General features: G+C 55.3%; 56 protein-coding genes and 4 pseudogenes (1 of these 60 cut by a window edge). 27 read left to right on the top strand and 33 right to left on the bottom strand.

Annotated features, from left to right (window positions below; translation table 11 throughout):
- The 3 genes from repC to repA form a co-directional block, all read right to left on the bottom strand.
- On the bottom strand, positions 1-327 hold the start of the coding sequence (gene repC, locus GA0061103_RS32810) for a plasmid replication protein RepC (RefSeq protein WP_092719823.1). 888 nt of this gene lie to the left of the window's left edge; 327 of the gene's 1,215 nt are visible here — the first part of the coding sequence; its start codon is at positions 325-327; its stop codon lies off the left edge, out of view.
- 150 nt (positions 328-477) lie between these two features.
- Positions 478-1,452 carry a plasmid partitioning protein RepB gene (repB, locus tag GA0061103_RS32805; protein ID WP_092719820.1) on the bottom strand — a complete coding sequence of 325 codons (975 nt, stop codon included), beginning with the start codon at positions 1,450-1,452 and terminating at the stop codon, positions 478-480.
- A 57-nt stretch (positions 1,453-1,509) separates the two neighbouring features.
- Complete coding sequence (repA, locus tag GA0061103_RS32800) at positions 1,510-2,733, bottom strand: plasmid partitioning protein RepA (protein ID WP_092719818.1); 1,224 nt, start codon at positions 2,731-2,733, stop codon at positions 1,510-1,512.
- Between the two features lie 509 nt (positions 2,734-3,242).
- On the opposite strand from repA, the gene trbB reads away from it, so the two are divergent.
- The 12 genes from trbB to GA0061103_RS32740 all read left to right on the top strand — a co-directional run bounded on the left by trbB (position 3,243) and on the right by GA0061103_RS32740 (position 13,747).
- Positions 3,243-4,220 (top strand): P-type conjugative transfer ATPase TrbB, encoded by a 978-nt coding sequence (trbB, locus tag GA0061103_RS32795; RefSeq protein ID WP_092719815.1) that lies wholly within the window; start codon positions 3,243-3,245, stop codon positions 4,218-4,220.
- Complete coding sequence (locus GA0061103_RS32790; RefSeq protein ID WP_092719813.1) at positions 4,210-4,587, top strand: TrbC/VirB2 family protein; 378 nt, start codon at positions 4,210-4,212, stop codon at positions 4,585-4,587. The genes trbB and GA0061103_RS32790 overlap by 11 nt, the downstream gene beginning before the upstream one ends.
- Entirely contained in the window at positions 4,587-4,886 is a 300-nt protein-coding gene (locus GA0061103_RS32785; RefSeq protein ID WP_092719810.1) for a conjugal transfer protein TrbD, read from the top strand. The genes GA0061103_RS32790 and GA0061103_RS32785 overlap by 1 nt, the downstream gene beginning before the upstream one ends.
- A gap of 10 nt (positions 4,887-4,896) precedes the next feature.
- Positions 4,897-7,356 (top strand): conjugal transfer protein TrbE, encoded by a 2,460-nt coding sequence (locus tag GA0061103_RS32780; protein WP_092719808.1) that lies wholly within the window; start codon positions 4,897-4,899, stop codon positions 7,354-7,356.
- A complete protein-coding gene (gene trbJ, locus GA0061103_RS32775; RefSeq protein ID WP_092719806.1) occupies positions 7,325-8,131 on the top strand; it encodes a P-type conjugative transfer protein TrbJ in 807 nt (268 codons plus the stop codon). The genes GA0061103_RS32780 and trbJ overlap by 32 nt, the downstream gene beginning before the upstream one ends.
- Positions 8,125-8,301, top strand: coding sequence for an entry exclusion protein TrbK (gene trbK, locus GA0061103_RS32770; protein WP_092719803.1), 177 nt, complete (start codon positions 8,125-8,127; stop codon positions 8,299-8,301). The genes trbJ and trbK overlap by 7 nt, the downstream gene beginning before the upstream one ends.
- 38 nt (positions 8,302-8,339) lie before the next feature.
- Positions 8,340-9,494: a P-type conjugative transfer protein TrbL gene (trbL, locus tag GA0061103_RS32765; RefSeq protein WP_425349576.1), complete on the top strand. Its 1,155-nt coding sequence runs from the start codon at positions 8,340-8,342 to the stop codon at positions 9,492-9,494.
- 20 nt (positions 9,495-9,514) lie between these two features.
- Positions 9,515-10,177: a conjugal transfer protein TrbF gene (locus tag GA0061103_RS32760; RefSeq protein WP_092719983.1), complete on the top strand. Its 663-nt coding sequence runs from the start codon at positions 9,515-9,517 to the stop codon at positions 10,175-10,177.
- 17 nt (positions 10,178-10,194) lie between these two features.
- Complete coding sequence (gene trbG / locus GA0061103_RS32755) at positions 10,195-11,007, top strand: P-type conjugative transfer protein TrbG (RefSeq protein ID WP_092719798.1); 813 nt, start codon at positions 10,195-10,197, stop codon at positions 11,005-11,007.
- Between the two features lie 3 nt (positions 11,008-11,010).
- Entirely contained in the window at positions 11,011-11,448 is a 438-nt protein-coding gene (gene trbH / locus GA0061103_RS32750) for a conjugal transfer protein TrbH (protein WP_092719795.1), read from the top strand.
- A 10-nt stretch (positions 11,449-11,458) separates the two neighbouring features.
- Positions 11,459-12,754 (top strand): IncP-type conjugal transfer protein TrbI, encoded by a 1,296-nt coding sequence (gene trbI, locus GA0061103_RS32745; protein ID WP_092719792.1) that lies wholly within the window; start codon positions 11,459-11,461, stop codon positions 12,752-12,754.
- 288 nt (positions 12,755-13,042) lie between these two features.
- A complete protein-coding gene (locus GA0061103_RS32740; RefSeq protein ID WP_092719790.1) occupies positions 13,043-13,747 on the top strand; it encodes an autoinducer binding domain-containing protein in 705 nt (234 codons plus the stop codon).
- A gap of 3 nt (positions 13,748-13,750) precedes the next feature.
- On the opposite strand, the gene GA0061103_RS32735 is transcribed toward GA0061103_RS32740, so the two are convergent.
- The 5 genes from GA0061103_RS32735 to GA0061103_RS32710 form a co-directional block, all read right to left on the bottom strand.
- A complete protein-coding gene (locus GA0061103_RS32735) occupies positions 13,751-14,074 on the bottom strand; it encodes a transcriptional repressor TraM (protein ID WP_092719788.1) in 324 nt (107 codons plus the stop codon).
- Positions 14,075-14,583: 509 nt separating this feature from the next.
- Entirely contained in the window at positions 14,584-14,937 is a 354-nt protein-coding gene (locus GA0061103_RS32725; protein ID WP_092719786.1) for a hypothetical protein, read from the bottom strand.
- Positions 14,934-15,848, bottom strand: coding sequence for a GGDEF domain-containing protein (locus GA0061103_RS32720; RefSeq protein ID WP_167376686.1), 915 nt, complete (start codon positions 15,846-15,848; stop codon positions 14,934-14,936). The genes GA0061103_RS32725 and GA0061103_RS32720 overlap by 4 nt, the downstream gene beginning before the upstream one ends.
- 168 nt (positions 15,849-16,016) lie before the next feature.
- Complete coding sequence (locus tag GA0061103_RS32715) at positions 16,017-16,358, bottom strand: MarR family transcriptional regulator (protein WP_092719782.1); 342 nt, start codon at positions 16,356-16,358, stop codon at positions 16,017-16,019.
- Positions 16,359-16,561: 203 nt separating this feature from the next.
- A complete protein-coding gene (locus GA0061103_RS32710; RefSeq protein ID WP_092719981.1) occupies positions 16,562-17,038 on the bottom strand; it encodes a hypothetical protein in 477 nt (158 codons plus the stop codon).
- A 257-nt stretch (positions 17,039-17,295) separates the two neighbouring features.
- On the opposite strand from GA0061103_RS32710, the gene GA0061103_RS32705 reads away from it, so the two are divergent.
- Both GA0061103_RS32705 and GA0061103_RS32700 read left to right on the top strand, forming a co-directional pair.
- Complete coding sequence (locus tag GA0061103_RS32705; protein ID WP_092719780.1) at positions 17,296-17,514, top strand: hypothetical protein; 219 nt, start codon at positions 17,296-17,298, stop codon at positions 17,512-17,514.
- A gap of 194 nt (positions 17,515-17,708) precedes the next feature.
- Positions 17,709-17,911: pseudogene (locus GA0061103_RS32700) on the top strand (cold-shock protein).
- Between the two features lie 9 nt (positions 17,912-17,920).
- Here the strand turns inward: GA0061103_RS32700 and GA0061103_RS35195 are convergent.
- Together GA0061103_RS35195 and GA0061103_RS32690 are read right to left on the bottom strand one after the other, a co-directional pair.
- On the bottom strand, positions 17,921-18,223 hold the full coding sequence (locus tag GA0061103_RS35195; RefSeq protein WP_167376685.1) for a hypothetical protein: 303 nt from the start codon (positions 18,221-18,223) through the stop codon (positions 17,921-17,923).
- Between the two features lie 362 nt (positions 18,224-18,585).
- A complete protein-coding gene (locus GA0061103_RS32690; protein WP_092719774.1) occupies positions 18,586-18,864 on the bottom strand; it encodes a hypothetical protein in 279 nt (92 codons plus the stop codon).
- A gap of 76 nt (positions 18,865-18,940) precedes the next feature.
- On the opposite strand from GA0061103_RS32690, the gene GA0061103_RS32685 reads away from it, so the two are divergent.
- From GA0061103_RS32685 to GA0061103_RS32675, 3 genes are all read left to right on the top strand, one after another.
- Positions 18,941-19,393, top strand: coding sequence for a helix-turn-helix domain-containing protein (locus tag GA0061103_RS32685; RefSeq protein ID WP_092719978.1), 453 nt, complete (start codon positions 18,941-18,943; stop codon positions 19,391-19,393).
- 355 nt (positions 19,394-19,748) lie between these two features.
- On the top strand, positions 19,749-20,042 hold the full coding sequence (locus GA0061103_RS32680) for a type II toxin-antitoxin system ParD family antitoxin (protein ID WP_092719975.1): 294 nt from the start codon (positions 19,749-19,751) through the stop codon (positions 20,040-20,042).
- Positions 20,043-20,047: 5 nt separating this feature from the next.
- Positions 20,048-20,416 carry a type II toxin-antitoxin system RelE/ParE family toxin gene (locus tag GA0061103_RS32675; protein ID WP_092719772.1) on the top strand — a complete coding sequence of 123 codons (369 nt, stop codon included), beginning with the start codon at positions 20,048-20,050 and terminating at the stop codon, positions 20,414-20,416.
- A gap of 92 nt (positions 20,417-20,508) precedes the next feature.
- Here GA0061103_RS32675 and GA0061103_RS32670 read toward each other — a convergent pair whose 3' ends face one another.
- Genes GA0061103_RS32670 through traA form a run of 4 tightly spaced genes read right to left on the bottom strand, consistent with a single transcriptional unit; the run spans position 20,509 to position 26,175 of the window.
- Positions 20,509-21,129: a TraH family protein gene (locus tag GA0061103_RS32670; RefSeq protein ID WP_092719769.1), complete on the bottom strand. Its 621-nt coding sequence runs from the start codon at positions 21,127-21,129 to the stop codon at positions 20,509-20,511.
- Positions 21,130-21,147: 18 nt separating this feature from the next.
- Positions 21,148-22,311, bottom strand: coding sequence for a conjugal transfer protein TraB (locus tag GA0061103_RS32665; RefSeq protein ID WP_092719767.1), 1,164 nt, complete (start codon positions 22,309-22,311; stop codon positions 21,148-21,150).
- Positions 22,301-22,822: a conjugative transfer signal peptidase TraF gene (traF, locus tag GA0061103_RS32660; protein WP_245304945.1), complete on the bottom strand. Its 522-nt coding sequence runs from the start codon at positions 22,820-22,822 to the stop codon at positions 22,301-22,303. The genes GA0061103_RS32665 and traF overlap by 11 nt, the downstream gene beginning before the upstream one ends.
- Before the next feature lie 41 nt (positions 22,823-22,863).
- On the bottom strand, positions 22,864-26,175 hold the full coding sequence (traA, locus tag GA0061103_RS32655; protein ID WP_092719763.1) for a Ti-type conjugative transfer relaxase TraA: 3,312 nt from the start codon (positions 26,173-26,175) through the stop codon (positions 22,864-22,866).
- Positions 26,176-26,432: 257 nt separating this feature from the next.
- Between traA and traC the strand changes: the two genes are divergently transcribed.
- The 5 genes from traC (at position 26,433) to GA0061103_RS35630 (ending at position 29,837) form a co-directional block, all read left to right on the top strand.
- Positions 26,433-26,726: a conjugal transfer protein TraC gene (gene traC / locus GA0061103_RS32650; RefSeq protein WP_092719761.1), complete on the top strand. Its 294-nt coding sequence runs from the start codon at positions 26,433-26,435 to the stop codon at positions 26,724-26,726.
- A 4-nt stretch (positions 26,727-26,730) separates the two neighbouring features.
- Entirely contained in the window at positions 26,731-26,946 is a 216-nt protein-coding gene (traD, locus tag GA0061103_RS32645; RefSeq protein WP_092719759.1) for a type IV conjugative transfer system coupling protein TraD, read from the top strand.
- The gene (traG, locus tag GA0061103_RS32640) at positions 26,933-28,858 is read left to right on the top strand and encodes a Ti-type conjugative transfer system protein TraG (RefSeq protein ID WP_092719757.1); all 1,926 of its coding nucleotides are present in this window, start codon (positions 26,933-26,935) and stop codon (positions 28,856-28,858) included. Before traD ends, traG begins: the two co-directional genes overlap by 14 nt.
- Positions 28,851-29,384, top strand: a complete 534-nt coding sequence (locus GA0061103_RS32635; protein WP_092719755.1) for a hypothetical protein — start codon at positions 28,851-28,853, stop codon at positions 29,382-29,384. Before traG ends, GA0061103_RS32635 begins: the two co-directional genes overlap by 8 nt.
- 93 nt (positions 29,385-29,477) lie before the next feature.
- Complete coding sequence (locus tag GA0061103_RS35630; protein WP_342588021.1) at positions 29,478-29,837, top strand: WGR domain-containing protein; 360 nt, start codon at positions 29,478-29,480, stop codon at positions 29,835-29,837.
- Positions 29,838-30,153: 316 nt separating this feature from the next.
- On the opposite strand, the gene phnA is transcribed toward GA0061103_RS35630, so the two are convergent.
- The 13 genes from phnA to aepX all read right to left on the bottom strand — a co-directional run bounded on the left by phnA (position 30,154) and on the right by aepX (position 44,166).
- Positions 30,154-31,416: a phosphonoacetate hydrolase gene (gene phnA / locus GA0061103_RS32625; protein WP_092719752.1), complete on the bottom strand. Its 1,263-nt coding sequence runs from the start codon at positions 31,414-31,416 to the stop codon at positions 30,154-30,156.
- Between the two features lie 377 nt (positions 31,417-31,793).
- Positions 31,794-32,921 carry an iron-containing alcohol dehydrogenase gene (locus tag GA0061103_RS32620; protein ID WP_092719750.1) on the bottom strand — a complete coding sequence of 376 codons (1,128 nt, stop codon included), beginning with the start codon at positions 32,919-32,921 and terminating at the stop codon, positions 31,794-31,796.
- A 28-nt stretch (positions 32,922-32,949) separates the two neighbouring features.
- Entirely contained in the window at positions 32,950-34,284 is a 1,335-nt protein-coding gene (locus GA0061103_RS32615; RefSeq protein WP_141694500.1) for a hypothetical protein, read from the bottom strand.
- Between the two features lie 158 nt (positions 34,285-34,442).
- Positions 34,443-35,183, bottom strand: coding sequence for a metallophosphoesterase (locus GA0061103_RS32610; RefSeq protein WP_092719743.1), 741 nt, complete (start codon positions 35,181-35,183; stop codon positions 34,443-34,445).
- A 176-nt stretch (positions 35,184-35,359) separates the two neighbouring features.
- Positions 35,360-36,577 (bottom strand): ATP-grasp domain-containing protein, encoded by a 1,218-nt coding sequence (locus GA0061103_RS32605; protein ID WP_092719740.1) that lies wholly within the window; start codon positions 36,575-36,577, stop codon positions 35,360-35,362.
- Positions 36,574-37,482, bottom strand: a complete 909-nt coding sequence (locus tag GA0061103_RS32600; protein ID WP_092719737.1) for a nucleotidyltransferase domain-containing protein — start codon at positions 37,480-37,482, stop codon at positions 36,574-36,576. The genes GA0061103_RS32605 and GA0061103_RS32600 overlap by 4 nt, the downstream gene beginning before the upstream one ends.
- 28 nt (positions 37,483-37,510) lie before the next feature.
- Entirely contained in the window at positions 37,511-38,818 is a 1,308-nt protein-coding gene (locus GA0061103_RS32595; protein WP_092719734.1) for an MFS transporter, read from the bottom strand.
- A gap of 55 nt (positions 38,819-38,873) precedes the next feature.
- Positions 38,874-39,866, bottom strand: coding sequence for a peptidogalycan biosysnthesis protein (locus GA0061103_RS32590; RefSeq protein WP_092719731.1), 993 nt, complete (start codon positions 39,864-39,866; stop codon positions 38,874-38,876).
- 92 nt (positions 39,867-39,958) lie between these two features.
- The gene (locus GA0061103_RS32585) at positions 39,959-41,011 is read right to left on the bottom strand and encodes a GNAT family N-acetyltransferase (protein WP_092719728.1); all 1,053 of its coding nucleotides are present in this window, start codon (positions 41,009-41,011) and stop codon (positions 39,959-39,961) included.
- Positions 41,008-41,880: a nucleoside-diphosphate kinase gene (locus GA0061103_RS32580; RefSeq protein ID WP_092719725.1), complete on the bottom strand. Its 873-nt coding sequence runs from the start codon at positions 41,878-41,880 to the stop codon at positions 41,008-41,010. The genes GA0061103_RS32585 and GA0061103_RS32580 overlap by 4 nt, the downstream gene beginning before the upstream one ends.
- Positions 41,877-42,632, bottom strand: coding sequence for a YqcI/YcgG family protein (locus GA0061103_RS32575; RefSeq protein ID WP_092719723.1), 756 nt, complete (start codon positions 42,630-42,632; stop codon positions 41,877-41,879). The genes GA0061103_RS32580 and GA0061103_RS32575 overlap by 4 nt, the downstream gene beginning before the upstream one ends.
- Positions 42,633-42,640: 8 nt before the next feature.
- Positions 42,641-43,276 (bottom strand): HAD family hydrolase, encoded by a 636-nt coding sequence (locus tag GA0061103_RS32570; protein WP_092719720.1) that lies wholly within the window; start codon positions 43,274-43,276, stop codon positions 42,641-42,643.
- 8 nt (positions 43,277-43,284) lie between these two features.
- Entirely contained in the window at positions 43,285-44,166 is an 882-nt protein-coding gene (gene aepX / locus GA0061103_RS32565) for a phosphoenolpyruvate mutase (RefSeq protein WP_092719717.1), read from the bottom strand.
- A gap of 663 nt (positions 44,167-44,829) precedes the next feature.
- On the opposite strand from aepX, the gene GA0061103_RS32560 reads away from it, so the two are divergent.
- From GA0061103_RS32560 to GA0061103_RS35190, 4 genes and pseudogenes are all read left to right on the top strand, one after another.
- A complete protein-coding gene (locus GA0061103_RS32560) occupies positions 44,830-45,765 on the top strand; it encodes a hypothetical protein (protein WP_092719714.1) in 936 nt (311 codons plus the stop codon).
- Positions 45,766-45,812: 47 nt separating this feature from the next.
- Positions 45,813-46,973, top strand: coding sequence for a phosphonopyruvate decarboxylase (aepY, locus tag GA0061103_RS32555; protein ID WP_092719712.1), 1,161 nt, complete (start codon positions 45,813-45,815; stop codon positions 46,971-46,973).
- 117 nt (positions 46,974-47,090) lie between these two features.
- Positions 47,091-47,831: a metallophosphoesterase family protein gene (locus GA0061103_RS32550; RefSeq protein WP_092719709.1), complete on the top strand. Its 741-nt coding sequence runs from the start codon at positions 47,091-47,093 to the stop codon at positions 47,829-47,831.
- A 256-nt stretch (positions 47,832-48,087) separates the two neighbouring features.
- Positions 48,088-48,306, top strand: a pseudogene (locus GA0061103_RS35190) (ISL3 family transposase); the annotation flags it as partial.
- Between the two features lie 15 nt (positions 48,307-48,321).
- Here the strand turns inward: GA0061103_RS35190 and GA0061103_RS35700 are convergent.
- The 4 genes and pseudogenes from GA0061103_RS35700 to GA0061103_RS35690 all read right to left on the bottom strand — a co-directional run.
- Positions 48,322-48,429, bottom strand: a pseudogene (locus GA0061103_RS35700) (hypothetical protein); the annotation flags it as partial.
- An 840-nt stretch (positions 48,430-49,269) separates the two neighbouring features.
- Positions 49,270-49,662 carry a helix-turn-helix domain-containing protein gene (locus GA0061103_RS35695; protein WP_141694499.1) on the bottom strand — a complete coding sequence of 131 codons (393 nt, stop codon included), beginning with the start codon at positions 49,660-49,662 and terminating at the stop codon, positions 49,270-49,272.
- Between the two features lie 381 nt (positions 49,663-50,043).
- Positions 50,044-50,652, bottom strand: a complete 609-nt coding sequence (locus GA0061103_RS32530; protein ID WP_167376684.1) for a TetR family transcriptional regulator — start codon at positions 50,650-50,652, stop codon at positions 50,044-50,046.
- A gap of 198 nt (positions 50,653-50,850) precedes the next feature.
- On the bottom strand, positions 50,851-51,300 hold the full coding sequence (locus tag GA0061103_RS35690) for a GNAT family N-acetyltransferase (RefSeq protein WP_092719694.1): 450 nt from the start codon (positions 51,298-51,300) through the stop codon (positions 50,851-50,853).
- Positions 51,301-51,513: 213 nt separating this feature from the next.
- Between GA0061103_RS35690 and GA0061103_RS32520 the strand changes: the two are divergent.
- Positions 51,514-52,284: pseudogene (locus tag GA0061103_RS32520) on the top strand (IS6 family transposase).
- Positions 52,285-52,546: 262 nt separating this feature from the next.
- Here the strand turns inward: GA0061103_RS32520 and GA0061103_RS32515 are convergent.
- Both GA0061103_RS32515 and GA0061103_RS32510 read right to left on the bottom strand, forming a co-directional pair.
- A complete protein-coding gene (locus GA0061103_RS32515; RefSeq protein ID WP_092719691.1) occupies positions 52,547-54,463 on the bottom strand; it encodes a ParB/RepB/Spo0J family partition protein in 1,917 nt (638 codons plus the stop codon).
- Positions 54,464-55,349: 886 nt separating this feature from the next.
- Positions 55,350-56,204 (bottom strand): DUF932 domain-containing protein, encoded by an 855-nt coding sequence (locus tag GA0061103_RS32510; RefSeq protein WP_092719688.1) that lies wholly within the window; start codon positions 56,202-56,204, stop codon positions 55,350-55,352.
- Between the last annotated feature and the right edge of the window lie 245 nt (positions 56,205-56,449).

Below are 56,449 nucleotides of genomic sequence, written 5' to 3'. Positions count from 1 at the left end.
TTCGACAAGCGCTGCGAGGTGCCGGCGCAAAGTCGTCCCGGCGATCCCGTGCGCTCGCACGGAAAGCTGATCGTTTGACGGAAAGACCACGAGCCCACGATCTGCTGAAAGCTCGTTGTCTGGATAGAATGTCAGAAGCGCATCGAGAACCGCCAATGCGCGGTCCTGGATACCGAGAACTTCCCTCGCCTCGCAAGCATCGCGAAACACTTTCCATTTCTCGACCGTCTTGCCTGATTTGATTTCGGCCGTCTTCATTTGCCCTCTGATCTGGGCAAGTGAAATCGACCGCCGCCCAAAGGGCGTCGTCACACTTCCACTCTGCATTTTCTTCACCTTTCAAAAGGCAAAAGAAATCTGCTCACCAAAACGATGCCAAAGACTCTTGACTACGATTCGTGGAAATGCGATTCTCAGAGTGCTTAGTTCGGAGAGAGGCTTCCACGGGCGACCGTTTGGGGGCCTTTTTCTTTTACATCATTCTCCTTTGGTTAGCTCATCAAGGAATTGCGCATACAGCGCATCCAAATTGCGTGATAAAAAGTCGCCGAAGCGTGTAGCGTTTCTAGCTTTCATAGAAATAGCGAAACCCTTGCCGCTGGCCTTGATGTCGACAACGACACCCTTGTCTTCCGGCTCCCATCTCGCTTGCGATCGCGTCGGCGCTTCTTTTTTGACTACTCGAGCCGATTTATTCAGAGATCCATAGAGCGCAAGAAAGCGATCGTCCGAAACAAGGCGCCCGAAACTCTCCTCTTTAATTGCCTCATGTACTCGCTCGTTGTTGGAAGATTTTCCTACAAGCAACGAAAGCTCTACCCAACGTTCGCGGCCAATACCCGGCGCGTCGCCAATTGCGTGAACCACATTTAATGGAATACGTTCGGTAACAGAGAGCATTTTCGAGACAGCGGCAGCGTTTGCCGCCAGAGCCGATGAAATTACGTCTCTATCATACCCCAGCCCCTCAAGCCGACTTGCAAAAAGAGCACGTTCAATGAACGTCAGGTTTGCTCGTGCGGAGTTTTCCTGCCCTTGCGCGATAACATGAGTGCGATCATCAATTGACTTTACAACGGCCTTCACCGTCCGCCCGAGTTCACGCGCTGCTCTCAGTCGGCGATGGCCGAATACGACCTGATATCGGCCTTCCTCGGTCGAGTGTGGGCGCAGAAGTATAGGCGTGTCCTGACCGCGAGAACGAATTGCTTCTACAAGCTCGCGAAAGTCGTCATTATCCTGAGCTAGGCGATCCTGAACGAAAGAATCGTCTACAAGACTCGGGTCAATGTCGAGAACCACTTCACCCTCGAGATATTTGTCGGCTTGTTTAGCCAATTCATCGAGAGAGCGAACCAGTGACTTTCCCGCTCCTCGCATTGGATAGGCAGCTACATTAACGTGATCATCCTGAAGATCAGCTAGGCCCTCAAGGAGGTTCTTCCGCGCCATTCTTTCAACTCCACTAACCTTAGCCTATTGTAATTTCTCTAGAAAAGGCCGTTTTTGTCAGCTGACAAATCGACGTCCCCAGGATTGATGAATTAGATCCGCAATTTCGCTGTTCACAGCATCAAGCGACTCAAGCGCACGATCATAAGTACCTCTGTTCATGGACGAGCGCTCAACCTCATAGAGGGTTTGCTTCGTGATTCCCGCATCAGACACCGCAGTCGATTTCAGCATCTGATTTTTCATCATGAACTCATGAAACATGCTGGACATAAACCCGACCATTTGCGCCTGTGGCACGTCAGTAGGTTCGTAACGCGTTATAAGGTATCGGTACCATGAAAGATTGACTTCCGCGCCCGCCGCGCGAATGGGCTTGAGGATGCCGCCAAGCATCAGCAAAAACTGACCCATGGACATTACATCAAGCATCTGAGGGTGGATGGTGATCAACACACTTGTCGCACTCGTCAGTGCCGTCAACGTCAAATAACCAAGCTGAGGCGGACAATCGATCACAACGACATCGTATTTGTCTTCTACTTGCGCCAATGCACGTGAGATGCGTGTGAAGAAGGTCCTGCCGTCATTAGACGACTTGTCAGCCATCGCTAACGGAGTGTCGTATTCATATTCCTGCAGATCCAGATTCGCTGGTACGATATCTAGTCCGGGAAAATTGGTCGGCCGTATAATGTCGATAAGAGACTTCCTCTCACCGTCGTACCGGATAGCATCGTAAATCGACGCAACCTGATCAAGTTCTGGTTGGAAGCCGTGCAATGAAGACAGGGAAGCCTGCGGGTCGAGGTCGACTGCCAAAACGCGGTGCCCAGTCAAGGCGAGATATTGAGCAAGGTGAGCCGCAGTGGTGGTTTTTCCAGAACCACCTTTAAAGTTCACAACAGCGATAACTTGAAGCTTCTCGCCCGGACGGCGATGCGGTACATACATGCGGCTTTCCGAGCGCCCATGATGATCTAGGTACTCTCGCATTTCCAGCATCTGCTCCGCCGTATAGGATCGTCGGCCCGACGTTGAGGTTTGCGGAGAGGGGCCTTTACCTTCGAGGTGAAGCTTCTTGAGCGTACTTTGCGAAACCCCGAGATAATTTGCCACTTCGGCCAAGCTAAAAGACCTAAGCGTCTTCTTTGCGTTCGGAGGAAACCTCTGTACGCTGAGCAAATGCAGTTTCTTCGAAATCAGGTCACCCTGCTCAAGGATTTGATCCTCGAAATTTGCGGCGACCACTTGATGCGTCGAAGCCAGATTAGCGTTCATAGGCGACATGCTCTCAGATAACGATTTTTTGCCAGAAATGGCACTCTAACCGTTATTATCTGCGATTCGCAGTTATCAGCAAGGAGTTTAAAGTTAACAGATCCTTAGTGCGTGCTTTTCAAGATCCACAAAAGGACCCTATGTGTTTAGGCTTTTTGTAATTAAATCTGAAGCTTAAGGGTTCTTCGCGTGCGCGACTGTTCGTTTTCTGTTTACCTGTGAATCTGACAATGAATGCTACCCATCGCCCTGCCAACCAAACGGCAGCGTCCTAGGATATCACCCGACTCACTTACCAAAAACATTGTCGAATCTTACAACTGCCCGCCGCCTCCGATCCATGCTCAGCTGCCCACCGATTCTTAACGACGGAGAGCCGCATGCGTTTTGTCCCAAATTTCACGATCTCTAGCCTGCGAGAAACAACACTTCTCACGCAACAACACAGACAGCGATCAAAAGTCCTGCAGCGCTTGGTCATCCGTCGCGTATCGTAGCGGGGGAACCAAATGAGCCAGCTTCGCTCCCATCCGCGGCTTGTCCGCAAACTTCAGGAAGCCCTAGGCGATCAGCTTTGCGTGGCCCTGGACGATCCGACCGTCGTGGAGATCATGCTCAATCCGGACGGAAGGCTTTTCATCGAGCGCCTCGGCCATGGCATCGCTGCCGCCGGCGAGTTGTCTCTCACCTCGGCAGAGATGATCATTGGCACGGTCGCGCACGCCCTTCAGTCGGAAGTCGACACGGAGCAACCGATCATATCTGGCGAACTCCCGATCGGCGGCCATCGATTCGAAGGGCTGCTGCCTCCGGTGGTCGCGCGCCCGGCATTCACCATCCGTCGCCGTGCCTCCCGTCTCATTCCGCTCGAGGACTACGTCCGCTCCGGCATCATGACGGACTATCAGGCCTCGACGATCCGTAGTGCGATTTCCGCCAGGCTGAACATCATCATTTCCGGGGGAACGGGCTCCGGCAAGACGACGCTTGCAAACGCAGTGATCGACGAGATCGTCAAGTCTGCGCCGGAAGACCGCCTTGTCATTCTCGAGGACACTGCCGAAATCCAATGCGCGGCCGAAAACGCCGTCCTTCTGCACACCAGCGATACAATCGACATGGCGCGGCTGCTCAAAAGCACCATGCGCCTACGCCCCGACCGAATTGTCGTGGGCGAGGTCCGCGATGGCGCAGCGCTCACATTGCTGAAGGCCTGGAACACCGGTCATCCCGGCGGTGTCGCCACCATCCACTCCAACACGGCCATGTCGGCCCTGCGGCGCCTCGAGCAGTTGACCGCCGAAGCCAGCCAGCAGCCGATGCAAGACGTGATCGGCGAAGCCGTAGATTTGATCATTTCCATTGAGCGAACGCCTCGTGGTCGCCGCGTCCGGGAGATCATCGAGGTCGAGCGCTACGCCAACGGCCAGTATCAGATCGAATCCGGAGAGCTCACGGAAGAAGAGGAGGCGCGCCATGTCGCGTAGAACTGCAACCTTCATCATCGGGTTGCTCGCAGCGCCCGTCATTCTAGCGACGGTCACGCCGGCTCTTGCCAGCTCCGGCGGCAGCCTTCCATGGGAAGGCCCTCTCGAACAGATCCAGCAATCCATTACGGGTCCGGTCGCAGGCTATATCGCGCTTGCAGCCGTCGCAATCGCCGGCGGCATGCTGATCTTCGGCGGTGAGCTCAACGATTTCGCGCGGCGACTGATGTACGTGGTGCTTGTCGCCGGTATCCTGCTTGGCGCCACCACCATCGTCGGGCTGTTCGGTGCGACGGGTGCGTCGATCGGATTGCCAGATAACCAGGCGATCGCTCAAGGGCAGACTGTCCTCGGGGAGGGGAGCTGATGGCAGAATCTCTTTCCGGCCTTCGGCGCAATCGCATCCATCGTGCCCTGTCGCGTCCCAACCTGTTGATGGGCGCAGACCGCGAACTGGTGCTGATCACCGGGCTTGCGGCGGTCATCCTCATCTTCATCGTGCTCACCATCTACTCGGCAGTCTTCGGAATCGTCGTCTGGATCGTCTTCATTGGTGTGCTCAGGATGATGGCAAAGTCGGACCCGCTGATGCGGCAAGTCTATATCAGGCACATTTCCTACAAGTCTAATTACAAGGCGACCGCCTCGCCCTGGCGCCGATATTGAGGGGATTTGCATGGTTGCTCTCAAGCGTTTCCGGGCCACAGGCCCATCCTTTGCAGATCTCGTCCCCTATGCCGGCCTGATCGACAATGGCGTGCTGCTGCTGAAAGACGGAAGCCTGATGGCCGGCTGGTATTTTGCCGGTCCGGATTCCGAAAGCGCCACCGATCTCCAGCGCAACGACCTCTCGCGTCAGATTAATATTATTTTGTCGAGGCTCGGAAGCGGCTGGATGATCCAGGTGGAGGCCGTCCGCATTCCGACGGTCGATTATCCCTCGCGGGATCAATGCCATTTTCCCGATGCGGTAACTCGTGCGATCGATGTGGAGCGCCGAGCACATTTCGAGCGCGAGCGCGGGCATTTCGAGAGCAAGCATGCACTCATCCTGACCCATCGGCCGGCGGAGTCCAAAAAGACCGCTCTCAGCAAGTACATCTATTCGGACGAGGAGAGCCGCAAGAAGACCTATGCCGACACGGTGCTCTTCATCTTCAAGAACGCCATCCGCGAGATCGAACAATATCTTTCAAACACGCTTTCGATCCGGCGTATGGAAACGCGTGAGACGATGGAAAGGGGAGGGGAGCGTGTCGCGCGATACGATGAACTGCTGCAGTTCATCCGCTTCTGCATCACTGGCGACAACCATCCGATCCGATTACCTGATACCCCCATGTATCTCGACTGGATCGCGACGGCCGAGCTCGTACACGGCCTGACCCCACGGATCGAAAGTCGTTTCCTCGGCGTCGTGGCAATTGACGGCCTTCCGGCCGAGAGCTGGCCCGGTATCCTGGATAGCCTCGACCTGATGCCGCTCACCTACCGTTGGTCATCGCGCTTCATCTTCCTCCATGCCGAAGTGGCGCGTCAAAAGCTCGAGCGGACCCGCAAGAAGTGGCAGCAGAAGGTCCGGCCATTCTTCGACCAGCTGTTCCAGACGCAAAGCCGATCCGTCGATCAGGATGCGATGACGATGGTGGCGGAAACGGAAGATGCGATCGCGCAGGCGTCATCCCAGCTTGTCGCCTACGGTTACTATACTCCGGTCATCATCCTCTTCGACGAGGCCCAGGACGCCTTGCAGGAGAAGGCAGAGGCTATCCGGCGCTTGATACAGGCGGAAGGTTTTGGCGCCAGAATCGAAACGCTCAACGCGACCGACGCCTATCTCGGCAGCCTGCCGGGCAATTGGTATTGCAACGTGCGGGAGCCGTTGATCAATACCAGCAATCTCGCCGATCTCATTCCATTGAACTCGGTATGGTCGGGTAACCCGGCGGCGCCCTGCCCATTCTATCCTCCGAATTCACCACCGCTGATGCAGGTCGCGAGCGGCTCGACACCGTTCCGGCTGAACCTGCATGTCGACGACGTCGGCCATACCCTGGTCTTCGGACCGACCGGGTCGGGCAAGTCGACCTTGCTGGCGCTGATCGCGGCACAGTTTCGGCGATACGATCGCGCCCAGATCTTTGCCTTCGACAAGGGTAACTCGCTGCTACCCCTCACGCTTGCCGCGGGCGGCGATCACTATGAGATCGGCGGGGACAATGAATATCCTGGAAAAGGTCTGGCATTCTGCCCGCTTTCGGATCTCTCCACCGACGGCGATCGCGCCTGGGCAAGCGAATGGATCGAGATGCTCGTTGCCCTGCAGGGCATCACCGTCACTCCCGATCATCGCAACGCCATCTCTCGCCAGATCGCGCTGATGGCGGCAGCTCCTGGCCGATCCCTGTCGGATTTTGTGAGCGGCGTGCAAATGCGCGAGATCAAGGACGCCCTTCATCACTATACCGTCGATGGCCCCATGGGGCAGCTTCTCGATGCCGAGGAAGATGGCCTCCTGCTTGGTGCGTTCCAGACATTCGAGATCGAGCAGCTGATGAACATGGGCGAACGCAATCTGGTTCCCGTGCTCACCTATCTGTTCCGACGCATCGAGAAGCGCCTCGACGGGTCGCCAAGCATCATTCTGCTCGACGAAGCATGGTTGATGCTCGGTCATCCCGTGTTCCGTGCCAAGATCCGCGAGTGGCTGAAGGTGCTGCGCAAGGCCAATTGCGCCGTGGTGCTGGCGACGCAATCGATCTCCGATGCAGAACGCTCCGGTATCATCGACGTGCTGAAGGAATCCTGCCCGACCAAGATCTGCCTGCCCAATGGCGCTGCCCGCGAACCGGGAACACGAGACTTCTATGAGCGGATCGGTTTCAACGAGCGCCAGATCGAGATCGTCTCGAACGCCATTCCCAAGCGCGAATATTACGTCGTCAGCCCGGAGGGCCGACGGCTGTTCGATATGTCGCTCGGCCCCGTGGCGCTGGGCTTCGTCGGAGCGTCCGGCAAGGAGGATCTGAAGCAAATCCGTGCGCTCAGCTCCGAACATGGCCGCGACTGGCCTATCCAATGGCTTCAATCCAGAGGAGTTCACGATGCCGCATCGCTGCTCAATGACATCCACTAAGGTGCTGGCCGGCCTGACGGCGGCTGCCTTTGCAGTTGGTGCGACTTCCGCTGCCTATGCCGGCACCGCCACGGGTGCCGCGACCGAGTGGACGCAGGTGCTCAACAACGGCGAGCTGATCGCTCTGGTCGGCAAATCCGGCGAGCAAATTCAAAACCAGATCACACAGATCAGCCAGCTCGCCGAGCAGATCCAAAACCAGCTGAAGATCTACGAAAACATGCTGCAAAATACCGCGCGGCTGCCAGACCATATGTGGGGTCAGGTCGAGGGCGATCTCAACCGGCTTCGCAGTGTTGTCGACCAGGGCCAGAGCATTTCGTTTTCCATGGGCAATGCCGACGATGTGCTGAAGCAGCGCTTCAAGAGCTATGCCGACCTAAAAACCAATCTGCCTGATGCCAGGACCTTCTCGTCCAGCTATCAGACATGGTCCGACACCAACAGGGACACGATCGCCGGCACGCTGAAGGCCGCAAGCCTGACCGCCGACCAGTTCGACAGCGAGGAGGACACGATGGCCTCGCTGCGATCAATGTCCCAGTCGGCCGACGGCCAGATGAAGGCGCTGCAGGTCGGCCACGAGATCGCCGCGCAGCAGGTCGCGCAGATGCAGAAACTTCGTGGCCTCGTCTCCCAGCAGATGACCATGATGGGGACCTGGCTGCAAACCGAGCAAACCGACAAGGATCTGGCCCAGGCACGGCGCGAGCAGTTCTTCAGCGCCACGGCGCCCTCCACGTCAGGCGGTGAGAAGATGAAGGTGGAATGGTGAGAACGAAGCTGATCCTGGTCGCGATTGTGGCCCTTCTGACCATCGGCAGTACAGGGATCTGGCTCTTCCTGTCCGATAGCCGGGCCGCGCAGGGGCGTCGGGCGGATTTCTTTGGCGCGTCGAGAGACTATCCGACCTCAGGCGGCCAGAAGATGAAGGTCGAGTGGTGAAGAGGATGAACTCCCCGTACCTCCGTCCACTCCGCATCATGATGCTGCTTTCGGCAGTCGCCGTTGTTGCAATGTCACAGCCCGCATTCGCGCAGGAAGGCTCCGTGCTGACCTCGCTTCAGAACCAGATCACGACGGCTGCGAAAGGGTGGGAAACCACCGTGATGAATGCCGCAAAGTCGCTGTTCTGGATTCTTGCGACGATCGAGATCGGCATCGCGGCCGTCTGGCTTGCGCTTCAGGCCGCTTCGCTCGACAGCTGGTTTGCCGAACTGGTCCGGCGGATCATGTTTGTCGGCTTCTTCGCCTTCGTGCTGGCACAAGGCCCGACCTTTGCCAAAGCTGTCGTCGACAGCCTGTTTCAGATCGGCGCCGGCAGTGGAACCGCTTCGCCGGCTGATGTTTTCAATGCCGGGCTCACCGTTGCGACAAAAATGTCGGAGAAAGTGCAGTTCGGTCTGTTCCAGGACAATGCTCTGGCGATTTCGGCAGCCTTTGCGATGGTCGTCGTGGTCATCGCCTTCTCGCTTGTCGCAGCGATCTTCGTCGCCGTCATGGTGGAGATGTATCTCGGGCTGCTTGCCGGCATGATCATGCTCGGTCTTGGCGGATCGTCCTACACGAAGGATTTTGCCATCCGCTATCTGGTCTACGCCTTCTCCGTCGGCATGAAGCTGATGGCCCTGGTCATGATCTCCCGTATCGGATCGGAAGTGCTGATAGGTCTCGCAAACGAGCCTGACGTCGGCGACCAGTTCCAGACGGCACTGGCGATCGCCGGGATTGCGGTCGTGGTCTTCATCATCGCGATCTATGTTCCAAACATCATTCAGGGTGTTGTCCAGGGCGCATCGGTCTCTGGAGGGATGGAAGCAATCCGCCACGGAGGGCAAGCGGCATCCTTCGCCGCCGGCGCCGGGTTTCTGGCGGTGGGTGCTGCAGGCGCCGGCTTCATGGCGGGGCAGGCAGCGCGGGCCGCCGGATCGTCCATGGCGGGAGCCACATTGCGCGGCATGGGCGCAGGTATCGGGTCGGCAGGCAAAGCCGCAGGGTCGGCAGCAAAGGAAAAGGCGATCGGTTCTCCCGGCGCCTATGCCGGATCGATCCTCGGACTTGCCAATGCCAAGCTCGACGAGAACCGCGGTGGTCAGAGCGGACCCAAGCCGCCTCCGGAGCGAAACGACAAACCATGATCAAGACAAGGGAAGAACGAATGGCGGTTAACCGCTCCCCCGAAAACCCATATCTTGCCGCGCGCCAGGAATGGACAGAACGATACGGATCCTACGTTAGAGCCGCGGCGGCCTGGCGCATCGTCGGCATCCTCGGTCTGACCATGGCCGTCATCGGCTTTGGCTATGCGATGTATCTAAGCACTAAGGTCAAGCTCGTTCCCTATATCGTCGAAGTCGACAAGCTCGGGAACTCGGTCACCGCAGGCTTCCCGCAGCAGATCGAATATGCGGATGTGCGGGTGGTGCGGGCAACGCTTGGAAACTTCATCAGCAGTTTCCGGTCGATCACGCCCGACGCCGTCGTGCAGAAGCAATATATCGACCGGACCTACGCGCTCCTTCGCACCTCCGATCCATCGACGGAGAAGGTCAATGCCTGGTTTCGGGGCAATTCGCCCTTCGAGAAAGCCAAGGCCGCGACTGTTGCCATCGAGGTCAACAATATCGTGGCGCTCTCCAACCAGACCTACCAGATCGATTGGACCGAGTATGAGCGCGACCGCAAGGGCAAGGAGACGGGCACGCGGCGGTTCCGCGGCATTGCAACGGTCGCACTGACCGCACCGCAGGACGAGGCTACGATCCGTCTCAATCCAATCGGCCTTTACGTCCGGGATTTCGACTGGACGGCGCAGCTCTAGGGGCAGGGGATATTTTTATGCACAGAACAGGATTGATAGCGGCTCTCGGCTGCATGGTCGCATTATTGGCCGGCGGCAGTGCCTCGGCTCAAAGCATGACGACGAATGAGGTGAAAGGCACAAACATCTCTGGCAAGTGGCGGGGAGCGCCTGGCCTGGTCACAAGGGGTCCCGATGGCAAAGTGATCTTCCTTTTCGGGGAAACGCAGCCGTCGGTCGTCTGCTCGCCGTTGCAGGTTTGCGACGTCGAGCTCCAGGGTGGAGAAATCGTCCGCGATGTCCTCGTGGGCGATACCGTACGCTGGAAGGTCGAGCCCGCCACCTCAGGTGCGACCGGCGGCCAGGCGATCCATCTGATCGTCAAGCCGTCCGAACCTGGTCTCGTCACGTCGATGGTGGTCACGACCTCCAGGCGCACCTATCATATTCAGCTGAAGTCGCATCCGAGCCAGTATATGGCTCGTGTAGGCTTCGAATATCCGGAAGATGCCTCGACCAAGCTTGCCGACATCAACGCGCGCCTCGAGACCGGCGGCATTCCGGGAACCGCGCCCGACAAGCTGAACTTCGCCTATTCCGTAAGCGGCAACGCACCGTGGAAACCGAAGCGGGTCTATTCGGACGGCGTCAAAACCTACATCCAGTTTCCAAAATCGATCTCGGGGCAGGATGCGCCGGTGCTCTTCGTCATTTCCGGCGGCCAGAACCGTATCGTCAACTATCGCATGAAGAACGACATGATGGTCGTCGACTATGCCGTCGACAAGGCCATCCTCGTTTCCGGTGTTGGCTGGCGCCAGCAGAAGATCACCATCAGAAGGGGAGGGTGATCGATGCGAGGCTTTCTTTCCTTGATCCTGACAGCTGTTCTTTTGGCCGGCTGCCAGACGGCAGGCGATGGATTGACCGGCGGCGCGGCTCCCACTCCTGTCACCGGGCCGGCAGCAAGCACCATCGCTGGCGATATGGCAAGCCGGCTGGCCGAGCAGATCGGACCGGCCGGCAACACCACGATCAAAATGAACAAGGAATCGTCTGAGTTCGCAACAGCGCTTGAGGCGGCCCTCAAGGGTTGGGGGTATGCGGTCGTGACCGACCAGACGGTCGAAAAGGGCACCAAAGCGATCGAACTCGCCTATTCGATCGACAGCGTCGATGGGCGGGTGCTCGCACGGCTTTCGACACCACCCATTGCCCTTGGCCGAGCCTATACGACGACTGCGACGGGTGCCGTGCCGGCAAGCCCGCTATCCGTCATGCGTCGCGATTGAGGAGAAGACAATGGTCCAATCGCTTCAGCTTGGTGCTTCGAGCCAGACGAGCAGCCAAACAGGCATGCGCCGTCTCAACCGGCTGCCGATCGTCATTGCGATCGTCGTCATCGCATTGTTTCTGGGGGTCGTCGTCATCGGCCTGTCGTGGCGTGGCCTCTCCTTTAATGGCGGCAATGGTCTGGAATCCGCCTCCAATGCACCGGCGACAAGCTTTGGTGAACAACTCAAACGTGGTGTTACCGATGGTATTATCGGTGAGCCAGCCGAGCGAGAGACGTTCCAGCCAACGCCTGTTATTGAACCAAAGCCCGAAAAGTCGGAACCATCGGCCGAAAGGCGGCTGGCGGATCGGGATGAGCGTCGACCAAGCCTTGAATCCGAAGAGGAATGGAACGCGCGCCTGAGACGTGAACAGGACGAGCAATATATGCGCGAGCTCCAGCGCCAGCGGATGGCTCGTCTGCAAGCCCGGGCGACCGCCCTCGATTCACCGCTGAAGGTCGACATCTCCGAGGCTGAGAAGGGAGCCGCAAACTCGCCAACCAGGGGAAGTACACCTGCGACAAGCAATAGTGCTTCGGATCTCTATGCGGCTGCGATGCGGTCCGGGCTGATGGGCCAGAACGTCGATCCGAACGGCCAGGGGTCGAAGGAGGATTTCTTCAATCAGGATATCAAGGGGCTTGGCTATCTGCCGAACCCGGTCGTGCCGCAGTTATCTTCCTATGAGCTGAAGCGCGGCTCGGTCATTCCCGCGACCCTGATCACCGGCCTCAATTCCGATCTTCCCGGACGCATCACCGCCCAGGTTAGCCAGAACGTCTACGACAGCGCGACCGGCAACCACCTGCTCATTCCGCAGGGTGCAAAGCTGTTCGGCCGCTATGATTCCAAGGTGTCCTTTGGACAGGAACGTGTCCTGGTCGTCTGGACCGATCTCATTTTCCCGAATGGTTCGACACTGCAGATCGGCGGAATGGCAGGTACGGATGCCGAAGGCTATGCCGGCTTCAAGGACAAGGTCGATCGCCATCTTTGGCGGACGTTCGGATCGGCTGCCTTGATTGCCATCATCGGAACCGGGATCGATATGTCGTTGCCGGAAAGCTCGACGCGGGCAAACCAGGATACAGCGTCCGATGCGGCAAGGCGGAACTTTGCCGAAAGCTTTGGACGTGTGACGGAGCAGACGATTTCGAAGAACTTGAACGTTCAGCCGACAATCCAGATCCGGCCCGGCTACAAGTTCAATGTTCTGGTCGATCAGGATGTGATTTTTCCATCCACCTATAGCGGCCATTGATCGCTTGCCGGCGCTTCGCCACCCTTCGCTCCGCGCGTCATAGCCAGCTCTCAGAAAAATCTTTTACATGATTGTCATCTTTTAGAGCGAGGGTACTTGAATACCCGACGAAGGTGAGTAGATCTGTCATATACAACCACCCTGAAACCTCTTCGCGTACGGTGGCCCAGACTGACCTTGAATTGAACAGCCAGAACCTCCCCCGATCGCGGCGTTCACACAAGCTAGATGCGCATATAGAAGAGGTGGGGTAGGCCTGAGGCCTGTGCAAAGACCAGGAGGCATTTCGTGGAAGGAACCCTTCGTTCTCTCATCGACGTGATCGAGTCAGCTTACGACGAGCGCACAATCAAAAGCGCGCTTAAGGGCTTCGCCAGTTCTTGGGGTTTCGAGCGTTTCGCATACGCGCAGATGACGGGGGCTGATGTCCGCACAATCAACTCTTACCCCAGGGAATGGCAGAATCGGTATCTCGCCAACCGATATTCCCGCATCGATCCGGTCGTCACGGAAGCCAGGCGGCGAATGGATATGTTTTCCTGGACGGCGGACGACTGGGCAGTTCGCGGAAATTCCGAGCTCAAGCGCTTTCGAGATCAGGCCATCGAACATGGTATTCATAGCGGAATAACAATTCCCGTAGAGGGCAGCTTCGGTTCGACGATAGCGCTGACATTCGCGTCCTCCAAGGCCCAGGTCGAATGCTCCCACTCTCAGGACGCGCGAAAGGCCATGCAGGCGGTGTTGGCGATCCACTATCGTCTGCAAATCATAGGTGCAGCGGCAATCGTCAGTCCGAAGCGATTTCTGTCTGCAAGGGAAGCCACATGTGTTATGTGGGCGGCGAAGGGAAAGAAAGCTGCGGAAACCGCGACGCTAACGGGCATCGATGTGAGGACTGTGCAGCACTACCTCACCAAGGCGCGCGAAAAGCTTGGCGCCGCAACCATCCCGCAACTCGTGGCAATCGCCAAGGATCACGGTCTGGTTTAACCTCTATTCGTCGATATCCACGGGAACGATCGGCACATAACCCAGCGCATCGATGATGTCCGAAAGCTCATCCTGCTGTGCTTCGGAACGTTTTTGACGGGCGATATACTCGTCTTGCAGATTTTTAAGCACGGTTTCCGAGCTTAGCGGGTCGGCTGCAATACGAGTCCACTCATCATAGACAGCCTGATCGGCCTCGAGCAGGCGGCGATGCTCGCGGATCGCATAAACAGCTAGCACTTCCAACTCGGGTTTCGACAGCGCGTCATACCGCGGTTTTCCTTTGATGCTTTCGGTTCTCTTTTCGGATGAATTCTCAGCGGTCATCCGCGTTCCCTTTAACTTCATTGTTTCCGTCAAACCACGGAACCCCATTCCAGTTACATCAGTCCGGCCATAAGTCGAGCGATGAACCACTGAATTTTGATTAAATCATCTTCGTCATTCGCATGTGACCCGAGATGCGAACAACATGTGTATTTTACTTTTTATATTACAACTTTAAAGATAAATATGTAGCCTACCCACATGAACAGACCGCCAGCACAGTGGCCATCGGCGAGCTCGTCAACAGCATCCTGAACTAGGCCCTGCCAGCGAATTCAAGTCTGATAGCAGACCAGCCGAGCCGCTGGCCAGGGTTCGCATTGGCGATGAACGAATAGCCTTTGATCTGGATGCGTTAGCCATCAACGCGCCGGCGAATGGCGTCGTACCCCGCGATCCGCGGCCGCGCCAGTTCAAGGCCGAGCACTTCGGCGACTTCGCCGGTGACGCCAAGCGGCTCGCCGGTCAGCCGTTAGTATACAGCGGCTTCCTGTGCGCCGGATGACGGCTCAATGAAGCGATACCTTCTCAAATAAAAGTAGCTCATTAATAGCCGCATCTACGATGTCCTGCAGTTTTCGCCAGCCATAAAGGTTGTGTTCGCCGAGGCGCTCCTGGATCGCAGTCAGCATCCAGCCGGCCGCTGCCACGTCGTCGCCATCCTTATATGTGTTGAAACGCTCGAGGCAGGCCACAATGCGGGGGCGAGCTGAACCGCCATCAAGACCCAAACTTGCCGCAAGCGAACGTGCCTCTCTATAAGCGTCCGTTATGCGTTGCTTGTCCTGGGCGTCGCCGTCGACAATCATCCTGATAGTAAAGAGCAGGGTTTCCAAAAGATCGGCGGTCTCGTCGGGGATCATACTCGTGAACCTCGCGCGACGCGATGCGCGTCCCGTTTTGACCGGGGCCATTTCGGCGGCGTCTCTCCATCATCGACAGATAGAGGCAGTCTTATAGCGGACGACGATGTCCAAGTTTCATATCGCAAGCCATCCTTGCCACTCCGTTTTGCCGCATACATGAGATCGTCGACATTGCGCATTAAATCCTCCATCCGCGCTTCTCTCACACATGGCTCAATCGCAAGCGCACCCATACTGCATGTCACCCGATGACCAGTGTCCGCCAATACCGTGCTGAACCGCCTATGCAAATTCACCGCAACCTCCTGCCCTTCATCTATCGACGGCAGTTTCATCAGCAATGCGAATTCGTCACCACCCATGCGTCCAAAACAATCTTCGCGTCGTAGCGCAGCTCTCCCTTCGACCGCGAAACGTTTCAGCACCTCGTCCCCCGCCTCATGACCATATCGATCATTCACGCCTTTGAAACCGTCGAGGTCCAGATAGACCAGCAACATCGGCCAGCCCTGCGCCTGGGCCACCCTCAACATTTCTTCTGCTTTTTGCTCAAAGGCCTGGCGGGTCAAGACACCCGTGACATAGTCACGGCGGGCAACGAAGCGTTCGTGTTCATAACTTGCACGAAACCGCGAGACGATGGCGGCGATGATCGTGAACGATACAGTGTGGACCGCGAGATTAACTGTAATAGTGGCCCACGGCATGAAGAAGATGATTTCTCGATCAGTTCCAACAGACACCAGAGCCGAAACAAACGCAACGGCAAGCCCAATCCGCCAATTGGAATGCCAGGACGCAAGGCATATTGACAGTACGAACAGTGGGCTAAGGTTGAAACCGATCAATGAGGAAAGGTAATTCGCGACACCAAGGCTGGCGGTCCAGAGAGCCAGAAGCAGCGGCATCCAAGATTCGAACCACTTTGAGAGCAACGTAAGAGGATCGAAAATTCCATCCTCCATAGACCCGCATTGGTCCCTTCTCAAACTACTTGGTCCGCGACGTATCGCCCTTTCAGGAGCGAAAATTTTGGAGCTATCCTCGTTTTGCGATGCACTCAGTGGCTCCTCCCCTCATTCATTCGCAACGACTGCTTGTCGCAATTGTCGCAGCTCTTCGGTTTCCACGACACGCAACGCAAACGCATGGCCCCGTCCCTGCCGGTTGAGAACCTGTGTCCGCTCAATCAGTCCTCGTTCGACAAGTCGGGTCACGAGCTTGTGTGTCTGCGATACAGTCAGGCCGTAAACCTCCCCAAGTCTTTGCGTTGTCAGTGGTTCGGGTTCGTCCTGCAACGCGTTGATCGTGAGAAGGATCGCAACCTGCTGCAAGCGCGCAGCGGCTGTTTCCTCTGGAAAGGCTCTTTCGACGACCTGCTTCACGAGATGCCATATGAGTTTGTGTTGCGCTTGCATCTTATTAACTTTCGTATATAGAAAAGTCTACCGCTAATTGCGATGTCGAACCATTTCTTCCTTTAGTCGGAATCGGGCTGGGAGGCGATGGCTCACGTTCGAGGGATCTACATCGCAAACTGATGCGTGCGTCGAACGCATACCAAAAAGCCCGCGCAAGGCGGGCTAAGCAACTGCATTCGGTGATGTTTTAGGCCTTTGGCCTATTTGCCGGCTTCGGGTTTGCCGGTCTTCAAAGTCAACTTGGCACGCGACGCCTTGGTCGGAACTTTCGCTGATGCGGCCTTGGTTACACCGGACTTCGACTTTGACGCATTCAGCCGTGCAGCGCGCCGCGACCGGTTGTCGTCGAGCGCTTTCTGGAAACCAGGATCCTGCTCAGCATGCTTGGCGAGATCATCGAGAAACTCCGCAACTTCTGTGAGGGTCTCGACAACGACGTAGCTCAGGCCTTCTCCGGCACTGACCGCGTCGCGGCCGACGCTGACGCCAAAACCGCCGGGAACCCGCTGAAACCAGGTCGACCGCCATTTCTTGAAGCCTGCGACATCTCGCTCATACTCTTCGAGATAGGATTTCTGCTCGGCGACCCGCAGCTGAAAGGTTTCAACGGAATTCCGTGTACCAGCCTTTGGCTTTTCAGCCTTCTTGGCAGACCACTTCTCAATAAAACTTGTCATGAATATATGCTCCATAAGGTCGAGAGTTCAGTTGAACTAACCTGCGTCTCCCCAACACACAGAACGCAATCCATCGAACATTGCAATAACGGCTCTATATTTTACAACCAAACATAGAATTCATGGTCAGGCTGGTCGCGTCCGCGAGCGGAAAGGAAGCTACTTCTATAAAATGGCGTCACAGCAATTGTCAGCAACTACTTCTGCCATATGTTGACGACTAGTATAGGCGTTGCCGTCGTGGAGGAGGGCGTATCATGCCAGGCAAACAACGGTTGATCGATGTTGCAGATGCATCGAAACAACATTGCCGTCAGCAACTCCGTAAGACCATTGATGTAGCAGTGAACGAGCTTCTGGAGGCTGGATGGGAGCCTCAAACCATAGCAGAAGCTCTGCTGGAACTCGCCGACGACTACATGGACGATGTTATTGGTGATATTGCGAAGACGTCACCATCGACACGATTTCACTGATTTGGTGTAGACTGTTAGACTCAAGAACCGCTTCCAGGCAACGACAGCATAATTCGGACAGTTTGGTTCGATGACGCCGACGCTATTTAAGCGCTGGCTCAATTAAATATTTGCAAGTCTGCAATGCAGATAATAGGAATTCATCGCAGATTGCATCATCGCAGCCTGTCGAGGGAGCGAAGTGAGGAACATTCATGCCTGTCGGTACCATCAAATTCTTCAACAATGAGAAGGGCTTCGGCTTTATCGCCCCCGACAATGGTGAGACGGATGTCTTCGTTCACATTTCCGCACTGCAAAGCGGTGGCGCGCTCGAGAAAGGCACCAAGGTCGAATATGATCTCGGTGAAGATCGTCGGACCGGGAGGACGAGGCCGAGAACGTCCGCATTCTCTAGCTTTTTCACTTAGACGCTGAGTGCTTTCAAAGCGGCTGAGAGGTTTCTGGAATGGCTCCCCCAACTCTCTTTTACGCGGTGGAATACGTCGCCACCCTCATCGACGAGAGTATCATCGCCTTTACCGATCGCGGGATCGAATGCCTTCAGGACTTCCTTGCTGACATTCGCTCGCGAGCAGGCGGCATTCATCAATTCCTCGTCGACGCGCAATGCGACCCTGAGATCCTTGAGCGTATCAAGGCGGCTGGGACGCGCCTGTAAGCCCTGTGGCGACCATTCGATGAATGCGTCCCGCGGACCTGCGGTCATGGTAGCAACTGCGAGGTGCCTCAGGTTTCGACGAGCAGGGTGATGACAGCAACGCGGTTGCCCGACGAATCTTCGAGCTCCACCGACGTGGTCGGCGGCGCTTTCGCGTTGAAGGCAAACGTGGCAAGCGCCATGGCAACGGCTCTGCAGGCCGTTAGTTGATCGTCCTCATCAATGTGGCTTTTCGCCAAAACTCGTTTGAATTCATCTCGTACCTTAAAATTGTATCGCGCCATTGGCCACCAGTGCTGCGTCGTATCTCCGCAGATATATCGCAAACTCTAATGTATTCAATGGTTGTGGCCACTTCCTATCCCAGGCGGCACGATGCAGCGGCCAAATTAATCGGGTCGCTCGAAAAATCAGCGAATGATCGATAACTGGTTGAGCTTGGCAAGTGACACCTTGCCTATCCATTCGGGCAGCTTAACTAAACCGACGGTAGGTGTCAGAGTATTTACCATCGGTTTGGACGCCACCCCCAAATCCGACCATGCAGCGTCCGACGGCACAGCGCCCCCAAACAAAGTGTCGTCGGACACTTCCATGTCCAATCCACATTCAACGATCGAGCCGGGATCCGTTGCTGCTTCGGTGTGCGACGTTCGCGTGCAATTTAATATCACTTTCGTGAACGTCATATCAATTTCCTGAAAGCCGGAACGTCTCCCGAAGCCTATGCTTACGACCCTATTGGAAGCGATGGGGACAGCGAAAATGAGCGGAATCTCAGGCGGTCGACACAAATCCAGGAAGCGGACCGCTCCCCTATCAGATTCGCACATTCATCCTGTCGACCAATATGTCGGTCGGCAGATCCGAATCTTGAGAATTCAACTGAATTTGTCTCAGGGAGACCTGGGCAGGGGCATCGGCGTAAGTCTTCAACAAGTACAAAAATATGAAGCCGGCAAAAATCGCGTTAGCGCTTCGATGCTATACGAAATCGCAAGCTGCATGCAGGCGCCAGTAGCGCGGTTCTTCAAAGATTTGCCGCACCCTGGAACTGGCGAGCTTTTTCACCTTTCGTCAGAGGCCGATGAACGCATCGCCTATATCTCTACCGCCGAAGGTCGCCGGCTGATCGAGGATGTCCTACTGCTGCCGCCGCGGGTCAGAAGCCGCATCCTTTCGTTGGTCAGCATCCTCGCGGAAGAGCAACACCTTTGACGGTCGCCACCGCTTTTGAGGGCAAGTTTCTTGTTAGGCAATCCCATTTGCGATCAAGCGGACGTTCTTCTCGAGCTGATTGTCTGATATCCATCCTTTGTCTCGTTGCAGGCATCATTGCTTGAACCAGCGACGTGCGCCCTGTCGCTGCCTGCCACGCGGCGGTGACAGGGCAACTCAAATTGAACAGCCCTGTTGCGCAGACGCTGAGGACAGTGTCTGTCTCATGGTAATCAGCGGGCCTCAATTTCCCCGCCATTCGGCGGGGCAACAGGATAGGTCTGATCAGCCTATTGGCATATTATGCCATATCGGCTATTATCCGGTATGGAAGCAACCCCGGAGGATGTCCCTCATGCCGACGCGGAATGTCGTTCTCACCGAACACCACGAAGCGGTTATCGACCAGTTGGTGAAGTCTGGACGCTACCAAAACGCCAGCGAAGTCATGCGCGAAGGACTGCGTCTGGTCGAACGTCGCGAAGCGCACGAGGCGGCGAAGCTGGAAGCTTTGCGGGAGGCAGCCCATATCGGCTTTGTCGATTTGGATGAAGGCCGATTTACCGATGTACCAGCTGACCAGCTGGATCACTTCATTGCCGGCTTGGGGCGTGAAGCGTCGGCACGGATTCGTAAGTCTGACGCATAACGGAAATGGCCGATTTTCGTCTTTCTGCCGCGGCGCAAGCCGATATCGTGGAAATTCTGGCGCACACGCATGAGCACTTCGGCGAGCTCGCCCGGTTGCGATATGAGTATCTGCTTGTAACGGCGCTGCGCGACCTAGCGACAGATCCTGACAGGATCGGAAGCCTGAGCCGCCCCGAATTGGGTGACAATGTGCGAAGCTATCATCTTCGCCATAGCCGCGAGCGAGCGCGGCATGAAAGTGGAATTGTGCGCCACCCTCGGCATCTTTTGCTGTACCAGATCGTCCAAGCCGATCTGATCGGGATTGGACGTGTGCTCCATGATGCGATGGAGCTCGACCGCCATATTCCCGCCGGCTACGGAGACGAATAACATCAGGCCACCATCGCCGGCATGGTTTAGACGCCTGCCATGTCTGCGTCCAAGCTTCAGCCAAGACTGCCTCCGGACAAACCAGCCCGAGCCTATTCTCCACCAATCCTGGACAGATCGATGCGCATCTCCGCCGATCCAATGGGTTGGGGTTTGTTGTTTTCCGAACCTGCGGCGTTTCCCGTTTCAGGGTTACCGCTGACATCAGCTTCCGTCTGCGCTGCAGGCACTTGTTTTTCTATCGGCAGACTTCCACCTGGATCGGAGGCCAGAAACACATTCCTGCCTTCGAACTCTCCCGTCTTCCACGCGTAGACCGCATCCTCGAGCATCGGCGGGAACGCATCCGCGCTCGTGCGATTCCCATACCACTTGGCAACGATCCGCAAGATCTTGGCAAACATCGCCGTTCCCTTGCGCAGGTTCGCACAGGCATCGACGAGGTCCGGCTGCAGGTCGGACGGATCGGTCACGCCGATGCCAGCCGGCAACTGGGTCAGGCCAACGCGGACAATTGCGCTACCGGCATATTGTCGGATGATCGCCATCGCCTGGTCGACTGATGTTGCCTTGGGAATGAGGATCAGCCGGCCGCCTGACTTCACCGTGACGGCGAGAGGGTCTGCGGAACCGGCCACCGCGACGAACTGCTCGACGATCGCAGGCTTGAGTGTGGGATCGGCGCATTCTTTGATCAGGGCGGTGTCGAGCATGAAGTGTCCTCTCGGCACTCAGGTGTTGACGGAAAAAACAAGCGGCTTTGCGAAGAGCTTTGCCCACGCAACGGTGCTGGCATGCTGGATTTCGGCGATCGATGTCCCCTTGGTCCACCAGCCGTTTCCGACGGCGACGATCAGATCCGGATCGTAAAGCATGGATTGCAATATCGGCCAGACGAGCAGTTGCTCGTAGCAAATGAGGGGTGCGACCCGTTCAGCTCCGACGGACACAATTGGATTGGCAAAGAAATGCGCCCCCGCGCCCTCCGGCTCCCCTAGCCACCATCGCCATGGCTGCCACATCGAACCCGGAACTGGCACGCGCTCACGATAGATGACCTCGCCGCCATCGCCAGTCAGATGGATCAGGACGTTGTCATATCCGCCCGTATTGACGACCACCGCACCCGCGACAATGGATATGCGGGTATCCCGAAGGCCGGCCGTCCAAACTCGTGCAGTGGTGGATGTCCAGAAGCCCAAAGCACTTTCGGGTAGAGCAACCGAGGTCGTGCCGTCCGCCGCAGCTGTCTTCACCGTGGCAATCAGATCACGGTGGCGCTGCAGACTGAGATCACGTCCAAGTGAAGCGCCCAATTCCAGATCGACACCGCGCCACTTGTCGGGTACAGGCGCATCGGTCCACGAAGCGGCGGACCACGCCCAAAAGCCTCCCAAGGCGATTGCGACAGCTGGCCGGAAACGGGTGACGAGGCCCGCAAGGCCGGCTGTCATGGCGGCGAGGCCCCACCATCCCCATCCGGGAAAGAGAATGCCTGCAGCCGTTATCGGATGCGCCCAGCCGGTGATACCGAAGGGTGGAACAGCCATAAGAACGGCTGCGGCAAGGTAGCGAACCGGACGGGCGTTTGCTTGCCTTGTCCAGAGAACCACATGCACGATGACAAAGCTTGTGGAAGCACACAGCCAGAGCGCCAATCCGGGCCAAAAATCCGACGAATAGAAATTAGCCACACCCTGCGGCAAGCCTCGTGACGCAGCAAGGAAGTATCCACTGGAGACGATCGCCGCCACCAGTCGGCTTCGTGCGAGCGACCAAAGCATCGGAAACACCAATACTATTGGCAGTAGCAGGGCCTGGCCGCTCCATCCCATGGTCCCGGCGCCGATCGCAGCTGCGGTCAACAATGCCGGCTGGAGATAATCATGGCGCATGGGTCCACACCTCCTGTGCCAGACCAAGGATGCCGGATGAGGGCAGGGGGCCGAAGTAGCGGGAATCATAGGAGCCTTCGAACGGTGAGTGCACGAAAACGTTGTCCGGCGGAACGATGCCCCCGGGAAAGGGCGTGAGCGGCCGACCCTTCCCATCTCGCGGGGACAGACGGGACGAGGGGATCTCATGACCGTCGACCATGACCGAGGCGCCGATATCGACGCGTTGCCCGGCGACGGCGACCACCATCTTGATCAGCGGTGCTGTTCCGCCTGGGCAAAGACCGGCTCGGAAGTAGCCGCGCATCCTCGCGTCCTGGGTTTCCCATGTCCGCAGAGGACAAATGAACAGCAGATCGCCAACCACTGCTGCCCGATCAAGCGGAACGATGCGCCAAAGGCCAAGTGGTTCACTTGGCGTCAGGTTGATACGGTAGCCGCCGTAATAGGCAAGCGCGGCGAGAAGGCAGACGATTGCCACCGCCACCCACAATACCCATGGGAACGTCATACGGGCCGACGATCCAGATGCATGTCGCGAAGGATCTGGCATCATTTGAGCGATAGCCCCTGGCTTTTTGTCTGGCGCAGCGCATCCGTCTGCTTGAGCGCCTCTGTCGTTCGCTCATGGGTCCCCAGTTGCTGGATCGTCCGCATGGCGTTCCAGGCGGACTGCACTTCAGCTTTCTGTCCAGTTGTCATCCCGGTCGTGACGGTCTCGAAGACCTTGCCGCTGGGTTCCTTTGCTGCGAGAGACAAGAATGTCCTCTCGCCGAAGCGCGCGGAGACAACTCGGGCAAACCCCTCGAGCTCGGCCTTTACCATTTTGTCGGCAAGCGCGTATTCCAGGCTAGCCGGAAGATCGTTGCGGTCGATGGCGTCACGCACGCGTTCGAGGACGGATTTGGCATTGTGCGAGAGCGCGGGGATTTCAATGGCAGCTTGTCTGCGAGCTGCCTGTTCCTCGGCCTGGTATTTGCGTTCCGCCTCGAGCCTCGTCTGCAGATAGCGTTCGAGGTTGCGGGCAAGGGCCAGAGCGTTCACAAGCGCGATCTCTCGATCCCGATTGTCAGTTTTTGCGGCCAATATGCCAGTCTTGCCCTTGAGCTTCCCAAAGCTCTCTGGCTCATTGGCGATCTTGAAGATGGTCGTCGCGGCAACCGTCTGATCCGTCAGCATGGCATCGACATTGACTGCCTTGAAGGCCGCCTCCGGCTGAGCATAGACCAGACGGAAACGCGCCGACACATCCTCCCATTGCGTCTTCAGGCCGGAATCCGAGGCGAGCCTGTCCTCGATCACCTGTTCGATCGATTTCGAGAAGGTCATGATGCCTGACACCATAGGCTTTGCCTCCCGATTTGCGGTCCGGGCGGATTGAGTCGATGCGGTTTTCGCAAGACCAAGCCTGGACGCGACCGCTGTCAGACGGCTGGCGAGATCGGCAAGCTTTGTTTTCTGGCGCAATGTCCAGTCGAGCTGGTCACGCAGCAGCGTGCGCGCCACCTGGACGATGTGCAGGCCGCGTGTTTCGGCAAACCGCAGTGCGTCGCGATAGAGTTTCCCACGCTCGTAGTCGAGCGTCGTCTCCTTGGCGTTTCTCCGTGAGAGAACCTTGGCAAGTCCACCATTAAAGGCGAAGGACCGGCGTCCATAATAGAGCTGCAGATCCTCACGATGGCGGGTCATCGCCACATAGGTCAGGTGGCGGTCGAGCGAGAGTGAGGCAAGCACCCTGATACGATCGACAGTCGCTCCTTGGCTCTTGTGGATCGTCGTCGCATAGCCGTAGTCGACATTATTGTAGAAGTGCTGTTCGACCGTCACGTGCCGGTGATGCTCGCCTTCGCCGATCTCGGCGATGAGGCGGCCCGGCTGAGCCTCTATGATCTTGGCGAGCATGCCGTTCTTGACGCCGAGCGACCCCTCGTTCTTCAGGAAGACGATCTGGTCACCCGCATCGAAACGGCGTTCTCCATCACCGGTTTTGAACACATGTCCTTCACCGACGATGCCGCGCTCAACCAGCTTCTCGCGCGCAAGCACATTCAGCATGCGCACGTCGCGACGCAGATGGGCGAGGATCAGCGTAGACTTCGCCGGATCGTAGCTGTGGTCCCAGTCGGTGATCAGGCTCTGGACAGCTTCAGCCTTCAGGCGCCTGCCCGTGATCCTGGCATTTGCGTTGTAGTTGGCCAGCGCCTTCTCCACATCACCTCGCGCCAGATCGAGCGAGGCCTTGCGCATCCAGTCCTCACGCTGGCGGTAGATCGTCTCAAGTTCGGCGTAACCGATCCGGTCGACGATGGCGCGGAAGGCGGCACCCGCCTCGATCGGCTGCAGTTGTTCCGGATCGCCGACGAGCACGATCTTGGCGCCTGCCTTGACGACAGCATCGACGAAACCGGCCATCTGCCTGGATGCGACCATGCCCGCCTCGTCCATGACGAACACGCATCTGCTGTCCAGCACGTCACGGCCGCCATTCCAGCGCAGTTCCCAGGAAGCGAGCGTCCGGCTCTGGATGCCGGCTTCCTTCTCCAATCCCTCAGCCGCCTTGCCGGCAAGCGCGCCACCGAGGACACGATATCCGGCAAACTCCCAGGCCTCGCGGGCCGCCTTCATCATGGTGGTCTTGCCCGCGCCGGCGCGACCGACAACGGCCACGATGCGGGGAGATCCGGCGATCCGCTCGATCGCGGCTCTTTGCTCTTCTGAAAGGCGCTGATGACGCTTGAACGTCGCGTCGAGGATCGTACCGGACACACCGTGCGTCTCCTTACCCTCAAGCCATATGGCCTGTCGCGCCATCGTCGCCTCCAGCCGGATCATCGCGCGTGTCGTATATCGAGCGGGCATCTTGGCGCCGGTGGCGAACTCGCTCGTCTCACGCTGCAACCGCAAGGTCTCCGGGCTTTGCATGATGCGCGCCATCAAGCTTTGAAACAGACTGGCGTCATCGACATAACGATGTAGGATTTTGGCGACGTCGCGTTCATCGAAGACGCTCTTCTCTCGCGTGATCAGGTCGAGCACGATCTCAGGATTGCGCCGGATGCGTCGAACATTATCGGCGCGCCGCTCCTCCTGCAGCTCCAATCGCTCGAGGGAAGCAGCTTGGTCTGCCTCCGTCGCTTTGCGTTCGATCGCCTTCGTGCCGACACCGAGATGGATCGTGGGGGCAAGATCAATCCCCTGCTTCTGGAACGAGCGGCCATCGATGCGGAGATCAAGACCGGCGAGCGCCAGATGTTTGTTCTGACAGGCAAACCAGCCATCTCGCAAGGCGTTGAAGTCGTCGATACCACCAGCCCAAAGCTCGTAGACGATCTTGCCGGCATCGTTGCGAAGCGGATTGCCGTCTGGTCCGGTTACCGCGACCTTCTTCGAGCCAAAACCCTCTTCGGTCAGCGGCCGTAATGTGGTCATCAGATGCACATGCGGATTGCCGGGCGCATTGTGATAGACCCAATCGGCGACCATGCCTCTCGCGATGATATGTGTCGCCACGAAATCCCGCATCAGCGCGATGTTCTGCTCCGCCGAGAGCTCGATCGGCAAGGCGATGGTGATGTCCTTGGCAAGCTGCGCATCGGCGCGCTTCTCGAATGCCTCGACCTTGTTCCAGAATGCTTCTGATGCGCCGGCAACAAAGCAGTCCGAAATCATTGCCGTCAGCCATTGTGGTGCATCCGCGGGGATTACGAACTCCTCGTGCAGCAAACCCTGCTTGCGGGTGTAATCGATCGCTCGGGCTTCCCGCTCGTACTCCATTTTGGCGCAATGCCGGTAGGCCACGGACAATACGGCGCTGCGGCCGGAGCCGCGGGCGATCATGTTGACGGAGAAGTGCGGGACGGCCACGGTGGTAAAAGCTCCTGATCGCGAACGATATCGATGCGTTCGTCAGGAGCGGTGGCCCCGCCAGGCTGTACTTAGCAACACGTCGCATTAGCGACGTATAATTGCGCCCTTGGAAGCCGTCCTTGCGAACGGCCGGGATCATTCACCAAAGCATCGCCCTTGGCGATTGTCAGAATAACAGTAGTGCGTTCCGCACCATCATCCGGAAGAGTGAGGGTCAAGCCTGATGCTTTCTCACTTAACGGAGACCACCAATCATGAAAAAGCCGTCCTCGAAAATCCGCGAAGAAATCGCAAGACTGCAGGAGCAGCTCAAGGCAGCGGAAACCCGTGAAGCCGAACGCATCGGCCGGGTCGCGTTGAAGGCCGGGCTCGGAGAGTTCGAAATCGAGGAGACGGATTTACAGGCGGCCTTCGAGAAACTGGCCGAGCGGTTTCGGGAAGGAGACGCAGGATCGACCGCAGAGGCGAGGGGAGGGGCAGGCCGTAATGCCACGCAATCAGCGCCGGTCGCGTCTGGCGCGGTTCCGAGCGGCGTTGGCGAGGCTTGAGCGGATGGCACGCACGACGACATCCGATGCCCGCAAACAAGACACGCGGGAAAAAATCGAGCTCGGAGGACTAATCGTCAAGGCAGGCCTTCGCTATGAGAAACGCGCACTATTGCTCGGCGCGCTGATCGAACTCAGCCAGCGCCTGAAAGAGGACGGGGGCGAGCGGGCACGACTGACGGCTATCGGCGCCAAGGCTTTTGCCAATGAGTCCGAATAGGATTGCGCTGGTCGCCGTTCCGATCTTGCTGATGATCCTTGTCACTGTCGGGATGACGGGCATCGAGCATTGGCTATCGGCCTTCGGCAAGGCGCAAGCATCACGCCTCGCGCTCGGGCGAATTGGATTAGCCATGCCGTATACCGCATCGGCAGGCGTCGCCATCGTCTTCCTGTTCGCAGTCGCCGGCTCGGCCCATATCCGATTTGCCGCATGGGGCGCCGTTGCTGGGTGCCTTGTCACCGTTTTGATCGCAGCGGTGAGGGAGACATTACGTCTTACTGGGCTTGTCGATATGGTACCATCCGGCAAATCGATCTTCGTCTATCTCGATCCGGCGACAACGATCGGAGCAGCCGCAGCGCTCATGGCCGGTTGCTTTGCGTTGCGCGTGGCACTTCTCGGCAATGCCGCCTTCGCCCGACCTGAGCCGAAGCGGATTCGCGGGAAAAGGGCCATGCATGGAGAGGCGGACTGGATGACGCTGCAGGAGGCGCAAAAGCTCTTTCCGAACGCCGGTGGCATTGTCGTCGGCGAGCTCTATCGCGTCGACAGGGACAGCACCGGGCGCCAGGCTTTCCGCGCCGATAGCCCGGAGACTTGGGGCGCCGGCGGCAAGTCGCCGCTGCTATGCTTCGATGGTTCTTTCGGTTCATCGCACGGCATCGTCTTCGCCGGTTCGGGTGGCTTCAAGACAACCTCCGTCACAGTCCCGACAGCACTCAAATGGAGTGGCGCGCTGGTGGTTCTCGACCCTTCGAATGAAGTCGCACCCATGGTCATTGATCATCGGCGAAGAGCTGGGCGCGACGTCCATGTCCTCGACCCGAAGAAGGCTGAGACCGGGATCAACGTTCTCGACTGGATCGGGCGATACGGCGGCACGAAGGAGGAAGATATCGCCTCCGTCGCGTCATGGATCATGAGCGACAGCGGACGTGCAAGCGGCGTCCGCGATGACTTCTTCCGTGCCTCCGGACTGCAGTTGCTGACCGCGCTGATTGCCGACGTCTATCTGTCCGGACACACTTCATCCGAAGATCAGACGTTGCGCCAGGTTCGTCGCAACCTTGCGGAACCCGAGCCAAAACTACGCCAGCGCCTGCAGGAGATCTATGACGGTTCGAGCTCGGAGTTCGTGAAAGAGAACGTTGCCGCCTTCGTCAATATGACACCCGAAACCTTCTCCGGTGTCTACGCCAATGCAGTCAAGGAAACACACTGGCTGTCCTACGAAAACTATGCGGCGCTGGTTTCCGGATCGAGTTTTGCGACCGACGATCTTGCCGCTGGCAATGTCGACGTCTTCATCAATATCGACCTCAAAACCCTGGAGACGCATGCCGGCCTGGCGCGCGTCATCATCGGCTCGTTCCTGAATGCCATCTATAATCGCGATGGCGAGATGAAAGGTCGGGCGCTCTTCCTTCTCGATGAGGTCGCGCGGCTCGGCTACATGCGCATTCTGGAAACCGCGCGAGACGCCGGCCGCAAGTATGGCATCACGCTGACGATGATCTATCAATCGATCGGCCAGCTGCGCGAAACCTATGGCGGCCGCGACGCCTCCAGCAAATGGTTCGAGAGCGCAAGCTGGATCTCCTTTGCCGCAATCAACGATCCGGAAACGGCCGATTACATCTCCCGGCGCTGCGGCACGACCACGGTCGAGATTGACCAGGTCAGCCACAGTTTCCAATCGCGCGGATCGTCGCGAACACGCTCGAAACAGCTTGCTTCGCGACCGCTCATCCAGCCTCACGAAGTTCTGCGCATGCGCACCGACGAGCAGATCGTGTTCACGGCAGGCAATGCACCGCTCAGATGCGGCAGGGCCATCTGGTTCCGGCGCGATGATATGAAGAGCTGCCTTCGCCAGAACAGGTTTCGGGAGGTCGGAAAGGATGTCTGAAGCCAACGTTGTCGACCCGGCGCACAGTGCAACCAGCAAGGCCGATCCAGAAAATGAAGAGTATCGGAGAAATCAGCGACGCGGCGCCCAACGGGCGGGGTTTCGGGAATTCTCGTCGTGCAGGGGCGGGGGACAGCGCAGCCGCGGGAGCCTCAACATAGTGGCCCGGAGGGGAGGCGGGACCGACTGCGCACCCGATCCTGCATACCGCTTTGCCGACCTTTGTCGTCTCAGGAAAAAATCGGATACTATCCCCCTGAAATATCATGAGGAATTGACGCCTATGGAGCTACTTTTTACCCTGGCTGGATTAGTTTCAATTGTCGTGGCGCTCTACATTCTGCTGTCACAGAGAGGAAAGCGCCTTTCTTTCAAGGTCAAGTGCTTGATCTTCAGTGCGCTCGTATTTTGCATGACGGCATTGTGGTGCATTGTCTACGGACCGGAGCTATCGATCCTGATACAGGCGGGTGTCATTATCGTCGTCGCAACACTTGCCGGCTTTTTGTCCTCTCACAAACCCTAGTCTTCAATGTGTGGTGCTGATCTGATCTGGTGAGAACTAGATTCGCAGGCATCTGCGCGAACCGGAGATGACCGTTCGCATATCATCACCGATATGAATCGATCCATGCCGACCGATTCATATCTGTCGTTGGACGCGATTTCCGAGATCGCCGATTCCGATCCCATGATCGCACAAGCTTATCACGCCTACGTCGAACGCGTGGATGCTTCGAGGCATATGGCCCACTTTTATGCGATGTCGATCGAAGTAAACCTCTTCGGAGAGGTTTGCCTTCTCCGCTATTGGGGCCGTATCGGGACGCGAGGGCAGATGACGGCCCACCATTTCAGGCGTGAAGAGGCATCCCTGCCGGGACCGAGGCTGGTCCATTCCGTTAAGACCGTTGCACTACGAGTTTGCCCGGAGCGTGCGAGACATACATTGGAAGGACTGTCCCGCGAAGCACCATAATGCGGCGACCTATGTCGACCGCGTAGACGACCATGCTCCCGGCAAACAACCTCCCGCACCTAAAAGGCGCCGGCAAATCTCGCTATTAGACGACGATCTTACGCTTTTCGCGCGGATGGGACCCGAGTTTTGAAAGCGGAGGAGTACGAAAGGCCTCGCGCGCATACGACTCGTCCTCGGCAGGGACGGTTCCGACCACGGCGTAGTTCCAAGGGTAGCGGACTTCGTCCCTTTGGCGTCGATCTGCTTTCCAGCGATCCGCATTGGCATGCGGCGGACGCCGAAGTCCTTTTCGATCTTCGTCATCGCTGTCTCCTCAACTCGCCGGCTGCGCGGCAGCTACAACGGCGTAGTAGAAGGCATCGAAATTGCGGAGTGATCCTGCTGAAAGAAGTTCGGGAATCTTGCGGTTGACGATGAACGGCACCCGTTGCTCGGTCAAGCCGCCGTGCGACCTCAGAGGTTCCTTCAGCGCGGCCAGGTCGTGCCTATGCTCGTTCGTTCCAAGTGCCTTGTTCTCCGAGGAGATCATGACGATGTCGCCGATCCGGTCGTCGGGCAGTTCGAACCGCACGCAGGCTTCTGCGCGTGGCAAAACAAGATCCATCCCCTCGATCGCTGACAGTCGCGCGATGATCTCCTCGCGGTCCACGTCTGCGGGAAGGTAGGCGGTTGCGAAAGATCCAAGTGCACCGTGATGGACGACGTAAGGGTCCGTGATCGGAAGGATCACGCGTGCCTTGTCCTTGCCGAGCCACTCGTCAAGAACGGTCTGCACATAGATCACGTCAGGCGAGCCGTCACTCTTGTGCTTGGGCTTCATGCCGTGGTCGGCCGTGACCACGATCGCGGCGGCCAAATCGTCGAGTTCCGCGAGGTACTTGTCGAACATTGCGTAAAAAGAATTGGCTTCGGGAACGCCAGGCGCGTACTTATGCTGAACGTAGTCGGTCGTCGTCAGATACATGATGTCAGGCCGGAATTCCTTGAGGAGCTTCACACCGGCGGCGAAGACGAACTCCGAAAGATCGGCCGAATAAACTTCTGGAACGGGGCGGTCCAGCCAAGCAGATGCATTGTCGATGCCATTTTCGTCCTTCGTGGTCTTGTCGGACCGCTCGGACGAGAAGCAGACGGCACGACCTTCCTCGAAGCTCAATCCTTTGCCGAGAAGCGCTCTGAGCTTGTCCTTCGCAGTCACAACCGCCACCTTCGCGCCTGCGTCGTAGAAGGCCTTGAAGATGGTAGGTGCGCGCAGAAAGCGGGGGGCATTCATCATGACCTCCTTGCCAGTCTGCGGCTCATAGTGGTAGTTCCCGCAAATACCATGGACTGAAGGTGGACGGCCGGTCGCGATCGACAGATTGTTGGGATTGGTGAAACTTGGGATGACACTGAGCGCAGTGCGTTTTGTTCCGATCGCACGAATACGCTTCAGGGTGGGCATCAGGCCCGCTTCGATGGCGGCCTCGATATAGTCTGGTTCGCAGCCGTCGAGGCAGATTGCGATCGCCGCGACTTGCGGCCAGGGATACGAGCGTCGGTTCACGCTCACGGTCATCTTGGATATCTGGTTCATGTGAATTGGCTCCGTGCTTCTGTCAGGCTGCGAGGTGAACGCGGCCTATGATGGATTGGCATTGTCGACATCCATTCCCTTGAAGTTCTTGAGATGTGCGTGGGGTGCATGCCCTTGCGATCAGGGCCGTCGCAGTAGCAGGGCCTAAGTGGATTCTGAATCGTCACAAGACATACCCTGGGTTGCGCACAATGAAGAGGACGCTGATGCTCTTCGCCGACATTCATGTTCCGCAATGGGCCATAGGTGCACGAGAGCAGGTGGGCTGACGACCGGCGATCCTCTATGGGTTCGTGGCCATCGATCCGAACAATCACGACGTTGCCTTCTCTCAGCTAGAATTTCTACGCTGGGAATATCCACCTAAGTTGGGCGGCCTATCTTCGGTCACTATCAAGTCTATACATGTGGGTATTGTCGGAGAGTATCCGCGAAATTGGCGACTTGGCTAGACGGTCCATGTCCAGTTTCGGTGTTATTACCTTCGGTAAAGGTTCAAGATAGGTTCTGTCCAACGTGGGCTCCAAGCCAATGCTTTCAAGAAAGCAGTCCCACGCCTTGGCGAAGCCGAGGTTGTTGGGATCAAGTTGCGCTTTTAGCCATACCAGTTTTGGACCATAGGCCATCTTCAGATCATCACATCGATCGATCTCGTTGCTGAACAGCTCCAGGTAATTTGCCATGCCCAGCGCAACAGCATGCCCGTGGGATATCCCAAATTCGCTGGTGAGATAATACGAAAACGCGTGGGGCGCAGTCGTGCGTGTAACGTTTATTGCTCGGCCGGCGAAATGGGAAGCGCACAACATCGATTGCATGGATTCATTATCACGGCGCGCGGTTAGAAGTGGCAGGACCACCAGAGCGGTAGAAATCGCTTGGCGCGCGAACTCGTCGCTCTGTGATACTGCGTTCACGTTTAGAAGCGCCTCAATCCCCTGGCACAACGCATCTACTCCACTAGTCGCCAATTGATAAACGGAAGCGGAGATACATAAACGGTGGTCCAGTATCGCTGCCCTCGGTTTTAGCCCTTCGTGATCTAGAGACATTTTCCTGCCTCCTTCCCAGCACACCGCGAAACGGGTGGCTTCACTTCCCGAGCCCGCAGTCGAGGGCACTGCAATGATATTTATGGCAGAGCGTGAGGCGGGGTTATCAGCCAACCAATAATGGGCGATAATCTTTGCGCCATCGATCACTCTGCCGCCTCCGACCGCGATCAAAACTATCGCTTTGTCGCGCTTCCACTCTGCCACCTTGAGTCCTGCGAGGAATGTAACGTAGTCCGCAGCAGATGGCCGCGAACCAACTAGTCTGACAATGGGGGCGACTAGACGGGGGTCGTGTTGCGAAAGCTGGCCGAGCAGATCTGCAGCGCCTGATTGGACAAAACTTTCGCCTCCGACCACGAAGATGATCTGGGCAGCAACGTCCAGATCATCCATAACTGTGCTCAAGTCACCGAGGCTAGAATAAGCACCACTCTCATTGAACAGCTCCATAATAGACTGGCGCCCATCCTAGAGTAGGTTAATACCAGAGTGCTGCGTCTTTGCGCAGTCTGGTCAGTGCCGCTTCACCGCAGCCTAGAGCCTCTATATTGGTTGTTCCATACAAATTACCTGCAACCCGCAAGGCCAACAATTTCCCCTTATTGGAACCACTACCCGGACCCTCAGTGGCCTGAAATGCAACACGGACGTACGGCTTTACATAAAGAGACGCATGTGGCTCCAACACGACAGTTGTATTCGCGTCTTCCGATGCAATTTCGACTTCCACGGATGTGTGCCCAATATTATAAAAAAACTGGTGCAAACGGGTCTCGATGTCCGAACGCTGTTCTTTGTCTCCACCAACGGAAAATTCAAGGGCTCTGGCGAACGGCGTGGTCAGTGACCCCGCCAACTCCTTGACAGTCAGGTTTGAACCTATGCGCCAGGTCCGGTTTGATCCAGCGTGAAGAACTTGCGAGTCCGGTGGCATAACTTCGCGAGGCAGCAACTCGATTGGCGAAACACGGAGCGCGGATGCGATCTTTAATCGCTCGCCGTCCGTCATATCGACTTCGCCCGCGGCAATCGCCTCGATACGGGAAGGCTCGATATCTGCCAGTCGAGAAAGCTCATCGAGAGGTAGTGAGGCATCACCTGCGAGATCTCTCAAAGGCAAATAGCCTTTGCTTGTAACGTTGCCCGCAAGACGCTGAGCTGCGGAGTCCGGGAGCGTGCTGAGCTCGCTTTGCGCGTCGCCATATAGGGGCCCAGCAAAGGTTAGCGCCAGAATATATGCTTCTTCGTCTGAACGTTTAGCAAATGAATGCGGAATATAGCGGCCCAAGAAACTTGAGTCGCCTGTGTTCATCTCCACACAGACCCGATTGCCTCGGTCCTCATAATAGAAATTCACCTTCCCGACGAAATAAGTAATTTGATAGAAGAAATGTCCTGTGTTCCAGCGAACAGCAGGATTGCTTGGATCAGCATCATTGACCGTCACCAGCATCTCAACGAGCTCTGGTCGTATAGGGCTTACGGTACTCATTGCGCTATCACGATAGTTGAAGTAGCGCTCTCCGCGCCGTGCAATGCACCGCTCGCTAGATTTGGAGGCCGCCGCAGACATTTTAACAAAGCCTGACGGAGCATCGTCACGTACTGCGAAAAACTCTCTCTCGCTGACTGGCCACTTATCTACAGCACGTGCCAAGATATCTATAGCATCGGCATTCGACCCGCTCATAAATGCTTGAAACCGCTCGAGAGAGACGCCGAGCTCCTCGGCGGCGAGCTCGTCGTTACGCTTAATGGAATTCAACAAAATTCGACGGACTGCCGCCTCTTTCACCTCATGTGCATTAACCATGTCCAACACTCCCATGTAAATTCTCTGTATTTCAAGTCATTGGATCAGGAATAATCCCGGAGAAACCATCTTTTCGTTTGGCATAAATATGAAGTGAATCGATATAATCGGTTGAAGACCAAATGGTTTCGGGGAGGAATTTAATGCCACAGATCTAGTCACCCGGATCCAATACTTATGTGGCTGCTAACTAAATGTCCTGAGCGAAGATCGTGGATCATCAGAGATGGAGGATCTGTGACAGGCGGGTTTCGCCAGCTGTCAAGCAAGAGAGGATTTGCGGGGCAAATAGATCCACATATGTAGCTTGGAACGCCAGCAATGACACTTGCCATCGGACGATGGACGTGGCCGCTGGAAATGGCAATTGGTCTAGTCTCACGTCTTACAATTAACTCTTCAAGCTTCTGAAAGCCCTGACACATAGAGACATCGATAACATCTATTCCAGTAGGAAATAGATGCTGATGAGTGAAAATTATTGCTTTGCTTCCACGATCCGCATTAAGCTTATTCTCAAGCCAATCAATATGACACTCGATGTTGCCGTGAGCCTCTCCAGCAACGGTAACATCGAGACAAATAGCTCTAATTCCGCCAAGGTTTAGCTCGGTGTGAAGGGCTGAAGATCCCTCCCAACCATAGGTGCCGGCGAACAAATTACGCATCATCAAAGGGTCATCGGAATTCCCTGGTATGACACTGATCGGGGACCCAATCCTCTCCAATATGACCTTTATTTCTCTATAGCCGTCGCTCCAGCCGTTGTCGGTCAGATCGCCCGTTACGATGATTGCATCGGGTCGAACGCAGCAGAGCCAATTCACCGCCGAATCTAGGCGAGCAAGATTGCCGTTATCAATACTGGCGTGTACATCGCTGATTTGAGCAATGAGCATATTGACCTCACAACTTATAGGGTCACCGGGGCTCGCACTTTAACTCAAGATCAATGCGTACGCCGTAAATGTCAACCCTAGATGGCGATTTCCGTGTTACTAAACGGGCGGTTTCTTTGTTTTTTCCGATGCACCAAATACTGAGGAAGGAATCCAAGATCACCTGAAAGCTATCGTCAGCGACCCGCTGACGATAGCTGCGAAGAAATATGCTCGATTGCGATCTCAAGGCGCTCCGTGACTTCAACTGCGCTTAAACCCGTCACGGATACGATGCACACGGCGTCACTCCAATCCTGAGGAACATCTAGTATCTCCCCAGGCCTGGCAAGAATTTGAGTCTCTATCACCCAAGGGGCGTCGGGAGCTCTGACTTCCCCTACCAGCTGCCCGGGCGTACCGTAAATCATCACATAACCGGTCATGGCATTAGAGACATTCATAGATGCAGGTACTGCGCCCTCCAGGTGTGATTGGAGCACAATCTCATCCAAGTTGTAACCTGTGCGGTGTTGAAAACTTGCGATAACTCCGCCGCCCCCGGCACGTGCGCCAATCTCGCAGAAGTAAATCCCGTCCTCAGCTTTAAACACTTCCAAATGCGTGACGCCGCGAAACGCAGGAAATTGCGCCATCACACGTGTGTTGAAGTCAAGCAACTCATCAAGTAAATCGCTCGGCTCAATCGAAACATCCCGATACGGTCGAGACGTTTCAAAATTTGAAGGAGGATCGATGCTCAGCCCGGCGGTAGCAGCAACTACCTTTCCGCAATCTACAATACTGTCGATATGAAAAAGCTGACCTGAAATAAACTCCTCTACCTCGTAGTCGGGCAGATCATCTTTGTACCTTTGTTCGAAGGTGTCAGCATCTCGGACAGTGTCCAAGAATACTATTCCCTTTGATCCTGCTCCGAACCGTGGCTTAGCGACAACCCTTTTATATCGGGAAAGCAGGTCCCGTGCGGCTTGTGGTGTATATTCCGCAAATTCAGGAACTCGCAAACCACCCGCTGCCACCGCTTCCTTCATCAAGACCTTATCTCTAAAAGGCAAAGTCTCCGCTAATGTCATCCCAGGAAGCGAAAGCTCTTCTCTTAATTTTGCTGCGTGAAGAAGATACCTCTCGGTGACCGCAACAATTCTCCGCGCTGGAACTCCATTAAGATTAAACATCAGCTTCGCACCACTGAGGAATGCTGAGTGATCAGATCTCGGCAGCGCCAATACTGCCTCTATCTCCTCGCCCTCAACCTCGTGCAACTTGTCCGTAGCAGTTACGAGACGGACGCTAAAGCGACCACTTGAAAGATATGTACTCCGGGGCGCCTTGTAGAAAGAGTAACCGACTCGATCGATCACGATTACCGGTTCTGCGGCTTTGGTGGTCATAGGGTGCCTCCCAAGGCCGTCAGCTTCGGCCAACTCGCAGAGTATGGTTCCAACATTGCAAAGATCTTGTACTGAGTTCCCGTCGATCTGAGATAGAGAAGAAAATCGTCGGCACTCAACTCGATAAATTTTCGTCCATCCGCGATCGGCATATGATCGATTTTCAGCATGCGATCGACATCCTGCAGTACTCGAACGTTAAAGCCTGCATCGGCCAATCTTTTTGATCGCGAACGTATGTGCTTGATGCCGTAGGTTATAGGTCCAAATGCGTTCAGCGCCGCGAGAGAGAGCGACTCCGCAGATGCCCGAAGCATTAACAAATTTTCTGGCGACCCAAGCACCTGGCTATCTTCGAGAAGGCTCATTGCCATAATAAAGTTGAGGGCGACCGCAGCACGTTTAAATTCATCAAGGTGAAAGCCGCCCCTCATCGTTCTTATTGTTTCCCCACCTAACAATGGAACTCCGGTAACAAATCGGTGGGCAAGACGGAGCTCAAGCGCCTGAAAGTTAGCGACAGCAGGCGGAGTAGATCTATCCGCACGATTCGCTATCTGGGCTAGCTCACGCACCTTTATTTCTGAGACGTACTCAATATTGACAGAGACTTCTCCAACTTCGACGTCGTAACTATCACCGAATATCGATGGATGGTTGGAAACTTCCGGCAGTCGACCAACTGACCCCTGAGTGATGATGAGGATGTCCAGATCAGACGTTGGATTGTGCTCACCTGATGCATATGAACCAGTTAGCAACACGGGTTCTCCGGGAGAACGATCTAGCACATGCCCCAAGTTTGCCGCTGTGAGCCCCCTGCCTTGCAAATAATGGATGGTTTGCGGCGAGAGCGAGGTTGCCCAATTCGTTTCCAGTTCAATAACGTCTTCAGAACACAGCATCACGTGACGTCCTGTCGTTGGATAGCAGTTAGGAGGCGACCGGTTTGTCGCCGTTCATATTTTCGATCTGGAGTGCACGAACGCTCGGTGACAAACTGGCTAGGAAAACAGCGAACGCCACAGTCAAGCCGGCCACGATAAGCGTCTGTGAGACACCAAAATGGACCGAAGACTGACCGATCAGCAAAACACCAAGAGGCATTAAGCCGTCAAAGGCCAAAAATTCGAAGCTGCTTACTCGACTTAGAAGCTTGGTAGGAACTTGAGATTGAACGAGGGCGGGATAAAGAGAATTGAACCAATGCATTCCTACCCCATATGCAATAGCCAAGAAGGGCGTGAACAAACTGTCTCCCAAGGCGCCGACCAAGGCTAACGATAGCGACATCATCATTAGCATTATAAATAGTGGCGTTGCCACGCCGCGAATATTCATACGGCTTAAGATAGCCGCACCGATCAGCGCGCCCAAGCCTTGAAGGGTGTAGAATGTTCCTAAGAGCGATCCAGTCGATCTATCGCCGGCAAGGATCAATGGTACGGAAACATCTAGCCCTCCCGTAAACATCGCATTGGCGACCGCAGCTGTGGCGAGAGTTATCCAAAGCCACCTCACAGATAAAATGTATCTCAGACCTTCGAACATTTCTTCGATGAGTGAGCGGCCCGCTTTCCCCCCACTTATTCGTGCCTCATCGGACGATCCAGCGAACGGAATGGCCCACAGTGCTACCGCTGAAGCAGCAAACGTCAAGCTGTTGAATAGGAAGGCGAACTGCGGGCCACTATGATCGACCAAGAGCGCCCCAAGCATCGGCCCCCCAATGATTGCAATTTGTCTGCCAATAGAAATTGCTGAGTTTGCCGAGAGAAGTTTGTTTTTCGGCACAAGCTGAGCCATGAACCCGAAGCCGATAGGCTCGAAAAGCCCTCCGGCGACACTTGCTGCAAAGGCCAGAGATATAACTGGCCAAACCTCATCCGAGATAGAGGCAGCGAAAGCTCCAGCAGCCATCGCGAGGAATCTGGCTATGTCCAGATAAATCATCACATTTTTGCGTGATCTCGTCCAGTCGCCAATAATACCTCCGAGAAGGTAAGACATGATCGTAGGAATCAGAAGAATAGCGACGATGTTTGAGAGTGCGGAGGCTCCCTCACTTCGCTCAAGAATAAATAGTATCAGAGAAATTCGAAAGGTATACTGACCAAGCAGAGATATTGTTCTACCCAGCCAAAGACGTCTAAACCCCGGAGCAACATAGCTTTCACGAGGGTCCAAAATTAAGAAAGCCGAAAGAGCGCCTTTGACGATACTGTTCTTTAAAGTGCTCATGGCTTCTCCTAGTGACTTAAGATATCACCGCACTCTCCAGAGCGCGGCTTCTCAACTACAGATATGAAGCTGCTTCTTCGAAAGACGTTACTCCCCCTTGCTTAAGGGGAATTGCGTGGCCATACAGAGTAATGGGGATGCAGCCCCGAGCTTCTTTTGTTTCTCGATGTCCGATCCCATAATCAATTTCATCGCATACAGCTGCGGGATTATGCCTGATGATCGCATAATAGGTCGCCGCTAAATGGGCGTACGGCACTTTTCTGCCACTCTCCGTTAGAGAACTGTACAATGCGTTCAAGCATCGACCATCGCGCAGGCACAAGCAGCTAGCCTCAAGCCGGCGTTCTGCTAGGCCTCCATAAGCGATCACGTTGGAGCCGAAGGCGGCGATCAATGATTTCAGACGGGACAATTCAGCTTCAGAAGAAGCACTTTGGCCGTACCGCTGGAGCACCGCGCATCGACCTTCCACGATATCATCCACGAATTCGCTCGCAGGGAACTCACCAAAGGACAACTCGTCGGCAGCGCGGCGCCATTCCTTGCGAAACTCAACTCGCTTCTTTGATGGCAACTTGCCTAGGTAACCATCCCAGTTATCCCAAGTGACTTTGAGGATAGATCTCGTTGCGAGACTATAGCTCACACCGCTGAGCTCTCTTACCGCGGAATGGATAGTTGGGTTTGTTGTGTACAGGATATGAACCGAGCTCAGACCCAGCGCCCTCGCCCAATCAACGATTTCTACCAGAACACAGGACGCAACCTTCTCATCAAAAACGTTCGCACCAGCAGGATCCCCAACATAACCGGGAGCAACCAAAACGAGCGCAGGTAGAGTAGGCGGATAACCCTCTCTGACAGATTTTAGATAATCGATACGGCGAATGCTATCAGCAATTGGAAAGACAGGTTCATCCCGCCAGAAAATCGCTGCGGGATTGTAAGCCTCGTACGCGTTTGCATCCTTCACAATTGTCCCAATAAAGCCAATCTTTTGGTCGGATATAACAGTGTATAAATCACCTGGGAGCCGGCTTGCCATCGCACTCAGCCATGAGGTGCCGTGCGTCGGAGACCGTGCCCTCAAAGACGCCCACTCAACCGCATTGAAACCGTGATAGAACCTAACTGACACTACACGCTCCAGGTCCAGTTCGACAAACCCACAGCCTGAAGGCCATGTCGTTTCTTGAATTCATCATTTCGCCTGCCGAACTCAACACGAGATCGTCCAGAAAGGAAACCATACTCAATCTCGGCTGCAAATAAGACGTACTGAGGGCTCCAATTCAGTTCATCAGGATACAGGCACCCACCCGCCCAAAAGTGTGCAGCGTGCGCATCAAGAAGGCAGATTGAAACTGCTAGAAGAACTCCCCCAAGCTCAACACGTAAAACCCTGCAGCTGTCTCCCAGAGACCTGAGAAGCACGCTTAGTTCTGAGGGAGGGTAGTAGCCCGGAGCGTGCTTGTTTGCAGTGGCAAGACAAAGATTGAGCACATCCTCATCAAGTGCACGATCAGTAGGGACGAACGATATTTTCGCTCCGGCATTCTGAGCACGTCGATAGTAGTGTTTGAGGGTCTTTCGAGTTGCTCTTCCGACCCTTTCGAGATGCAAGCTAAGTGTTGCGCCTTCTTCGGGAAGAAGGCTGTATCGAGATGCGCCGTTGACCGCTGGAAAGCCAGCAATTCCAATTGTTTGCGCAAGCGGGCCACTCCTGTCGATATTGCAGAGGCCACATGTGACCGCTCCATGCTTGCGGGCGAGATCCGTGATCTCTGCCTTTAGCGCGTGGACTTGCTCCACGGTTATCGTAGCCTCGGTCAAAACTCGGGTATCATAACAATGCCAGAGATGGCCTACCAACATTTTCTCTGGAGTAGCTGATGTACCGAACGGATTGACAGCGGTTTGCAGATATAGGGTCGTTAGTAAACTCAGGCGCCCAGATAAACCCTCTGAGTACAGATAGAAGGGCTCAGCTCCCGTCGTGAGAGGGTTATCTTCGATGGACTTTACGAAATTCCATTCATAGAAGACCGGTGCTTGAGCACGATGAACAAGATCGTCCCATCGGTATTTCCCAATTTCGTTGACGGAAGAGGCAACAAATATCGGCGACACGTTCCCCCGTGAAACTGAATTCGAACCGTCCCGTTGATTACTAGAAAGCTTAATCGTCATCGTTTTCGCGCCGGTGGGAAATAGCAACTACTTTCAAGTACCAAGTGTTGCCAAGAATCCATCTCTATTCCATATCGCTTTATGCAGTTCAGTATTCCAGATAGTCGGCCTGATCTTTCAGCCTCCGGAGTAAAATCGTACTGAAGCACGTCGAATAGGTCATTAGGCATGGTGTCGCGGACAAGATTGGCAAGCCTGCTCCCCGCACCGGTCGCCGCCAGACCGCCATTTAGCACCAGCATCGTATCGATCTCGTTGCGGGAATCGTCATCGAGATCATCCCAGAATAGTGTCAAGATCGCAGCCCTCAACTGCTGGAGAGCGTCGTCAAAGTCTCGTGTTTCGGGAACGAGTGGTGTGGTCAGCTTGCAAAGCTGCTCAATGCGGCGATGGCACTTCGCCTCGTCGTCAAAAACGTCATCCGGTGTCAGCCCGAAAACGAGGGCGTCCTTGCGAGATTCCTCAGGGTTGTCCGAGGCGTGAAATATTCCCAGCACGGCATTAATAGCGCCGAAATCTCGACGGATCTGACCGTCAATCATTAAATGCGGATGCTGGTTTCCCTTTCGCGATTTAACATAGGCGTGAGGCAGGTCTTGATCGACGCAACGGCAGATCATCGCTAACGATGGTGCCAGCGCAAACGCGTCTTCGATTAGCCTGTAACGCCATGTCTGCCAGTTGCCGGCAATAACGTCGCGATATAGCTCGTCAATCATTTCAGCGTCTGTCTTAGACAGCTTTGCAGCAACCGGTATGATGCCTTCCTCCAACAACCGCTTGAAAAGCTGGAGCTGCAACCCGCGGACCATGATATCAGGCGTCATAAGAACGAGGACGTGATCTTTCCAGAAATGTGCGTCGGTCATGTCCCTTCTCCGGTCAATCTGCCGTATGGACACGCACCTTCTTGAAATTGCGTGTCGTCGTCAGGCAAAAAATACTGTCGCCATTTGAAAACCGAAGACTGGTTTTCACTTCCCGAGTGCGGATGAGCTGAGATGGTGTCGAACACAGCAGCGCGGCGTCGAATAGTTACCTTTGCATGCTTCCCAGCTGGGGTCGACCCGCCCAAACCTTCGAAGACCCGATCACTCAATTGGAAGATCAAAGTCAGGCACGGACCCAAATTTCTGCTACGCCTGAGCCGATATGCCGGGCTGCAAGCAAGGACGAACCATTTCCGTCCTGCGAAACACCACTGCCACAAGGGATCGGCCGTGTCTTGTGGTGCAGCCTCAGGCCAAGGGCTAGTATCGTGCTTGCTTATTGCAGAGAGAAGTCTCCAAAAGCGGTGATAGTCGGTCTTGATATCTACAGGAGATACGGGCGGACCGACAAAAACTACCAATGACTGCTTAGCCGGGCCAGTGACAGCGATCTCCAAATATGCCCGTAGCACATTTGCGAGATCCTCTGCTGGATTGGTGCCTTTTAGATCACTTACGAAGCAAAATGATAAGGTTTTATCCTTGATAGAGGCGCTACCAAAATAGCAAGGATAGTTCGGGTCGCTGACCTTCTGAAGGAACTCGGAGGTACTCACGTTGGCCCAGTCAGGGCCGGCTTCTTGCGCCTCGCTCAACACTCTCGCAGGCTGGATAAATGAAACCTCTTGCATGAGATCCCTCAAAAGCTAACTATCAACTCTGGCAGTTTGGACATGTCGAGAAGGTGCCGAACCTTTGCGCTCTCCCGTACTGTTTTGGTCTCAGCGCCATACAGGACAACATTCATCCCAGCGCTCAACGCGGCTTCCACCCCGATCGCGCTGTCCTCAACGACGATGCACTGATCGTTAGGAAAACTGTTGTGCGACGCAGCGAACTGAAAAAGCGTTGGATCAGGCTTCCACGAACCAATTTCGTACGCCGAATATATCTGTTCGCCAAAATGTGCAGTTAGGCCGGCCGATCTTAGCCGGGTCTTTATCAGTTCCAGGGGGCTGTTCGACGCAACGCAACGCCTATTTGGCAGCCCACTCAACGCTATTGAAAGACCGGGGGTCTCTACCATAGACCTGTCGATGGTATTGGCGCAAAGCTCACGGACCTCAGGCACGAAGGATTCGGGCAACGGTTTGCCCATTTCCTCTGAAATCATTCCGGCCACTTGAGCCATCTTTCTGCCGCGAAACCGTTTTTCAACGTCAGAAAGTGTCCTGTTGTACCCGTAACGACTAGCTACCTGCAAAAGGCAGAGGGTTTCCCCCGGTTCAGATTGGACTAAAACCCCATCGCAATCGAAGATTAGAAGCGGCTTCATGTAGCCTCCTATGCAGGGAGATACTTTTGCTCCGCGCTATCAAGCTCTTGGTAGTCGAGCAGCTCAAATATCTCGCCCACTGAAGCTATTTCCTCTTCAATGCCCGCGACCGATTGCTCCTGAATAATCCTGTTGCATACCGACTTCATCGCAGAAACTGCGGCCCGCATGTTGTGATTGGCCCATATCACGGTGGATATATTGGCTTTTCGGAAAACATCGGTCGGTGTTGTTGAGTATTTGGTTGGGACTATAATTATTGGCCTAGAATTGTCCCACTGGCCACAGAAACTGAGGATTTCACTCGGGTCCGATTTCCGCGAGTGGACTAAAATTGCATCAGCACCTGCCCTGGCATAGCTATGAGCTCTTTCCAGTGCGTCCTCGAGCCCGTGACCGCCGATGAAAGATTCCAGTCGGGCAACAACCACCAAATCGTGTCCACACGTATCCTTAACTGCCTTCAGTCGCCCGCAATACTCCTGGATGTCGGCAAGCGGATGCCGATCACCCACAAACGAGTTCATCTTTGGAAAGACTTTGTCTTCAAGACAAACTCCCGCAGCCCCCGCTTGCACGAGCTTCCGAGCAACAATTCGAGCGTTATTGAAATTGCCGAAACCGGTATCGCCATCCACCAAAATGGGAATGCTTGTGACATCAGCAATTCGACCAACAGCCTCGACAACCTGGGTCCAAGACGCCTCGTTTGAGTCGCGAAAGCCAAGAGTGGAAGCTATTGACAGCCCAGAAGCCCAGAGACCCTTGAAGCCTGCTTCTTCCGCAATACGCGCTGATAGCGCATCGTGAGCTTCCATCAGAAATGAAAGTTCGCGGGACCTCAATAGCAGCGAAAGTGCGCTTGGGGCAGGATCAAAGGTAGCAAGCATAAGTACCCTCCTTGATTGTAGATGTGATAGTCATAGAAAAATACACTCCCGTCAATAGGGTAATTATCTCATTATATATCTTAAAAGTAGCGCATAAGAATCAATGACATAGAGATCAGCCTACTCCTCTTCTCTGGAACCCTCAGCACGATTTCGACTGTCGACCAAGGTTCGCGCCTCCTTAATATAATAATTTATAATCAATATGTTAGCGTTAAGTCTCTACCGAAATTGCAGGGATTTTTGCAAGAATTCAGGAATCGGAATGTAAGTTGCATGCCACCAATATCAGTTAGCCGAATAATTGACGGACGACTTTTTTCCTATTGACCACGCCTTTTAATTGTGTTCCGACTAATATGCATCTTAGCAGGACAATGCAATCAGAGGTATGTCAAGGGGTCCCGCTTGGCGTGGATCAAATTTGTTTCCCGAATTCGTCGAGGTCAAACAATGCTTAGTGCCGCACAATCCGAAACGCCCCTCATTATGATTTTTGGGACGGGCAATCTTTGCGCAAATTTGCTCCCACTCCTCCTAACACGTGCACAGACAAGTAGGGTTGTGCTGGTGGGACGAAACTTCGAAAAAGCTGTCCGGCTAGCCAATTTGGCGCGTTTTACAGCCTACAATCTAGGAACAGTGGCAGGACCTTCCGTCGAGATGGCTGATCTCCGCAATGTCGAACAAGTAGCAGAAATATTGGCCAGGATTCGCCCTGATATAATCTTCATGGGCGCTTCATTGCAGGCCGCGAGAATAATTACTGAGCTTCCAAATGATGTATTTCGGGCAATCGATGAAGCTCAATTCGGTATCTGGCTCCCTATGCATTTGAGTCTCAACTATGATCTCATGAAAGCTGTGAAGCTTTCCGGCCACAACTGCATGGTCGTGAATGGCGCCTTCCCCGACGCCGTTGGAAACGTGCTTTCAAAAGTTGGCTTGGCGCCGGACATCGGCGTAGGAAACATCGGGAATATTGTTCCAGCTCTGACCTATTCCGTCGCAAGACGCCTTGATATTGAGCCAGTTCGTGTGCGGCTGCGGCTCATAGCCCATCACTATTTCAGTCATTACGTCCATCGCTTTGGTAACGCAGGTCGAGCCACATACCATTTGGATGCCTACGTCGATGGGCAGCTTGTCGACCTCGGGGAAGATCACGGACCAATCTTCAAAGCGCTCGGTGGCGACCTTAGGCGAGTTGGCGGCACCGAAGGGCAAATCCTCACCGCTGCCTCGGCAGCTCTCATTCTGCAGGGGTTGGTTTCCGAGACGCCAATTTATGCTCATGCCCCAGCGCCTCGAGGATTACCGGGTGGGTATCCTGTCAAGATATCAAGTGGTTCCATTGAGCTCGATTTGGATCCCTCCATGCCCATGGAGCGCGCGATAAAAGTAAATGAGGCGTGCCAACATGCAGACGGTATTCGACAGATCGCAGACGACGGTACTGTTTACTTTGAAGATCAGGAGGCCGACATCTTAAACCGGCTGCTCGGCTATGAATGCCGAGAATTGAAGCTGGATGACTCGTACCAATGGGCCGAAGAACTTTCGTCTAAATATCAGAAGTTTTCAGAACAATATCGGTGAATTCAATCACTTTGGGCTATTCCAGCTCTCGGATTTTGGAGAACGAGATGATCTCAGCCGATTCGTTTATTGACGCCGCAATAACTCATGGGTTTTCTTTTTTTAGCGGCGTTCCGTGCAGTTATCTGTCGCCCGTCATTAATCGCGTTATCAGTCGAGCCGATTGTAGATATGTCGGCGCGACAAGCGAGGGGGAAGCTGTCGCGATTGCCGCAGGCGCCTGGCTGGCGGGTCGAGATGCAGTAGTGATGTGCCAAAACTCGGGACTTGGCAACGCGATCAATCCGCTCACCTCACTGAATCGGCCTTTTTTGATTCCTGCGCTTTTGCTCGTAACCTGGAGAGGGCGCCCGGGCGAACCTGACGAGCCCCAGCATTTGTTAATGGGGCAAAAAACACAGGCGTTGCTTGAAACAATCGAAATACCGTCCATGGACTTTCCTACCGACGAGCTGTCACTTGGCAACGCCATCGCATCCGTTCGCGAGCGCTTTAGTAGCAACCGCCTTCCTTTTGCTATGGTGTTACGCCGAGGCGTGGTCGAACCATCGACCCTAAATAGTCCAGAAAGTCCAGAACGAGATTGGATGGGCACCTATGAAGATCGACGAACCGGCTCTCGCCAAACGAGCAGACAAATGGCATTGGAGACCGTCTTGGAGACTGTCTCCGATAAGACGGCGATAATCGCCACAACGGGAATGTGTGGACGAGAGCTATTCACGATATCTGATCGTGAGCAGCACTTTTATCAGGTAGGCTCGATGGGTGCAGCCAGCGCTCTTGGCCTAGGCGTGGCGCTAAATACTGAAAAGCCAGTCTTAGTGCTTGACGGTGATGGCGCAGCACTGATGAAGATGGGCAACATGGCAACGATCGGTGCCAACTCTCCAGACAAGTTGGTTCACGTCATTCTCGATAATGCTGCCCATGATAGTACCGGGGGACAGGCAACGGCGTCACCCAACGTGGATTTCGCGGGGGTCGCCCTTGCATGTGGCTATAAGGCCGCGTGGAGATGCGACAGCGTTGATGAATTCCATCGCGCACTGCAGAATGCGGCTGCCGTGCGTGGGCCAGCAATGGTTCATATGCAGATTGCTACTGGGTCTATGCGGAATCTTGGGCGCCCCACTATCGCGCCCTCCGATGTAGCAATACGTTTCCAACGTTTCCTAAAGTCATCTCAGAAAGGGATCGACTCTTAGCAACAAGGCCCACGCCTGCCGCTCCAGGTTCCATTCTCATCACTGGAAGGAGGTATATCTGCGCGCATGAACAGAACGTGGCGCGAACAATCTTATCATTTCATGGAGGTTAACTAGATGCGTATCGCTGCTATTTCTGATGTTCATGGAAATCGTATCGCATTGGAGGCCGTCGCGAAGAGCATACGCGAACTGGATCCCGACATTGTCATCAGTCTGGGTGATCTCGTGTCTGGGCCGTTTGACCCAGCCGGCAGCGCCGATCTTCATATTAGCCTTGGTTACGAAACAATCGCGGGTAATCACGAGCGGCAAATAATTGAAGGAGGAACGGGCTTATCTGATTCCTACGCCAGACAGTGTTTATCTCAATCACACAAGGCTTGGATTGAAGGGCTGCCGAAAACTGCGACCTTTGATGATGGATTGGTCTTTGCATGCCATGGAAGTCCGACAGGCGGGGACAACGACTATTTGTTAGAGGATGTGAGCTCAGGCCGACCTGTCCTAAACTCCAAGCAAGTTATTCTCGATAAGTTAAACGGCATCGGGAATGCGGAGGTCGTTCTTTGTGGGCATTCTCACATCCCTCGCATTGTATACGTTGGCGGCGTGTTGGTCGTTAACCCAGGCAGTATAGGAATGCCCGGATACCGTAGCGAAAAGCCCATTTCGCATGTTGTCGAAGTGGGGGCCCCGCACGCGAGATTTGCATTCCTTGAAAAGACAAGGTCGGGCTGGAGTGCTGAACTGCGATCAATCCCGTATGACTTTGAGTTGGCTGCCCTTCAAGCGGAGGCAGTTGATCGGCCCGCCGTAGCGCATTTGATTCGAAACGGCTGGTTCGCATCTGATTAGCAACTTATTTCATTTTAATAAGAGCCCAGACTGTGTTTCGGCGTGCAATATTGGGTCTTCTCTATTCGGCATGCTCGCGTCAAGCACTTTTGAAGGTTTCCATCTGCCGGCCTTTGATGTCCTTTAGCAGGCCCTTGCTTCTCTTCGGGATAGGCTCTTTGGCCTTCCCATCATGGGATCAGAAGAACGAGGCGGCGCAATCTGACTCACGTCCTGAGCGTCGTAACGATCGGCACAAGACCCAAAGCGCACTCACCTCAGCCGAGACCGCTGCGGCCTGTATGCGCAGGCAACCCGTGATGGCGCACCGCAGGCCCAGCAGGTCGCCGATCGGTCTCACCTGGTCCAGAACCTTCGCCCGGCCATCGAAGAGCAGATGAGCCTTTCCGGACGTGCCGCCGGAAAGGCCATTCTTTCGGAGGACGCAATTGTTGACGCTGCGACACATCGCCGACGCGCCCGTCTCGCACATAGGTAGCTGCCGCCAGGTGAACAACTGTTGCGATGTCAGCCCGTGACGCCGCGCCACCGAGCACACCGTCACGCCGGGCTCATAGCTTGTGCCGGTCGCGGCGGGGTGCTGCGACCGGTTTTCCAATCCTACTCGGCGATCTACATCGACTCGTTTTCAAGCTGCTCATCGCTTTCCTGATCGAGCGGTTCGGCATCAAGAAAAATATTGATTTGGAGCAGGCGCATCAATTCAGAGAGCTAGACCGTATCTGGCGACTAGCACACCGCGTAGGCTGCGCCTTTACACTTTTCATCCGGAGAGTGCCACTAACATTACGTCGTTGCCTCCGGCGCGAACCATCCGACGATGTCGATGCCGGTTCTTGATGGAATTCTCAATCGCATGATGATCAGCGGTAACCCAAGGCATAGCAACAAGGGAAAACGTCGCGATTTGCGGATATCTAAAGGACGCTTGACCGCCCGTTGTAGCGGCAATCTCTCGTTTCAATCCAATCTCGTAAGCTATTCCTTCTGCATCAATTCAGATAATGTTTTCACATTCAGAACGGCCAAGATATCTTCAAGATTGATTTGGATTTCGGCTACGCTTTTGCCTTCCAGCAATGCGATTTCAGTGGGAGTTCTACCGAGAAATACCCAACGAAGACATGCTCTTTGTAAAGGTGGAAGCATCTTTTGTTTCATTGACGGAGTTGCTCAAGTTTATCGTTTTGCATTGCACAACTCTCGTCGTATGGTGCTATCATCCTTCTGATACCGCGCCTCAATTCCTCGAGATGAAGACCTCGCTGCCATGTGACGGGGTAAGTTATTATAAACTATAGCATACTTATCATCCACTATCTATCACTTCTCATTTAGCTATATCCGGTTAAACCACAACACTCGATCAAGTGCCGTAGAAATACGGTAGAGATAAGAACTCACAGGAAAGCCAACACCAGGAGATCACCTCCTCAATCTAAGAATCTACCTGTGTCGAAGGTATGTAATTGACTGCCACCGCTTCCAACAGTTCAACTACTTTCATTCTTACGTGCGGATCGTCTATGGTCATAAATGCTGTGATCAACTCTCCTGACTGTGGATCCTGATCAGGCCGGACATGACTATCGCTTTGGCGAACAGGTTGAAGAAGAAAGGAGATTGAAACGTTCAAAATTTCCGCGAGCGACAATACCCGACTCGCAGTCAATCGAGTGGCGCCAGTCTCGTATTTCTGAATTTGTTGAAAACTGACTCCAATGGTGCGGGCTAGCTTGCTCTGACTCCATCCGAGCATCATACGCGCTCGACGAACTTGCTCACCTATTCTGACATCAATAGAGCTTGGCTGCTTTATTTCGCGCTTCAAACGATACCCTCAAAACGAATGAACTGTTCAGCTTGAGAACAAATTGTCGCCGCTGCAATAGACATCGATTACTCATATTTGGCATATGTCGTAGTCAGAAAGTTGCGGTAAGCCTTTTCAATTTACACTGTATCGTCCTTCATAGAGGCGATATCATCTGACTTTCAGAACTCGGAAGCCCTGCACTCCTAGTCCAGAACGCAAATCTAGTGCGCGCTTAACAACGCTGGACGGCTCACATTGTAGCGCCGCGCTTGAAAGTCCATTGGTAGCTGAAGCGGGCAGCCATATCGATAAAGATTCCCTTTCCCGCAACGGCCAATATGCAAATTCCGAACATCCAGATGCGCCCACACCAAATAAAGTATATTATCTGAAAGGTCAATCGCCAGGTGTGCCATTTCGACGAGCTAGCCTCTTTCCAAGATGACTCTCAACAAACTGGAAGGTCCAATCGACACATGTATTTCTACCCAGCGAACCTTTACTAAGCGCTGCGGTCAACCACAGACCATCGATGAAGGCCCAAAACTGCGATGAAATATCTGGATTTTTGCTACCAAGCTCAAGAAACAATCGTCGCGTCTTCTCATGTAATCGACGATGCGCCTCAGGCGCGTAAGACAGCTCTCCATTATGATATAAATAATAAATTATTGATGCGATCCATCCATGCATATCTATCTCGGTAAACAAACCATCAGCAAAAACTCCTTCAATTATTGTCGAAATCTGCTCTTCTGCTGTATACGCAAATTGTAATTTATATTCTGCTGTCGCAAAAAATTTTGCATGAACATCCTTGAATACTTCCTTCAATATTTCATCTCTATCTTCAAATAATGCATAGATAGTTGTAGGAGACGAGTTAATCCTTTGACGAATTTTGTCTGTTGTGACGGCGCTCATCCCTCCTTCTTTTATTAACTCCGCGGCAGCGTTCAGTATATCAGTGTACCGTTGAGCCGTCCTTGTGATCGTCTTTCCCACTAGCTTCTCCCACTGTTGAATATTCTCCCGACCCAATAAGAAGGGCGGCATCCGCCGTCCAGAATAAAGATCTTTACTGCATTTGACAAATGAGAGTGTATAAATGGGAAGCCAGAAATTCCGACGCCTCATCGCCCCCTACCGACAAGCCGGGATCTCGACGATAGCAATTATCCAATCCGACTTGAGGGTATCAGCCTAGCAAAGGCACTTTTGCATCTTGCGAACGGCGTCGAACCCTGGAACTGGCGTATAGCCGGCGGACCGATGAAATGTCGCAGCTGTTATAGTCGTCTCAACGAAGCAAGATCTTGCGCCAAGCTCTTTCGCACGGTCTTCCATATGCTTGAGCATCGCTTTGCTTACTCCATGAAACCGATGATCTGGACACACATAGTTCAACACTATCTCGCTCGCATGGGACAACATCCCAATGCCAAGCAGTATCCCACTTCTCTCCGCTACATACAGATCTTCGGAAGCGCTATTTACCCAGCAGAGCCAATTTTCAGGCGTCTTGTTGGCAATCCATCTTCCAATGTGCGCTGGCTCCCACTTATGATCCCGCCCACATAACTCTATAATCGATCGTTTCAGAAGACTGCTCCCCTGTTGCGCGTCAGCTTCTGTTGCTTCGCGTATAAACATGGTCGCTCTCCACGTCTTGCTATCTCTATCATAAAACCAACGGTCGCAAGCCCTAGATAAAGGAAGTGGGGAAAGTTTCAAGCAAAGCGGGAATGACAAAGACAATTGCACGCGAACGAGGTGAGTATGTACGCTGGGGATGTCAGGTTAAGGGCTCTGTTACAAAGAATCGATTGAAGGCGGAAAGAGCGTTGACAATTTTCAGCGGGAGCTTTGAAGAGTGATTTTAAGTGGCGTCATTTTCAGGGTGAAGTGATTTTGTGGGCGGTTCGCTGGTATTGCCGCTATGGGGTGAGCTACCGCGATCTTGAGCAGATGATGGGTGAAAGGGACGTGCTGGTCGATCATTCCACGATCTATCGCTGGGTTCAGAAATATGCGCCAGAGATTGAAAAATGACTACGCTGGCATTGGCGCCGGCCTCAATCGACGAGTTGGCGTGTCGATGAGACCTATGTGAAGGTTCGCGGCAAATGGACATATCTGTACCGGGCCATCGACAAGTTCGGCAACACGATCGATTTCTATCTGTCGCCGACGCGCAATGCCGAAGCAGCCAAGCGATTTCTCGGCAAGGCTTTGAATGGCTTAAAGGACTGGGAAGAGCCAACCACTATCAACACGGACAAGGCGCCGACCTACGGCATCGCGATCTCGGAACTGAAGGCCGACGGCAAGTGCCCAAAAGAGCTTGTGCACCGACAGGTCAAGTATCTGAACAATGTGGTCGAGGCGGATCATGGCAAGTTGAAACAGCTGATCAAGCCAGTTCGAGGGTTCAAGACCTTGAAAATGGCCTATGCGACGATCAAGGGTTTTGAGGTCATGCGGGCGTTACGCAAAGGTCAGGCAGCAATTTTCAATCTGACCGGCGACATTCGTGGAGAAGCCCGCATCGTGGAACGCGCTTTCGGCATTGGACAGAGCGCCTTGACGGAAGCTGTAGCGCGGCTCACTTCAAATCTCGAAAGTAAGGCCGCGTGACGGCGGAGAAAACAGGACCTCGCCTGTCATCCGGAATATTTGCAACAGAGCCAAATTTCGGGCGGGAGGAGAGCGTGAGAGGACGCGGGCTTGCGGGGTCCTCTTGCTGCGACCGCGGCGGTCGATCCGCCAAGGTCGCATCGTCGCGCTGGCCACATCGCAGTGCCGATGCTAACAGTGTCGCGAGATAGAGTTCAGCTTTGCAGGCCGCTCGTCTTTCTGTCGAGCCGGTCGCGGGGGTGCCGCGACCGGCTCCTTCATTCTACTCGGCGGCGTCCATCAGCTCGCTGTCGTCGTCCTCCGCCTGACGAGATTCGAGGTCCGCGATCCGGACCGGACCGGGAAGCCAGCCGGTGCCTCCAATCTGACGCTCCGCGTAGGCTGCAGCCTCGGCCTTCTTCATTCCTGCGACACCGCTGGCAAAATCGCCACCTTTTGCCTCGGTCAACGCCTCCTCGATCCCAGCCTTGCTAACCCTCCCAAAGTAGTTCGCGGCAGTTGCGGGGAACCAATCGGTCATATCGACCTTGAGCGCGGTGGCCAGTTTATCGGCGTGGCGTCGCTGGTTGCTCCTGTTATAGTGCGGCAGTTGCAACGCATTCACCGACTTTGCAGCAGCAAAAGCCAGAAGCCTCAGAAGCTCTTCACGGGTCTGATCCAAGCACCAGTTCCATAGATCGGCGGGATTGCCGGGAAGCTGATGACCGTAGTTTTCCGCGAGGTCGTCCAACGCTACCATACCCTTGCACTCGGCGGGGTCCTTGATCGAATTTTCCAGACGGTCGCTAGTCAAACGTAGCTCGAGGCAGGTTTCCTCGCTTCCATAAATGCCCTGCACGCTGAGAAGCATGGCATGAACGACAGCGACAAGAGCAACGTCGGGATTGTGGGCAAGTTCGGCCCGAATGGCGGCTGTCTTCTGGGCGGTCAGCTCCTGCGTAAGAGCCGCCGAAAGCGTGAAAGGCTTTGCTATCGAAGCTTTTCCGCTGGCGCTGTCATTGCTTTCCTCGCTGTCAGTGGCCGTATCATCATGGTCGTCACCATGACTGGGCTCCGGGCGGATAAATCCCCGTTCGATGCGCAACTTGCCATAATGGTCAATGCAGACATAGGCACCGGCCCGGCTGATGTCCTCAGGGGCATAGCATTCCTCGGCCGCCTGCAAAGTTTCAATCTGTGTCACAACCTGATCGAAACGGCTTTCCTGCTCGTCATCAACATCGCCGTCCTCGATCAGAGCGGCAAGTTCGCTGTATTCTTCATCCAGTCGATCAAGCTCCGCCTGCTGCTCCTCGGTAAGCGGGATCGTCTGGCGATAGACGCGGCGCAGGCGATGGGCTTCGTTGGGCATCTCGGCATGGCATTCCACCCAGAGCCAGCCTTCGGCGCTGACTTTTTCGGCCTCGGAGTTCAGCTTTTCGGCAACAAGACGTTCAACCAGCGCGATATCCGTCGCATAGCCGCTGTTACCGGTGTCGAACAGGTCGCGTTGGACATTGCCGCCTGCGGCCTCATAGGCTTCGAGACCACCGATGAACACAAGGCGTTTGTCTGTCGCTCTCATCGAACCACGTTGCAAGGCATCACGGATGCGATGAGCGCTGCGGTTCCACGACGGCAGGCTGTTCCAAACCTCTTCCTGCCGAACATGATCGTCTGTCACGGTGAAAGCGGAGAGCTGCTCAAGGCTGATTTCTTCGTCGCGGTACAGCTCACGTAAAACCGGCGAGACACGGGCCAGCGCCAGACGACGGGACACGATGGTTTCGGTCGTGCCGAAGCGGGCGGCGATATCGGCAATGGGCATTCCCTTCTCCGCTAGGGATGCAAATGCATCTTGAGCATCCAAAGGATGCATGTCGCGTCGGATCAAGTTTTCGGCAAGACTGATCTCTGTCGCCTTATCCCCTTCCCGCTCCTTGCATTCGACGGCAAAATCCTTGGTGATCTCGCCAGCCTCGGCCAGCAGGTTGAGCGCCAGACGGCGGCGTTCGCCCGCGATCACGAGGAAGCGCCCTTTCTTGTCGCTCTTGCGGACAACGAGATTCTGCAAGACTTGGTAGCCGTCATTGCGAATGTTTGCCGCCAGTTCCTCGATCCCCTCCTTGCTGTAAGTCTTCCGCACGTTCATGGGATCGGTATCGAGCTTGTTCAGGGCGATGGTGATAATGTCGGTCATGTTGTCTTCCTTTCTTCCTTTTGGTGTCGCGAAGCGGGAGCACCCCGCTCCTGCTTCCTGAGCTCGGGCGGACCAGCGGGAGAGAAGGGGGCAAGAAGAAAGAGCCGAGGGATATCGCCCACCCGTAGGGCGGCCGCGGGAAGCGGCCGGCCGGAGCGGCGATGGCGCCGACGGCGCGATCGTCCTGCAGGGCGACAGCCCGAAGGATGGGGAAGCGGCTTTTTGTTCTTGCTGGGAAGAGAGGGCAGCGCTCCTCTTTTCCCGACGGAAGAAAAGATGTCGCCGGTGTCAGCGCAAATGTGCCAGCATTTGTCGCGCGCCGGTGTCATGGCGCAGCGTAAGCGGCCCGCACGATGCGATCGTCACCCGACCGGGCGGAAACAGGTCTCCGCCTGGTTCCGTGCCGCAGGCTGAGACGCGCGGTCGCAGATGCGACGTGCCTGAAATCTATTCAGAAATCTACCGGAGAGGACGGCTAGCAAGAGTCGGTCTTCGTACACCACGACAGCACGGTGATGGGTGGCACACGAGCCGTGTGGCATCTTGGAATCGTGTGAAAAGTGGCTATTTTCGTAACCGGAGTGGGATGCCGATCTTGCCCGTGACCTTTTTCCCAGGACATGAATTGAACCCGGATTGTCGGTGTCCAGCTGATACGGAAGCGCCGGCTGGCACGGCGCGGCTGCTTCTGCCTCAAAACCTTTGTCCTCTTATCGACGATTCGAACGAGCGAACGCAAGTCACCTTGCGTGACGTGTGGGCGGTTTGCATCGTCTTCCGGTCGCGCCGCTCGATGCGGTGCGGCCGGAACCGAGGCCCGATGCGAATGAGTATCCGCCCGGATGGGTCTGGCGGAGCGAGTGCGCCCCGCCGGGTGAAGATGTCGTCAAGACACGCTTTTCAGCGCCGCCATCCGCTCACCGATCAGCCACAACGCTTTGTTCAGCTTGATCTCCTGATCGATGCCATTGATGGCACGGGATTTGACGCGGCGAGGACGGCCGAGATCGTCACGGCCAATGCCGCGCAAACCGCCTTTCAGGCTATGCTCCTGAACCACGTTCCAAGTGGTCCAAAGATCATCGGCGCGATCATCGATGCGACGCGGGATCAGAAGCTGTTCCGGCTTGATAGGAGTCTTTGTCTCGCCGTCGCCATCACCAAAGCGCAAGAGGTGAGCGGCTTCGGCCAGCACCTGCTGTTCGTCGCGATTGAGCTTGAGTGCCGACCAGTCCTGCGGCGCTGCAAGCGTACGTTCTGCTTCATTGAGAACACGATAGGTTCCCTCGATGACCTTTGCGCCGACGTCACCGGAATGACGGACCTTGATGGCATCGATGGTGCCGGTCTGTGTCACGAGCGAATTCAGGCAGCGGATACGGAAAAGGCCAGCTAATAATTCGTAGGCGCTCGTGCCGTCGTTAGCGTTCTTGAGCAAGATTTCGCAAACGGTGTCTCCGACATGGTAGGTATTGCCGTCATCGATACGGCGCAGGCGGATCAGATGCTTGGTGAAATCGGCCTTTCCCGCAATGCGGCTCGACGACTGCTTTGCGCCGACGGGGACAAAGCCCTCCTTCATGAGGCCACGCAGGACATCGATCGTCGGGATGGGCTGGAAGCGCTCGGAGCGGCTTTCATGAGCTGTCGTTGCGAAGATCGAGGGAGCGGCCTTGCGCAGTTCCGTTTCGGTCATGGCGCGGCCTGTGTCGTAGCGGGCGGTATCGGTATAGATCGTCATGAGCTTGTCCTTTCTTCCTTTTGGTCTCGCGAAGCGGAAGCACCCCGCTCCTGCTTCCCGAGCTCGGGCGGACCAGCGGGAGAGAAGGGGGCAAGAAGAAAGAGCCGAGGGGGATCACCCACCCGTAGGGCGGCCGCAGCAAGCGGTCGACCGGAGCGGCGATGGCGCCGACGGCGCGATCGTCCTGCAGGGCGACAGCCCGAAGGATGGGGAAGCGGCTTTTTGTTCTTGCTGGGAAGAGAGGG

The sequence above is a fragment of the Martinezella multihospitum genome (assembly GCF_900094585.1).
In the GTDB taxonomy this organism is placed as follows: Bacteria; Pseudomonadota; Alphaproteobacteria; order Rhizobiales; family Rhizobiaceae; genus Rhizobium; species Rhizobium multihospitium.
The sequence above is the reverse complement of the archived record's forward strand: the minus strand, read 5'-3'. Positions and strand labels throughout refer to the sequence as shown.

What these genes read in the sequence shown, in the direction of transcription:
- repB (WP_092719820.1), bottom strand. Translation starts at nt 1,452, where the DNA reads ATGGCGCGGAAGAACCTCCTTGAGGGCCTAGCTGATCTTCAGGATGAT.
- repA (WP_092719818.1), bottom strand. Translation starts at nt 2,733, where the DNA reads ATGAACGCTAATCTGGCTTCGACGCATCAAGTGGTCGCCGCAAATTTC.
- trbB (WP_092719815.1), top strand. Translation starts at nt 3,243, where the DNA reads ATGAGCCAGCTTCGCTCCCATCCGCGGCTTGTCCGCAAACTTCAGGAA.
- GA0061103_RS32790 (WP_092719813.1), top strand. Translation starts at nt 4,210, where the DNA reads ATGTCGCGTAGAACTGCAACCTTCATCATCGGGTTGCTCGCAGCGCCC.
- GA0061103_RS32785 (WP_092719810.1), top strand. Translation starts at nt 4,587, where the DNA reads ATGGCAGAATCTCTTTCCGGCCTTCGGCGCAATCGCATCCATCGTGCC.
- GA0061103_RS32780 (WP_092719808.1), top strand. Translation starts at nt 4,897, where the DNA reads ATGGTTGCTCTCAAGCGTTTCCGGGCCACAGGCCCATCCTTTGCAGAT.
- trbJ (WP_092719806.1), top strand. Translation starts at nt 7,325, where the DNA reads ATGCCGCATCGCTGCTCAATGACATCCACTAAGGTGCTGGCCGGCCTG.
- trbK (WP_092719803.1), top strand. Translation starts at nt 8,125, where the DNA reads ATGGTGAGAACGAAGCTGATCCTGGTCGCGATTGTGGCCCTTCTGACC.
- trbL (WP_425349576.1), top strand. Translation starts at nt 8,340, where the DNA reads ATGATGCTGCTTTCGGCAGTCGCCGTTGTTGCAATGTCACAGCCCGCA.
- GA0061103_RS32760 (WP_092719983.1), top strand. Translation starts at nt 9,515, where the DNA reads ATGGCGGTTAACCGCTCCCCCGAAAACCCATATCTTGCCGCGCGCCAG.
- trbG (WP_092719798.1), top strand. Translation starts at nt 10,195, where the DNA reads ATGCACAGAACAGGATTGATAGCGGCTCTCGGCTGCATGGTCGCATTA.
- trbH (WP_092719795.1), top strand. Translation starts at nt 11,011, where the DNA reads ATGCGAGGCTTTCTTTCCTTGATCCTGACAGCTGTTCTTTTGGCCGGC.
- trbI (WP_092719792.1), top strand. Translation starts at nt 11,459, where the DNA reads ATGGTCCAATCGCTTCAGCTTGGTGCTTCGAGCCAGACGAGCAGCCAA.
- GA0061103_RS32735 (WP_092719788.1), bottom strand. Translation starts at nt 14,074, where the DNA reads ATGACCGCTGAGAATTCATCCGAAAAGAGAACCGAAAGCATCAAAGGA.
- GA0061103_RS32725 (WP_092719786.1), bottom strand. Translation starts at nt 14,937, where the DNA reads ATGATCCCCGACGAGACCGCCGATCTTTTGGAAACCCTGCTCTTTACT.
- GA0061103_RS32720 (WP_167376686.1), bottom strand. Translation starts at nt 15,848, where the DNA reads ATGCCGCTGCTTCTGGCTCTCTGGACCGCCAGCCTTGGTGTCGCGAAT.
- GA0061103_RS32715 (WP_092719782.1), bottom strand. Translation starts at nt 16,358, where the DNA reads ATGCAAGCGCAACACAAACTCATATGGCATCTCGTGAAGCAGGTCGTC.
- GA0061103_RS32710 (WP_092719981.1), bottom strand. Translation starts at nt 17,038, where the DNA reads ATGACAAGTTTTATTGAGAAGTGGTCTGCCAAGAAGGCTGAAAAGCCA.
- GA0061103_RS32705 (WP_092719780.1), top strand. Translation starts at nt 17,296, where the DNA reads ATGCCAGGCAAACAACGGTTGATCGATGTTGCAGATGCATCGAAACAA.
- GA0061103_RS35195 (WP_167376685.1), bottom strand. Translation starts at nt 18,223, where the DNA reads ATGACCGCAGGTCCGCGGGACGCATTCATCGAATGGTCGCCACAGGGC.
- GA0061103_RS32690 (WP_092719774.1), bottom strand. Translation starts at nt 18,864, where the DNA reads ATGACGTTCACGAAAGTGATATTAAATTGCACGCGAACGTCGCACACC.
- GA0061103_RS32685 (WP_092719978.1), top strand. Translation starts at nt 18,941, where the DNA reads ATGAGCGGAATCTCAGGCGGTCGACACAAATCCAGGAAGCGGACCGCT.
- GA0061103_RS32680 (WP_092719975.1), top strand. Translation starts at nt 19,749, where the DNA reads ATGCCGACGCGGAATGTCGTTCTCACCGAACACCACGAAGCGGTTATC.
- GA0061103_RS32675 (WP_092719772.1), top strand. Translation starts at nt 20,048, where the DNA reads ATGGCCGATTTTCGTCTTTCTGCCGCGGCGCAAGCCGATATCGTGGAA.
- GA0061103_RS32670 (WP_092719769.1), bottom strand. Translation starts at nt 21,129, where the DNA reads ATGCTCGACACCGCCCTGATCAAAGAATGCGCCGATCCCACACTCAAG.
- GA0061103_RS32665 (WP_092719767.1), bottom strand. Translation starts at nt 22,311, where the DNA reads ATGCGCCATGATTATCTCCAGCCGGCATTGTTGACCGCAGCTGCGATC.
- traF (WP_245304945.1), bottom strand. Translation starts at nt 22,822, where the DNA reads ATGACGTTCCCATGGGTATTGTGGGTGGCGGTGGCAATCGTCTGCCTT.
- traC (WP_092719761.1), top strand. Translation starts at nt 26,433, where the DNA reads ATGAAAAAGCCGTCCTCGAAAATCCGCGAAGAAATCGCAAGACTGCAG.
- traD (WP_092719759.1), top strand. Translation starts at nt 26,731, where the DNA reads ATGGCACGCACGACGACATCCGATGCCCGCAAACAAGACACGCGGGAA.
- traG (WP_092719757.1), top strand. Translation starts at nt 26,933, where the DNA reads ATGAGTCCGAATAGGATTGCGCTGGTCGCCGTTCCGATCTTGCTGATG.
- GA0061103_RS32635 (WP_092719755.1), top strand. Translation starts at nt 28,851, where the DNA reads ATGTCTGAAGCCAACGTTGTCGACCCGGCGCACAGTGCAACCAGCAAG.
- GA0061103_RS35630 (WP_342588021.1), top strand. Translation starts at nt 29,478, where the DNA reads ATGAATCGATCCATGCCGACCGATTCATATCTGTCGTTGGACGCGATT.
- phnA (WP_092719752.1), bottom strand. Translation starts at nt 31,416, where the DNA reads ATGAACCAGATATCCAAGATGACCGTGAGCGTGAACCGACGCTCGTAT.
- GA0061103_RS32620 (WP_092719750.1), bottom strand. Translation starts at nt 32,921, where the DNA reads ATGGAGCTGTTCAATGAGAGTGGTGCTTATTCTAGCCTCGGTGACTTG.
- GA0061103_RS32615 (WP_141694500.1), bottom strand. Translation starts at nt 34,284, where the DNA reads ATGGTTAATGCACATGAGGTGAAAGAGGCGGCAGTCCGTCGAATTTTG.
- GA0061103_RS32610 (WP_092719743.1), bottom strand. Translation starts at nt 35,183, where the DNA reads ATGCTCATTGCTCAAATCAGCGATGTACACGCCAGTATTGATAACGGC.
- GA0061103_RS32605 (WP_092719740.1), bottom strand. Translation starts at nt 36,577, where the DNA reads ATGACCACCAAAGCCGCAGAACCGGTAATCGTGATCGATCGAGTCGGT.
- GA0061103_RS32600 (WP_092719737.1), bottom strand. Translation starts at nt 37,482, where the DNA reads ATGCTGTGTTCTGAAGACGTTATTGAACTGGAAACGAATTGGGCAACC.
- GA0061103_RS32595 (WP_092719734.1), bottom strand. Translation starts at nt 38,818, where the DNA reads ATGAGCACTTTAAAGAACAGTATCGTCAAAGGCGCTCTTTCGGCTTTC.
- GA0061103_RS32590 (WP_092719731.1), bottom strand. Translation starts at nt 39,866, where the DNA reads ATGGCAAGCCGGCTCCCAGGTGATTTATACACTGTTATATCCGACCAA.
- GA0061103_RS32585 (WP_092719728.1), bottom strand. Translation starts at nt 41,011, where the DNA reads ATGACGATTAAGCTTTCTAGTAATCAACGGGACGGTTCGAATTCAGTT.
- GA0061103_RS32580 (WP_092719725.1), bottom strand. Translation starts at nt 41,880, where the DNA reads ATGACCGACGCACATTTCTGGAAAGATCACGTCCTCGTTCTTATGACG.
- GA0061103_RS32575 (WP_092719723.1), bottom strand. Translation starts at nt 42,632, where the DNA reads ATGCAAGAGGTTTCATTTATCCAGCCTGCGAGAGTGTTGAGCGAGGCG.
- GA0061103_RS32570 (WP_092719720.1), bottom strand. Translation starts at nt 43,276, where the DNA reads ATGAAGCCGCTTCTAATCTTCGATTGCGATGGGGTTTTAGTCCAATCT.
- aepX (WP_092719717.1), bottom strand. Translation starts at nt 44,166, where the DNA reads ATGCTTGCTACCTTTGATCCTGCCCCAAGCGCACTTTCGCTGCTATTG.
- GA0061103_RS32560 (WP_092719714.1), top strand. Translation starts at nt 44,830, where the DNA reads ATGGCTGATCTCCGCAATGTCGAACAAGTAGCAGAAATATTGGCCAGG.
- aepY (WP_092719712.1), top strand. Translation starts at nt 45,813, where the DNA reads ATGATCTCAGCCGATTCGTTTATTGACGCCGCAATAACTCATGGGTTT.
- GA0061103_RS32550 (WP_092719709.1), top strand. Translation starts at nt 47,091, where the DNA reads ATGCGTATCGCTGCTATTTCTGATGTTCATGGAAATCGTATCGCATTG.
- GA0061103_RS35690 (WP_092719694.1), bottom strand. Translation starts at nt 51,300, where the DNA reads ATGTTTATACGCGAAGCAACAGAAGCTGACGCGCAACAGGGGAGCAGT.
- GA0061103_RS32515 (WP_092719691.1), bottom strand. Translation starts at nt 54,463, where the DNA reads ATGACCGACATTATCACCATCGCCCTGAACAAGCTCGATACCGATCCC.
- GA0061103_RS32510 (WP_092719688.1), bottom strand. Translation starts at nt 56,204, where the DNA reads ATGACGATCTATACCGATACCGCCCGCTACGACACAGGCCGCGCCATG.